Annotated in this window: 51 protein-coding genes and 1 pseudogene (2 of these 52 only partly in view); 25 read left to right on the forward strand and 27 right to left on the reverse strand. The window is 70.9% G+C overall.

The genetic code is table 11. The annotated features are described in order from the left end of the window. The 4 genes and pseudogenes from EAH86_RS00525 to EAH86_RS20990 all read left to right on the forward strand — a co-directional run. Positions 1–1,084, forward strand: the 3' portion of a protein-coding gene (locus tag EAH86_RS00525) for a Mur ligase family protein (protein ID WP_140736684.1). It extends 257 nt beyond the left edge of the window; 1,084 of the gene's 1,341 nt are visible here — the last part of the coding sequence; its start codon lies beyond the left edge, outside the window; the stop codon is at positions 1,082–1,084. Between the two features lie 5 nt (positions 1,085–1,089). Continuing rightward, the gene (locus tag EAH86_RS00530; RefSeq protein WP_425325208.1) at positions 1,090–1,899 is read left to right on the forward strand and encodes a type 1 glutamine amidotransferase; all 810 of its coding nucleotides are present in this window, start codon (positions 1,090–1,092) and stop codon (positions 1,897–1,899) included. 6 nt (positions 1,900–1,905) lie between these two features. Then, a complete protein-coding gene (locus tag EAH86_RS00535) occupies positions 1,906–2,781 on the forward strand; it encodes an aminoglycoside phosphotransferase (RefSeq protein ID WP_194150722.1) in 876 nt (291 codons plus the stop codon). Then, positions 2,778–3,131, forward strand: a pseudogene (locus tag EAH86_RS20990) (VOC family protein); the annotation flags it as partial. The gene EAH86_RS00535 and the pseudogene EAH86_RS20990, both read left to right, overlap by 4 nt. 72 nt (positions 3,132–3,203) lie before the next feature. Here the strand turns inward: EAH86_RS20990 and EAH86_RS20380 are convergent. From EAH86_RS20380 to EAH86_RS00550, 3 genes are read right to left on the reverse strand one after another with little or no spacing between them, the layout of a single operon-like run. Beyond that, positions 3,204–3,623: a hypothetical protein gene (locus EAH86_RS20380; RefSeq protein ID WP_170212751.1), complete on the reverse strand. Its 420-nt coding sequence runs from the start codon at positions 3,621–3,623 to the stop codon at positions 3,204–3,206. Next, the gene (locus tag EAH86_RS00545; protein ID WP_241668106.1) at positions 3,620–4,750 is read right to left on the reverse strand and encodes a lysylphosphatidylglycerol synthase transmembrane domain-containing protein; all 1,131 of its coding nucleotides are present in this window, start codon (positions 4,748–4,750) and stop codon (positions 3,620–3,622) included. The genes EAH86_RS20380 and EAH86_RS00545 overlap by 4 nt, the downstream gene beginning before the upstream one ends. Further along, positions 4,747–5,580, reverse strand: coding sequence for a PIG-L deacetylase family protein (locus EAH86_RS00550; protein ID WP_140736686.1), 834 nt, complete (start codon positions 5,578–5,580; stop codon positions 4,747–4,749). Before EAH86_RS00550 ends, EAH86_RS00545 begins: the two co-directional genes overlap by 4 nt. Before the next feature lie 35 nt (positions 5,581–5,615). Here EAH86_RS00550 and EAH86_RS00555 point away from each other — a divergent pair, with 35 nt between their 5' ends. Continuing rightward, positions 5,616–6,767: a glycosyltransferase family 4 protein gene (locus EAH86_RS00555; protein ID WP_140736687.1), complete on the forward strand. Its 1,152-nt coding sequence runs from the start codon at positions 5,616–5,618 to the stop codon at positions 6,765–6,767. After that, positions 6,764–7,489 carry an NUDIX hydrolase gene (locus EAH86_RS00560; protein WP_241668107.1) on the forward strand — a complete coding sequence of 242 codons (726 nt, stop codon included), beginning with the start codon at positions 6,764–6,766 and terminating at the stop codon, positions 7,487–7,489. The genes EAH86_RS00555 and EAH86_RS00560 overlap by 4 nt, the downstream gene beginning before the upstream one ends. Positions 7,490–7,496: 7 nt before the next feature. Here the strand turns inward: EAH86_RS00560 and EAH86_RS00565 are convergent, their stop codons facing one another. Together EAH86_RS00565 and EAH86_RS00570 are read right to left on the reverse strand one after the other, a co-directional pair. Continuing rightward, entirely contained in the window at positions 7,497–7,949 is a 453-nt protein-coding gene (locus tag EAH86_RS00565; RefSeq protein WP_140736688.1) for a hypothetical protein, read from the reverse strand. A gap of 5 nt (positions 7,950–7,954) precedes the next feature. Continuing rightward, the gene (locus EAH86_RS00570) at positions 7,955–9,442 is read right to left on the reverse strand and encodes a PspC domain-containing protein (protein ID WP_161988533.1); all 1,488 of its coding nucleotides are present in this window, start codon (positions 9,440–9,442) and stop codon (positions 7,955–7,957) included. A gap of 125 nt (positions 9,443–9,567) precedes the next feature. On the opposite strand from EAH86_RS00570, the gene EAH86_RS00575 reads away from it, so the two are divergent. From EAH86_RS00575 to EAH86_RS00585, 3 genes are all read left to right on the forward strand, one after another. Then, a complete protein-coding gene (locus EAH86_RS00575; protein WP_140736690.1) occupies positions 9,568–10,941 on the forward strand; it encodes an ATP-binding protein in 1,374 nt (457 codons plus the stop codon). Beyond that, on the forward strand, positions 10,928–11,608 hold the full coding sequence (locus EAH86_RS00580; protein ID WP_277752311.1) for a LuxR C-terminal-related transcriptional regulator: 681 nt from the start codon (positions 10,928–10,930) through the stop codon (positions 11,606–11,608). Before EAH86_RS00575 ends, EAH86_RS00580 begins: the two co-directional genes overlap by 14 nt. A 96-nt stretch (positions 11,609–11,704) precedes the next feature. Continuing rightward, a complete protein-coding gene (locus EAH86_RS00585; RefSeq protein WP_140736691.1) occupies positions 11,705–12,067 on the forward strand; it encodes a hypothetical protein in 363 nt (120 codons plus the stop codon). Positions 12,068–12,077: 10 nt separating this feature from the next. Here the strand turns inward: EAH86_RS00585 and EAH86_RS00590 are convergent, their stop codons facing one another. The 3 genes from EAH86_RS00590 to EAH86_RS00600 are packed head-to-tail and all read right to left on the reverse strand — an operon-like array spanning position 12,078 to position 15,451. Further along, entirely contained in the window at positions 12,078–13,223 is a 1,146-nt protein-coding gene (locus EAH86_RS00590) for a DNA polymerase IV (RefSeq protein WP_140736692.1), read from the reverse strand. A 31-nt stretch (positions 13,224–13,254) separates the two neighbouring features. Continuing rightward, positions 13,255–14,235, reverse strand: a complete 981-nt coding sequence (locus EAH86_RS00595; protein WP_140736693.1) for a quinone oxidoreductase family protein — start codon at positions 14,233–14,235, stop codon at positions 13,255–13,257. A gap of 34 nt (positions 14,236–14,269) precedes the next feature. Then, complete coding sequence (locus EAH86_RS00600; protein ID WP_140736694.1) at positions 14,270–15,451, reverse strand: hypothetical protein; 1,182 nt, start codon at positions 15,449–15,451, stop codon at positions 14,270–14,272. Between the two features lie 144 nt (positions 15,452–15,595). On the opposite strand from EAH86_RS00600, the gene EAH86_RS00605 reads away from it, so the two are divergent. After that, on the forward strand, positions 15,596–16,348 hold the full coding sequence (locus EAH86_RS00605; protein ID WP_277752312.1) for a response regulator transcription factor: 753 nt from the start codon (positions 15,596–15,598) through the stop codon (positions 16,346–16,348). Beyond that, positions 16,345–17,715, forward strand: coding sequence for a HAMP domain-containing sensor histidine kinase (locus EAH86_RS00610; protein WP_140736695.1), 1,371 nt, complete (start codon positions 16,345–16,347; stop codon positions 17,713–17,715). The genes EAH86_RS00605 and EAH86_RS00610 overlap by 4 nt, the downstream gene beginning before the upstream one ends. A gap of 19 nt (positions 17,716–17,734) precedes the next feature. Here EAH86_RS00610 and EAH86_RS00615 read toward each other — a convergent pair whose 3' ends face one another. The 3 genes from EAH86_RS00615 to EAH86_RS00625 are packed head-to-tail and all read right to left on the reverse strand — an operon-like array spanning position 17,735 to position 19,697. Further along, positions 17,735–18,304 carry a GNAT family N-acetyltransferase gene (locus EAH86_RS00615; protein WP_140737447.1) on the reverse strand — a complete coding sequence of 190 codons (570 nt, stop codon included), beginning with the start codon at positions 18,302–18,304 and terminating at the stop codon, positions 17,735–17,737. Beyond that, entirely contained in the window at positions 18,304–19,140 is an 837-nt protein-coding gene (locus EAH86_RS00620; RefSeq protein ID WP_140736696.1) for a uracil-DNA glycosylase, read from the reverse strand. Before EAH86_RS00620 ends, EAH86_RS00615 begins: the two co-directional genes overlap by 1 nt. Then, complete coding sequence (locus EAH86_RS00625) at positions 19,137–19,697, reverse strand: GNAT family N-acetyltransferase (protein ID WP_140736697.1); 561 nt, start codon at positions 19,695–19,697, stop codon at positions 19,137–19,139. The genes EAH86_RS00620 and EAH86_RS00625 overlap by 4 nt, the downstream gene beginning before the upstream one ends. Before the next feature lie 104 nt (positions 19,698–19,801). Here EAH86_RS00625 and pcrA point away from each other — a divergent pair, with 104 nt between their 5' ends. Further along, entirely contained in the window at positions 19,802–22,246 is a 2,445-nt protein-coding gene (pcrA, locus tag EAH86_RS00630) for a DNA helicase PcrA (RefSeq protein WP_140736698.1), read from the forward strand. A gap of 69 nt (positions 22,247–22,315) precedes the next feature. Here the strand turns inward: pcrA and EAH86_RS00635 are convergent, their stop codons facing one another. Continuing rightward, positions 22,316–23,095 (reverse strand): M23 family metallopeptidase, encoded by a 780-nt coding sequence (locus EAH86_RS00635; protein WP_140736699.1) that lies wholly within the window; start codon positions 23,093–23,095, stop codon positions 22,316–22,318. A 109-nt stretch (positions 23,096–23,204) separates the two neighbouring features. Next, positions 23,205–24,188, reverse strand: coding sequence for an alpha/beta fold hydrolase (locus tag EAH86_RS00640; RefSeq protein WP_140736700.1), 984 nt, complete (start codon positions 24,186–24,188; stop codon positions 23,205–23,207). 125 nt (positions 24,189–24,313) lie between these two features. Between EAH86_RS00640 and EAH86_RS00645 the strand changes: the two genes are divergently transcribed. Next, complete coding sequence (locus tag EAH86_RS00645; RefSeq protein ID WP_140736701.1) at positions 24,314–24,715, forward strand: cobalamin B12-binding domain-containing protein; 402 nt, start codon at positions 24,314–24,316, stop codon at positions 24,713–24,715. Positions 24,716–24,802: 87 nt separating this feature from the next. Here EAH86_RS00645 and EAH86_RS00650 read toward each other — a convergent pair whose 3' ends face one another. Then, entirely contained in the window at positions 24,803–25,384 is a 582-nt protein-coding gene (locus tag EAH86_RS00650; RefSeq protein ID WP_140736702.1) for a hypothetical protein, read from the reverse strand. Positions 25,385–25,584: 200 nt separating this feature from the next. Between EAH86_RS00650 and EAH86_RS00655 the strand changes: the two genes are divergently transcribed. Further along, positions 25,585–25,941, forward strand: a complete 357-nt coding sequence (locus tag EAH86_RS00655; protein WP_140736703.1) for a helix-turn-helix domain-containing protein — start codon at positions 25,585–25,587, stop codon at positions 25,939–25,941. 19 nt (positions 25,942–25,960) lie between these two features. Here EAH86_RS00655 and EAH86_RS00660 read toward each other — a convergent pair whose 3' ends face one another. The 3 genes from EAH86_RS00660 to EAH86_RS00670 form a co-directional block, all read right to left on the reverse strand. Next, positions 25,961–26,560 carry a ClpP family protease gene (locus tag EAH86_RS00660; protein ID WP_140736704.1) on the reverse strand — a complete coding sequence of 200 codons (600 nt, stop codon included), beginning with the start codon at positions 26,558–26,560 and terminating at the stop codon, positions 25,961–25,963. Next, a complete protein-coding gene (locus EAH86_RS00665) occupies positions 26,557–27,177 on the reverse strand; it encodes a ClpP family protease (protein ID WP_140736705.1) in 621 nt (206 codons plus the stop codon). Before EAH86_RS00665 ends, EAH86_RS00660 begins: the two co-directional genes overlap by 4 nt. 79 nt (positions 27,178–27,256) lie before the next feature. Beyond that, positions 27,257–29,161, reverse strand: coding sequence for a CocE/NonD family hydrolase (locus tag EAH86_RS00670; RefSeq protein WP_140736706.1), 1,905 nt, complete (start codon positions 29,159–29,161; stop codon positions 27,257–27,259). 441 nt (positions 29,162–29,602) lie between these two features. Between EAH86_RS00670 and EAH86_RS00675 the strand changes: the two genes are divergently transcribed. Further along, positions 29,603–31,666 carry a M4 family metallopeptidase gene (locus EAH86_RS00675; RefSeq protein WP_206665692.1) on the forward strand — a complete coding sequence of 688 codons (2,064 nt, stop codon included), beginning with the start codon at positions 29,603–29,605 and terminating at the stop codon, positions 31,664–31,666. Positions 31,667–31,811: 145 nt separating this feature from the next. Here EAH86_RS00675 and EAH86_RS00680 read toward each other — a convergent pair whose 3' ends face one another. Beyond that, positions 31,812–32,564: a hypothetical protein gene (locus EAH86_RS00680; protein ID WP_140736708.1), complete on the reverse strand. Its 753-nt coding sequence runs from the start codon at positions 32,562–32,564 to the stop codon at positions 31,812–31,814. A 58-nt stretch (positions 32,565–32,622) separates the two neighbouring features. Here EAH86_RS00680 and EAH86_RS00685 point away from each other — a divergent pair, with 58 nt between their 5' ends. The 4 genes from EAH86_RS00685 (at position 32,623) to sucD (ending at position 36,849) form a co-directional block, all read left to right on the forward strand. Beyond that, positions 32,623–33,594, forward strand: coding sequence for a threonine dehydratase (locus EAH86_RS00685; protein WP_140736709.1), 972 nt, complete (start codon positions 32,623–32,625; stop codon positions 33,592–33,594). Positions 33,595–33,610: 16 nt separating this feature from the next. Further along, positions 33,611–34,624, forward strand: coding sequence for a DUF3048 domain-containing protein (locus EAH86_RS00690; RefSeq protein WP_140736710.1), 1,014 nt, complete (start codon positions 33,611–33,613; stop codon positions 34,622–34,624). Between the two features lie 127 nt (positions 34,625–34,751). Then, positions 34,752–35,939 carry an ADP-forming succinate--CoA ligase subunit beta gene (gene sucC / locus EAH86_RS00695; protein WP_140736711.1) on the forward strand — a complete coding sequence of 396 codons (1,188 nt, stop codon included), beginning with the start codon at positions 34,752–34,754 and terminating at the stop codon, positions 35,937–35,939. A 19-nt stretch (positions 35,940–35,958) separates the two neighbouring features. After that, the gene (gene sucD / locus EAH86_RS00700) at positions 35,959–36,849 is read left to right on the forward strand and encodes a succinate--CoA ligase subunit alpha (RefSeq protein ID WP_140736712.1); all 891 of its coding nucleotides are present in this window, start codon (positions 35,959–35,961) and stop codon (positions 36,847–36,849) included. Positions 36,850–36,985: 136 nt separating this feature from the next. On the opposite strand, the gene EAH86_RS00705 is transcribed toward sucD, so the two are convergent. Together EAH86_RS00705 and EAH86_RS00710 are read right to left on the reverse strand one after the other, a co-directional pair. Further along, a complete protein-coding gene (locus tag EAH86_RS00705; protein ID WP_140736713.1) occupies positions 36,986–38,476 on the reverse strand; it encodes a hypothetical protein in 1,491 nt (496 codons plus the stop codon). Continuing rightward, a complete protein-coding gene (locus EAH86_RS00710; protein WP_241668108.1) occupies positions 38,469–39,023 on the reverse strand; it encodes an RNA polymerase sigma factor in 555 nt (184 codons plus the stop codon). The genes EAH86_RS00705 and EAH86_RS00710 overlap by 8 nt, the downstream gene beginning before the upstream one ends. A gap of 135 nt (positions 39,024–39,158) precedes the next feature. Between EAH86_RS00710 and EAH86_RS00715 the strand changes: the two genes are divergently transcribed. From EAH86_RS00715 to purH, 3 genes are all read left to right on the forward strand, one after another. Next, entirely contained in the window at positions 39,159–40,394 is a 1,236-nt protein-coding gene (locus EAH86_RS00715) for a DUF6350 family protein (protein WP_140736714.1), read from the forward strand. A gap of 151 nt (positions 40,395–40,545) precedes the next feature. Further along, positions 40,546–41,169, forward strand: a complete 624-nt coding sequence (purN, locus tag EAH86_RS00720; protein ID WP_194150723.1) for a phosphoribosylglycinamide formyltransferase — start codon at positions 40,546–40,548, stop codon at positions 41,167–41,169. Then, a complete protein-coding gene (gene purH, locus EAH86_RS00725) occupies positions 41,166–42,824 on the forward strand; it encodes a bifunctional phosphoribosylaminoimidazolecarboxamide formyltransferase/IMP cyclohydrolase (RefSeq protein ID WP_140736716.1) in 1,659 nt (552 codons plus the stop codon). The genes purN and purH overlap by 4 nt, the downstream gene beginning before the upstream one ends. A 9-nt stretch (positions 42,825–42,833) precedes the next feature. Here the strand turns inward: purH and EAH86_RS00730 are convergent, their stop codons facing one another. Next, on the reverse strand, positions 42,834–43,175 hold the full coding sequence (locus tag EAH86_RS00730; protein WP_140736717.1) for a hypothetical protein: 342 nt from the start codon (positions 43,173–43,175) through the stop codon (positions 42,834–42,836). 501 nt (positions 43,176–43,676) lie between these two features. On the opposite strand from EAH86_RS00730, the gene EAH86_RS00735 reads away from it, so the two are divergent. Continuing rightward, entirely contained in the window at positions 43,677–48,572 is a 4,896-nt protein-coding gene (locus tag EAH86_RS00735) for a nidogen-like domain-containing protein (RefSeq protein ID WP_140736718.1), read from the forward strand. Positions 48,573–48,614: 42 nt separating this feature from the next. Here the strand turns inward: EAH86_RS00735 and EAH86_RS00740 are convergent, their stop codons facing one another. The 4 genes from EAH86_RS00740 to EAH86_RS00755 all read right to left on the reverse strand — a co-directional run bounded on the left by EAH86_RS00740 (position 48,615) and on the right by EAH86_RS00755 (position 53,148). Then, positions 48,615–49,652, reverse strand: coding sequence for an acyltransferase family protein (locus tag EAH86_RS00740; protein ID WP_140736719.1), 1,038 nt, complete (start codon positions 49,650–49,652; stop codon positions 48,615–48,617). Between the two features lie 17 nt (positions 49,653–49,669). Next, a complete protein-coding gene (locus tag EAH86_RS00745) occupies positions 49,670–50,809 on the reverse strand; it encodes a ring-opening amidohydrolase (protein ID WP_140736720.1) in 1,140 nt (379 codons plus the stop codon). Between the two features lie 5 nt (positions 50,810–50,814). Beyond that, on the reverse strand, positions 50,815–51,765 hold the full coding sequence (locus EAH86_RS00750; protein WP_140736721.1) for a carbamate kinase: 951 nt from the start codon (positions 51,763–51,765) through the stop codon (positions 50,815–50,817). A gap of 153 nt (positions 51,766–51,918) precedes the next feature. Continuing rightward, the gene (locus tag EAH86_RS00755; protein ID WP_140736722.1) at positions 51,919–53,148 is read right to left on the reverse strand and encodes a PucR family transcriptional regulator; all 1,230 of its coding nucleotides are present in this window, start codon (positions 53,146–53,148) and stop codon (positions 51,919–51,921) included. Between the two features lie 89 nt (positions 53,149–53,237). On the opposite strand from EAH86_RS00755, the gene EAH86_RS00760 reads away from it, so the two are divergent. Together EAH86_RS00760 and EAH86_RS00765 are read left to right on the forward strand one after the other, a co-directional pair. Next, positions 53,238–54,347 (forward strand): ferredoxin reductase, encoded by a 1,110-nt coding sequence (locus tag EAH86_RS00760; protein ID WP_140736723.1) that lies wholly within the window; start codon positions 53,238–53,240, stop codon positions 54,345–54,347. A 9-nt stretch (positions 54,348–54,356) separates the two neighbouring features. Beyond that, entirely contained in the window at positions 54,357–55,673 is a 1,317-nt protein-coding gene (locus tag EAH86_RS00765; protein WP_140736724.1) for a fatty acid desaturase family protein, read from the forward strand. Between the two features lie 114 nt (positions 55,674–55,787). Here the strand turns inward: EAH86_RS00765 and EAH86_RS00770 are convergent, their stop codons facing one another. Together EAH86_RS00770 and EAH86_RS00775 are read right to left on the reverse strand one after the other, a co-directional pair. After that, a complete protein-coding gene (locus tag EAH86_RS00770) occupies positions 55,788–56,639 on the reverse strand; it encodes a class I SAM-dependent methyltransferase (protein ID WP_140736725.1) in 852 nt (283 codons plus the stop codon). A 133-nt stretch (positions 56,640–56,772) separates the two neighbouring features. After that, on the reverse strand, positions 56,773–57,087 hold the 3' portion of the coding sequence (locus EAH86_RS00775; RefSeq protein ID WP_241668109.1) for an alpha/beta fold hydrolase. It continues 777 nt past the right edge of the window; the window shows 315 of its 1,092 coding nt (coding positions 778–1,092); its start codon lies beyond the right edge, outside the window; it ends in the stop codon at positions 56,773–56,775.

Genomic DNA, 57,087 nt, shown 5'->3' on the forward strand with positions numbered 1-57,087 from the left:
CTTCACCCGTGGGGTGATCTCGTCGATGCTGGGCGAGCTGCCGGTGCGCGGGCGGCTCCGGGCCGACATGGCGGTGCTCGAGCTCGACGAGGCCCACGCCCTGAAGTTCGCCGCAGCGGTCCAGCCCACGCATGCGTTGCTGCTCAACGTCGCCCGTGACCAGCTCGACCGGTTCGCCGAGATCGACCACACGGCCAAGCTGCTGGCCTCGCTCGCCGAGCAGACCACGGTGGGGGTGGTGCTCAACCTGGACGACTCGTTCGTCTCACGGATCCGCGACCGGGTCGCTGACGGTGTGGCGGTGCACTACTTCGGGGTGGACGCGTCGATCGCGGACCGGCTGCCCGAGCTCCAGGAGCAGGACGTCCGGTTCGACGACGACTTCGTGGCGCCGGTGGCGGGGCCGGACGACGGGCTCCTCAGGCCCGTGGACGAACGCACCTTCGAGGTCGTCTTCGGTCTTGGTGCCGCTGACGGCGTCTCGGAGAGCGCTCCCGATCGCCGGAACGTCGGGCCGCTGGAGCTGCAGCAGCGCGGACTCGCCGCCATGATCAACGCCACTGCGGCCGCGGCAACGGCCCGGATGCTGTTGGGCGACGCGTTCGACCCCGAGGCCGCCGCTGAGGCGCTGCGCGCCGTGACTCCGCCGTTCGGTCGTGGCGAGGTAGTGGTGGTCGATGGCCAGCCGCTCGAGCTGGTCCTGGTGAAGAACCCGGCCGGCTTCACCGTGGCGCTCGGTACCTACGGCTCGACGCCCGTCGCGACGATGATCGCGATCAACGACAACTACGCAGACGGACGCGACGTGTCGTGGCTCTACGACGTGAGCTTCGAGAGCCTGCGGACCCGCGGCGTGACGATCACCAGCGGGGTCCGCGGCTACGACATGGCGCTGCGGCTCCAGTACGACGACGTCCCCGTTGCCGAGGTGCAGACCGAGCTCGACCCGGCCCTCGACGCCTTCCTCGCCCAGCACCCGGACGAGCCCAAGCGGATCTTCTGCACCTACACCGCGATGATGGCGCTGCGGCGGACGCTCGCGGCCCGCTACGACCTGCCCGACATCGGCGAGGAGGCCTCGTGAGCCAGCTGAGCCAGCCCCACGGCATACCTGACGTCTCCATCCCGGGCGAGCCCGACGGCTCTGCGCGGGTCCCCGCCGCAGCCGATGCGGGCAAGGGCGTCATCCACGTGGTGCATCTCTACCCGCGCGAGATGAGCATCTACGGCGACCTCGGCAACACCCGCACCCTGGCTGCGCGGATCCGGCGACACGGATACAGCCCGGTCGTGCACCAGCACCACCCGGGTGGGGAGTTCCCCGAGACCGCGCACCTCGTGGTCGGCGGTGGCGGCCAGGACTCCGGCCAGGTGCGGGTCGAGGCCGACCTCGAGCAGATCGCGGACCGGCTGCGCGCCCTGGCCGACGCCGGGACGCCGATGCTGATGATCTGCGGGATGTACCAGCTGCTCGGGAACGCGTTCATCACGGTGGACGGCAAGCGACTGCCCGGGCTCGGCATCCTCGACGTGACCACGCAGGGGAATGCCAAGCGGATGATCGGGCCGGTCGTGCTGTCGACCGACTTCGGCGACGTGGTGGGGTACGAGAACCACTCCGGCTCGACGACGCTCGGTGCTGGGCAGGCTCCGTTCGGCACGGTGCGGTCCGGGCTGGGCAACAACGGCACGGACGGCACAGAGGGCGCGCGCACCGGCAACGTGTTCGGCTCCTACCTGCACGGGCCGATCCTGCCCGCGAACCCCGTCTTCGCCGACGCGCTGATCGGGCTCGCTGCTGAGCTCGCCACCGGTCGGCCGTTCGAGCCCGCAGCCCAGGATGACGCCATCGCCGACGAGGCGCGCTCCCGCCAGGTCCGCCGGCTCGTCAAGCGCTGAGCGGTCGTGACGACGGAGCGGGTCCCTTCCGAGGCGTTGCCGCCGACCGACGTCCTCGACCTGTTCGCGGTGCCCGAGGACCCCAGGCCGCTCCAGGGAGGCCAGGGGCACAGCTTCGTCGCAGGCGACCTGGTCCTGTCACCCGGTCGCGACGCTGCCACCGGCGCCTGGCTCAACCCGGTGCTCGCCCGACTGGCTGTCGAGCTCGACACGACGAAACCCCGCGCCCTGCGCATCGCCATGCCGATCCCCTCACGGGACGGTCGCTGGGTGGTCGACGGGTGGGGCGCCAGCCGCTACGAGCCGGACACTCACCCCTGTCTGGACCTCGGTGTCCTCGTCGCCACCGGGCGGCTGCTGCACGCCCGCCTCGCCTCCGCGCAGCCGTCTTCGCCCCACGGCATACGCGACCGCACTGATCGCTGGGCCCGCGCGGAGCGCGCCGCCTTCGCCGCGACCGGCGGCCGTGGCATCCCGCTGACGTATGCGGGCCCGCTGGTCGCCGAACTCGTCCGCCGGCTCGACGACACCGAGCTCGGCCCGGACCAGCTCGTGCACGCCGACCTGGCCGGCAATGTGCTGCTCGACGCCCGCGGCACCCCGGTGGTGATCGACGTGGCGCCGTACTGGCGGCCGGCACTGTGGGCCGAGGCCGTCTGCGTCCTCGACGCGGTCCTGTGGCACGGAGCGGACGCAGGTGTGATGGCTCAGTGGACCGATGGCACGCGTCGTCAGGCCATGCTGCGAGCGGCACTGTTCCGGCTAGTCAGCGATGGGCCCGCGAGCGTGGAGGGGTCTGCAGCCGCGTACGCCCGCGTCCTCGCGCCGCTGCTGGCTGACGGCAGGCGGGACTGCGCGTCCCCCGGTAGCGTTCCGGAATGACCCAGATCACCCCATATCTGACGGTGCACGACGGCGAGGCCGCGCTGGAGTTCTACGCCCAGGCCTTCGGCGCGCAGGTGCGTGAGCGGTATGACGACGGTGGCCGAGTCGCCCACGCGACCCTCGCCGTCGACGGTGCCGACTTGTTTGTCTCGGACGAGTACACCGAGATGGGCGCCTACGCGCCCGAGACCGTGGGGCACGCCACCTGCGCGGTCGTCCTCACCGTCGACGACCCGGACGCTGCGTACCGGACGGCCGTGGCCGCCGGGGCGACAGGTGACCGTGAGGTGGCGGACGATCCCGGCGGGCGCCGGGTTGGTCGTCGATCCCTTCGGGCACCGCTGGAACATCCGCACCGGCTGACCGGCCGACCCCTGTCGGGACCTGCGACCACAGGCCCGACGTCAGACGTGCGTGGCTCAGGTCACGAAGTCGTCGCCGGCCTCCAGGCGCAGCCGGAGCAGCTCGGACAGCGCGATCGACTCGCCGTCACGGGCGCCCTCGCCCACCTGCAGGGGCGGGTCGCTCGGCGCGACCTCGACCCCGCGGAACCGGGCCAGCGGCCGCGGCGGCACCAACAGCGTGTAGTAGCGGCCGTCGGGGTCGACCCCCACCGACCGGTCGAGCCGCAGGTACCAGCCCCGAACCCCGGTGTTGTAGCGACCCGACCCCTTCCAGGTGCGCGCGGTCAGCTCGGTGGTGGCCAGCCCTTGCTCGCGGGCGTTGCGCGCGAACTCGTCGACCAGGACCTGCGCCCTCGCCGACTCACGCGCTCGCCGCTTCTCCTGCATGCGGACGTGGTAGTCGGCACGTTCCCCGGCGTCGTTCGGCTCGTTCACGTCGCTTGCTCCGTCCTCGGTCCCGCGACCACGTCCTCGACGGGCGTCTTCTTGGGGCTGACCGACCATGCCGCCCAGCCGATGGCGCCCAGCGGGATCTCCATCAGGTGGGTGAAGAAGGAGAACAACACCACAGCCGCCAGCGCGTCGGCAGGGTTGGCGCCCCACGCCACGAGGGCTGCCACGGTGCCGCTCTCGGTGATCCCCAGCCCGCCGGGGGTCAGGCCCACCGCGGTGAGCAGCCGACCGATCGCGTAGGCCGCGAACAGCTGCCCATAGAACAGGTCGACGCCCGTGGTGTGCATGCAGATCAGGAACAGGACGTAGTAGACGCTGAAGAACCCGAGGAGCCCCAGCGTCATGCTGAGCCAACCGGTGCGGACCACGTCGTTGATCCGCAGGCGGAGGTCGACCACGAGCGACTTGACGCTCATCGAGCGGCGTCGCCAGAGGCGACCGATCACCTTGTCGAGTCCCTGGCCGATCGCGACCGCGGCTCGCTCTGAGGCGAGGATCGAGATGAAGACGGCGAGGATGACCCCACCGGTGAGGGCGCCGGCGAAAGCGGCGTCCTCCAGGGCGCGCGGCACGTCGGAGTCCCGCCCGGCGAAGAGCGCGACGATCGCGACGAGGGGCAGGGCCACACGGGACAGGACGTTCCACACCCCGGTGACGATGGCGGAGGTCGAGATGTCGCGTCGCGAGAAGCCCCACGACCGGCAGATCGTGTAGGTCGCGGCCAGCCCGGCCGCCCCGCCCCCGGGCAGCAGGTTGCCGACCGAGGACCCTGCGACGTTGACGATGAGCGCCTGCCAGTGCTTCAGGCCGGGCAGCGAAGCGGTGAGCGTGAAGGTGTAGCAGTAGAGCCCGACGATCACCCCGACGAGCAGCAGCACGAACGTCGTGAACGGCACGTGGGACAGCACCGCCCAGACGTCGGACCAGTTGGTCTTGGCCAGCCGCGGCAGGACGTAGACGATCAGCACGGCGGCCAGGCCGAGGCCGATCCCGGCCTGGATCGCGGTACGCACGCGAGAGCGGGGCTTGCGCGTCTCAGGAGCGTCGGCGGCAGCCACCTCGGGGGCCTCGGTCGCCTCACCGCCCGGCTCCACCGTCTCCCTCGTCACGACAGTCCCTCGAAGATGTCGTGCGACACGGGAAGCCCGGCAGGTCGGGCCGGGTCCACGAACCACTCGCGCCCGAACACCAGGTCGTACAACGGACGCGGGATCCGCAGGAACGCCGCCAGGGTCCGGTCCGCGCCGCCCTCCGCGCTCGACTGCGAGGCGTGCGCGCGCATCGAAGCCCGCTTCGCGGCGGCGTACCGGTGCACGTCGATGCGGTGCGTGATCGCGGACCGGGCGCTGAACGCACGGCCGAAGGCGGCCTTGTCGAAGTCCGCCGGGAACGGATAGAACCTGGCCGCGAGGTCCACGGCGCGCGCGATCGTGTCGCGCGGGACCGTGGCCTGGAGCACGCGTGGCGTGCCCGCGAGGTATGCCGCCCGCTCACCGACCTCGTGCACGCGGACGTGGTCGCGGTGCCCGTAGCCGCCGTTGCGGTCGTAGGTCGTGAGCACCGAGGCGTCCTCCTCGCGGAGGATCTCGGCCAACCGGTCAGCGGCTTCCTCCACCGGCGCCCGCAGGAACCGGACCCGCTGCGGGGGGTCGGGGTAGAGCTCCGGACCCATCCCGCTGTCGGCATATCCGAGGTAGACGACTCGTGCGACTCCCAGCGCCGACGCGGACCGGCGGAGCTCCTCCAGGCGTCGCGCACCGAGCCCACCGTCCGCTGCGAAGCTGTCCGCGGCCAGCCCGAGCGCGCCGTCGGTGGCCACGACGACGACGACCCGGTGCCCCTCGGCCGCCGCACGCGCCAACGTCCCCGAGGTGAGCAGCGCCTCGTCATCGGGGTGGGCGTGGAAGGCCACGAGGGTGTGGCTCCGGGTGTGGGTCATCACCAGCCATCCTGTCGCATGGCAGGCTCATCCCTGTGAAGGTGGCCCTGCTGACGGACTGTTACCTGCCCAGGCTGGGTGGGATCGAGGTCCAGACGCACGACCTCGCAGCCCAGCTGCGGTCCCGCGGCCACGAGGTGGAGGTGTTCACCGCGACGCTGGGGGAGCTCGGGGAGCGGCACGGCTTCGTCGAGGACGTCGACGGGGTGGCGGTCCACCGGATGGCGATCCGGCTGCCGTGGGAGCTGCCCGTCAACCCGTTCGCGCCACCCGAGGTCCGGCGGCGGCTGCGGGCGGGCGGCTTCGACGTGGCCCACGTGCACATGGGGGTGGTGAGCCCGTTCGCCACCGACATGGCCCGCGTGGCCCTGGGGCTCGGACTGCCGACGGCGATCACCTGGCACTGCCTGATGGAGCGCTCGCAACCGGTCTTCCGCGCTCTCGGCCATGCCCGCCGGTGGGGCGCCCAGGGAGCCGCCCTCTCCGCTGTGTCCGGTGTGGCTGCCGCCTCCGTGCAAAACGTGGTCGGCCGGGGGAGCGACGTGCGGGTGTTCCCCAACGGCATCGACACCACGGCGTGGCGGCCGCCGCCGCGGACCCCGCGCGACGCCGACGCCCCGATCGAGGTCGTCGCCGCCATGCGGTTCGCGGCGCGCAAGCGTCCCCTGGCGGTGCTCGAGGTCGCCGCGCGGGCGAGGGAGCTCGCCGCCGCGGGATCGCGGTCGGGCTCGGGGACCAGCCCGGGCATGAGGCTCACGCTGTTCGGCGAGGGGCCGGAACGGGGACGACTCGAACGGTTCGCCGCCCAGCACGCCATGGCCGACTGGGTCACCATGCCGGGCCGGGTGGGGCGCGACCAGCTGCGCGAGCGCTACTGGGACAGCGACATCTACCTGACGCCTGCCCGGCTCGAAGCCTTCGGCATCGCCGCACTCGAAGCGCGTACTGCCGGGCTGCCGGTGGTGGCCCGGAAGGACACCGGGGTCGGCGACTTCGTCGTCGACGGCGTCAACGGGCTGCTCGGAGCCGATGACGACGCCCTCGCGCACGGACTGGCCAGGCTGCTCACCGATCCCGAGCTGCTCCACCGCATCGCCGACACCAACCGCACGCTGGCGCCCGAGCAGGACTGGCCATCGGTCGCCGCGCTGGCGGAGGACGAGTACCGGCGGGCAGGTGCAGCGTGACCGAGTCCGCCGCCCCCGCCCCCGCCACTCCGCCAGGCGACCCGATCATCGTGCACGCCGACGCGGACGGCGGACGCCCGGTCGCCGAGTTCGTCCTGGGGCACGGTGCCGACCCGGTGCGCGAGCTGGCTCGCCTCGGGTGGTCCCGACCACGCCTGCGGGGCGCCGAGCGCGTGGCCGACGGCTCCCTCGTCCTCACCTATGCCGTGGCGCCGGCCTCCGCGGTGACGAGCGTCGCGAACCCGGTGCCCACCGACCCGGGCCTGGTGCTCGAACCGGGGGAGGAGGCCCGCCCCTACCAGCGCACCGCGGCATACGGCGTCGTCACGAGCGACCGCGGCGTCCTGCTCACCGAGCTCTCCGCGCTCACCTCAGCGCCGGGGCGCTGGACCCTGCCCGGCGGCGGGCTCGACCCCGGCGAGGCGCCGGTCGCCGCCCTCCACCGCGAGGTGTGGGAGGAGAGCGGCCAGGAGGTTGAGGCCGTGCGGCTGCTCGAGGCCCACACCTCGCACTGGATCGGACGGGCGCCCAGCGGGCGCCTCGAGGACTTCCACGCCGTGCGGATCGTGTATGCCGCGTCGTGCCCCCAGCCGACCGACCCCGTCGTCCACGACGTGGGTGGGTCGACCGAGGCGGTGCGCTGGGTGCGCCGTGACGAGCTGGACCACTACCACCTGAGCAGGTCGTTCGCGCCGCACATGCGGCGCTGGCTCGCTTCCTGACGCCGTCCTAGTCGCTGGTCTTGCGGCGTGAGGTGAGCAGGCCCACCAGGCCGAACAGCACTAGCACGGCGCCGGTCGCGACGATCCCGACCGGGCCGACGTCGCCCCAGTCCACGCTCAGGCTGCCCAGCTCCTGGGCGAAGACGATCACGGCGATCGCGAGGCAGACCAGGCCCAGCACGATGGCCGGTGCGTGCGGGCCGCTCGGGCGCTCCGGGACCGCCGGAGGCCACGCTGCGGTGCCCGCGGCGGTCCCGACGGGCGCGGGCTGGTCGGCAGGCGTCTGGTCGGCTGCGGCCTGGTCGGCTGTTGCATCCTCCAGGACGGCCTCCGCGGGCTGGGCCTCGTCGACGCCGATCGCGCGGGTCGGGTCGCTCGTGTCCAGCTGTTCGGTCGGTTCGGTCTGCACTGTCTGCTCCAACCGCACGGTGTCGTCCCTGGGGGTTTCGGGGTTGCTCATGGGGGTCACTCCTTGCCGATCAGGATCTGGCCGAGGCCGACGTGTGCATTCACGATGACGTCGGGGTTTCCCGCCCCGAAGGTCTCGACGGTGCTGACGTTGCGGCCGTCGTGGCCGTCCAGCGTGACGGGGTCGCCGTCACCGTCGACACCGGTGCCCGCGACCGGTCCGAGGTCGGGAACGCCGATCCGGGAGATGTCACCCGCGGCCACCGAGCTGCGGACCTCGACGGTCAGGTTGGAGGGGATGTAGATCTTGAGCTCGCCGATTCCGACACGGGCGTCGATCTGCCGCGCGGTGCCCGGGTTGTCCTGGGCCTCGGCGAGGTCGAGCTCCGCCGAACCGATGCTCAGGCGGTACTTGGCGGTCGTGTCGGCGGCCGAGGGCCGCCAGGTGCGCTCGCCGATCCCTCCGCCGAAGGTGACGTCGGGAACCACGGACGCCGTCCAGGTCACGAGGGCGAGCACGATCGCCAGGAAGCCGGTGAAGCCGGCCCGGCGGCCGAGCAGACCGAGCGCCAGGGTGCCGGTGCCGAGGACCGCGAGGGCTGCGGCCAGCGCCACCGTCTGGTCGCTGCCGGCCCAGTTGGCTGCGTCGTGGATCGAGAGCGTTGCTCCGTATGCCGCGATGGCCAGACCACCGATGAGCAGGGTCGCGATGAAGCCACCACTCTTGCGGCGGGGCACCTTGGGCGGACGCGGCGGCCGCGGGGCGGCCGGGGTGGGCGGCGGGAAGTAGCTGCCGCCGGGAGGCGAGTCCGCAGGTGCGGGGGCGTACGTGGTCGATGACACGGCGGCATACTTCTGGGTCTCTGGTGCGTAGGTCTCTGGTGCGTAGGTCTCTGGTGCGTAGGTCTCTGGTGCGTAGGTCTCTGGTGCGTACGGCTCGGTGGCCGGCGCGGGCGCCGAGGCCGTGGGCCACGGTGCGGTGGGCTGGGCGGCCCACGTGGCGGCGGGCGCGGAGGTCGGCTGCGGGCCGGCGGGCGGCGGGTAGCCCTGGGCGTAGGGGGGCTGTGGGTACGCAGGCTGCGCCTTGGGCTTGCCGTCGCGGTTGCGGGTCACCAGCCACACGACGAGGCCGATCGGGACCACGACCCACCAGATCCAGCCGATGCCGGGCGTGTCACCGGCGAGGCCGGTGCCGCCGATCAGGGACAGGCCGATGATGACGAGCAGGATGATCCCGAGCACGTCACCGTCGCGCAGCGCCTTCTCGGCCACGATCTCGTCGCGGTTGTTGGGGAGGAACGCCCAGGCGATGAGGTAGATCGTGATGCCGACGCCCCCGAGGATGACCAGCAGCACCAGGGCTGCGCGGATCACGATGGGGTCCACACCGAGCCGGGTGGCGATGCCGGAGCACACGCCGGCCAGCCACTTGTCGTCGCCGTCCCGGCGCAGGTCCACGGAGCGGATCCAGCCGAAGAACCGGTCGAGGCCGGTGGTGTGGGTGCTGTCTGTCGGGCCGGCGGTCGGCCCAGGGGTCTGCGTCATGTCCTCCATGGTGTCGGCGCAAACGGGTCGCTGCCATGAGGGTCGACCCTGAACCGACCCTGATGAGGGCTGACTGCACCCTGAATACGGTCGGCATCGGGTGTTTCGTGCGTCAGGATGAGGACATGCCGACTCCCTACGAGCGGCCCGTCCCCCCAACGGAGGCGAGGGCCGCAGAGCGCCGCGCCGCGCGCCCGACCCTCACGCGACCCGCGGAGGGCAAGGTCATCGCCGGGGTGGCCATCGGACTGGCCCACCACCTGGGCTGGCAGGTGCGGTGGATCCGCCTGGGGTTGGTGCTCATCTCGATCCCCACGGGTGCTGGTCTGGTGGCCTACATCTTCCTGTGGGCCCTGACGCCGCAGTCCCGCGGTGGCGTGGTCGGCAGAGGACGTCGCGCGGTCGACCCAGCCGACGCAGCTGCCGTCGCGGCGGCGGGGACGCCGGTGACGGAGCAGGTGACCGGCACCAGTGAGCGCGACGCGACCCGGGTGCTGCTCGTCGGCGGGCTGCTCCTCGGCATCGGACTCGTCGTGGTGGCCCAGAAAGCCGGTCTCAACGCCCGCCTCGGGATCCTCATCCCGCTCCTGGTGGTCGCCGCCGGCGCTGTCCTCGCGTGGTCGCAGCTCGACGACTCGCAGCGCGGCCGCTGGCTCGGATCCGAAGCGGGGACAAAGCGTTTCAGCGTCGCTCGTCTCGCATTCGGTGGTGTCCTGGCGCTCGCGGGGCTGGTCATCATGGCCACCCGCGGCCGCTCCTTCGCCGCGATCTGGGACATCGGCGCCGCCGTGCTCGCCGTCCTTGCCGGTATCGCCCTCATCTCCGCCCCGTGGGTGCTGCGGTTCTGGTCCGACCTTCGGCACGAGCAGGCCGAGCTGGCCCGCGCCACCGAACGCGCCGACATCGCCGCCCACCTGCACGACTCGGTGCTGCAGACCCTCGCGCTCATCCAGCGCAAGGCCGGCGACGCCGGTGCAGTGACCCAGCTGGCCCGCGCCCAGGAGCGCGAGCTCCGCTCCTGGCTGTATGCCGGTCCGTCCGACTCCGATGCCTCCCTCGCCACGGCGGTGGTCGAGGCCGCGCACGAGGTCGAGGACCTGCACGGCACGCCGATCGAGGTCGTGTCGACGGGGGACCGGCCGCTGGACGACGGCGGTCAGGCCCTGGTCCGGGCCGTCCGCGAGTCGCTGCTCAACGCGGTCCGCCACGGCGCCCCGCCGGTGTCCCTCTACCTAGAAGTCGGACCAGCAGGGGTCGAGGCCTTCGTCCGCGACCACGGCCCCGGGTTCGAGGTCGGCGAGATCCCCGAGGACCGGCTCGGCGTCCGGCAGTCCATCCTCGGAAGGATGGAGCGGCACGGTGGCACCGCGAAGGTGCGCCGGCTCGAGCAGGGCACCGAGGTCAGCCTCGGCCTGCCGCCAGTGCTCCGTCCCCCACAGCCCGATCCCCACCCAGAGAATCCGCAGCCCGTCTCGAAGGAGACCCGTGAACACGCCTGAGAAGAAGCCGGTCGAGGTCGTCCTCGTCGACGACCACCGCATGTTCCGCTCGGGGGTCCGGGCCGAGCTCGGCACCACGGTGTCGATCGTGGGTGAGGCGCCAGACGTGGACACAGCCATCGCGGTGATCCGCCAGACCAAGCCCCCGGTCGTGCTGCTCGACGTGCACCTCCCGGGCGGCAACGGCAACGGCGGCATCGACGTGTTGCACGGCTGCAAGGGTCTCGAGACAGCGGACGGCCAGCCGGTGCGTTTCCTCGCGCTGTCGGTGTCCGACGCGGCCGAGGACGTGATCGCGGTGATCCGCGCCGGAGCACGCGGCTACGTGACCAAGACGATCAGTGCCAACGACCTGACCCGCGCGATCCAGCGGGTGGCCGACGGCGACGCGGTGTTCTCACCGCGGCTGGCCGGCTTCGTCCTGGACGCGTTCGGCGCCGCGGCAGGTGAGGTCGCCCAGGTCGACGAGGAGCTCGACCGGCTGTCGGCCCGCGAGCGCGAGGTGATGCGGCTGATCGCCCGCGGCTACCAGTACAAAGAGGTCGCCAAGGAGCTGTTCATCTCGGTGAAGACCGTTGAGACGCATGTGTCCTCGGTGCTCCGCAAGCTCCAGCTGTCGTCCCGCCACGAGCTCACCGCTTGGGCGATGGGTCGCCGCCTCCTCTGATCCCCTGCTCGGTGGCCGAGTTTGAAGGATCGTCCGGGTCAGGATCCGCACGATCCTTCAAACTCGCGCACATCTGCTCGGCACTAGGGTGGCCTCATGGCGTTCGTCTACGACCTCGTGGTCGTCCTTCACCTGCTCGGCATGGCCGCCCTCGTGGGCGGGTGGGCGGCGTTTGCCCGCAAGGGCCTGGACACCACCGAGCTGATGTCTCTCGGCGCTCGCGCCCAGGTGGTCACCGGGCTGGTCCTCGTGGCTCTGGCCGAAGGTGTCTCGTCCTTGGACAAGGACCTCAACCACCCGAAGATCGGGGTCAAGCTGGTCGTCGCCATTGCGGCTGCTGCATGCATCGAGATCGCTCGAGCGCGCGCCAAGCGTGGCGCGCCGCTCAACCGGGGCCTCGTGATGGCGTCTGGTGGCCTGGGCGTGCTCAACGTCGCGGTCGCGGCCCTCTGGAACTGACTGCCACGCGTCACCCGTCCGGGGTTGCCTGCTCGCTCGCGCCGCCGGTGCCGGCCGCCCGGGCGCTCGGACCACCGCGTCCGGTGGTCCGCGGGTCGATGTACCCGCCCTCGGGCGGCACCATCTCCGCGCGTACGCCGAGCAGCCGGATGGGCCGGTCGTCGTCCAGCGCGGCGAGCAGGTCGAGCGCGGTCTGCGCGATGACCTCGGGGTCGAGCGTCGGCTCGCCCAGCTTGCGCACCCGGGTGGTCGTGAAGAACGGCGCGAACCGGACCTTGAGGAAGACCCGCTGGCAGGCGCGGTCCTCACGCCGGATGTCCTCGACGACCTGCTCGGCCAGGGTGTGGATGGCTGTGGCGATCTCGGACGGCTCCACGAGGTTGGTCTGGTAGGTCACCTCGCGGCCGTGGGCTCGGGCGACCCACGGGGTGTCGTCGACCGTCGCCGAGCTCACGCCCCTGCCGAGGCGGCCGTAGTGCGGTCCCATGGTCGGGCCGAACTCGGCCACCAGGGTCGCCTCGTCGGCATCGGCCAGGTCGCGCACCGTCTGGTAGCCGTGGGAGGCCAGCCGCTGCGAGATCTTCGAGCCCACCCCCCACAACGCGATGGTCGGCCGGTCGCCCATCACCTCGAACCAGTTGTCGCGGGTCAGCTCGAATACACCTCGGGGCTTGCCGAAATCGGTGGCGATCTTGGCCCGCACCTTGGTGTCGCCCACCCCGACCGAGCAGTGCAGGTCGGTGGCCTCGAGGACGGCGGCGCGGATCGACTGCGCGTAGCCCAGCGGGTCTTCGGTCGTCACACCCACGAAGGCCTCGTCCCAGCCCAGCACCTCGACGACCGCACCCGGCATACCTCGAAGCACCTCCATGACCCGCGCCGAGGCCTCCTCGTAGACGGGGAAGTCGACCGGCAGCAGCACCGCCTCCGGGCACTTGCGCACGGCCACCTTGAGCGGCATCCCGGAACGGACGCCGAACTCCCGCGCCTCGTAGGAGGCCGTCGAAACCACAGCCCGCTCGGTGGGGTCGCCGCGGCCTCCGACGATCAGTGGCACGCCCGCGAGCTCGGGGTGCCGCAGGATCTCGACTGCAGCGAGGAACTGGTCGAGGTCGACGTGCAGCACCCATGGCACGGCTGCGGCGGCTGGAGCCATGGGGTTCATCCTGCCGGGTGCCGGTGTCAGCTCAGGGGATCAGCAGCAGCTTGCCGGTCGTCCGGCGCGCCTCGAGGTCGTCGTAGGCCGTCGCCGCCTCGGTGAGCGGGTAGCGCCCGCCGATCTCGACCGCCAGCCGTCCGGCCGCGATGTCGCCCAGCACCGAGCCACCCCGCTCCAGCAGCTCCTCGCGGGTCGCGGTGTAGCTGCCGAGCGTCGGGCGCGTGAGGAAGAGCGAGCCGCTCGCGTTGAGCCGCTGGATGTCGAACGGTGGCACCTGGCCGCTCGCGCCACCGAAGAGCACCATCAGACCGCGAGGCCGCAGGGACGCCAGTGAGGCGTCGAAGGTTGCCTTGCCGACACCGTCGTAGGCGACGTCAACTCCGTTGCCACCATTGGCCGCCCGTACCTCTGCTGCGAGGTCGGCGGAGTCCCGGTAGTTGATCACGGCATCCGCCCTGAGACCGCGCGCGATCTCCAGCTTGTCCGCCGAACCGGCAGTCGCGACGACCGTGCCGCCCTTGGCCTTCACCATCTGCACGAGCAGCTGGCCCACCCCGCCGGCAGCCGCGTGCACGAGGGCGACCGTCCCAGGCCGCACGGCATACGTGGAGTTGACGAGGTAGTGCGCTGTCATGCCCTGGAGCATCGCGGCCGCCGCCACGTCGAGCTCGACCCCGTCGGGGACGGGCACGAGGGTGTCGGCTGCCCGGTTGACGACGGTGCCGCCCGCGCCGAGTCCGGCACCCCAGGCGACCCGGTCGCCGACCGCGACGTCCTCGACCCCTGCACCGACGGCGGTGACGGTTCCGGAACCCTCGGAGCAGGAGACGAACGGCGTCGAGAGGGAATACACGCCCTGCCGCTGGTAGACGTCGATGAAGTTGACGCCGACGGCCGCGACCTCGACCTGGACCTCGCCGTCACCCGGTGGCGCCAGATCGACGTCCTGGACCTCGAGGACCGAGGAGTCACCGTTGCGGGGGACGACGAGGGCGCGGGCGGTGGTCATGTCAGAGGCCATCCTCCGACCCTAGGCGAGGACCCTAGGAGAGGGCCTTCTGGTAGGCGGCCAAGGCCTTGAGCGGCGGCTTCACCGCGTAGGCCTGGGCCAGCTGAGCCGAGTCCACGAACCACAGGTGGGTCATCGCCCCGGACGTGCGCAGGGTCGTGCCCGCGGCGCACTTGCCGTCGACCGGCTTGAGCTTCTTCACGCCGCCGCCGGTGCAGGCCTCGTGGGTGTGCCAGCGGATGTAGGGCTGGTAGCTCGTCGGCGGGGCCTTCTTCTCGGCGGTGAACATCACCCCGACGAGGGTGAACTTCCCGTCTGCCGAGCGGCGGTAGATCAGCGTCTCCGGCGCGTTCGGGTCGAGGATCTTGCCGTCCGTGCGGTTGGCCTTGTTGGGCACGTGCACGGCACCCTTGTCACCGGTCTTCTTGCCCGCCGCTGCGAGCAGCTTCTGCCTGCGGTCCCAGGCGGCCTGCACGTCGAACCCCGCCTTGGTCGCGGCGGCCGGGTCCCGATAGGCCGTGGTCGCCGCGATGGTCCTCGCGAGGAGGTCCTTCGCGGCGGCCGTCTGTTCCGGCGTGGCCGAGGCCGTGTCGGGGAGGTTCGGCACGTCGGAGTGGTCGTGCGCCGCGGCGTCGTGCGCCGTGCCCTCGTCGCCGTCGCCGTCGCCGGCGGCGTCCGCGTCATCGGAGTGGGCGTGCGCCGACGTCCCCGCCACGTCGGTTGCGCCGTGGTCGTGACCGGGTGCCGCGATCGCTGCGCCACTGGCGATCAACGTCAGGGCGGCGACGGCACCGGTGAGCGCAGCCGCGCGACGCGGCGTCGACGACACCTTGAGGCGGGCCGGAGCCCAGGCGGTGGCGGCGACGGCTGCGAGCCCCGCGCTGAGCACTTCCAGCGCCATGCAGACGGTGTCGGCGACGCCCACCGGCTCGGCGACGCCGGCTTCCGGTCCGAACGGCAGGCCGCTGGTGCGCGACACCGCCCAGACCAGCGCCAGCGCCACCGAGCCCCCGGCCCCCGCCAGGAGGGCGCGTCGCGACGACGGTCGCGACCAGCACCAGAGGGCCCACCCGAGCTGGGCGGCCGCGGAGACGAGGAAGAACAGGCCCGCGGCCCACCACTCCCGGAAGTGGTCGGCGCTGACCCCGACGTGGATGAGAGCGGCACCGACGGTGAGCAGCGCCGCACAACGGATGAGGAGGGTTCGTGTGTCCATCTGCCGACCATGGCCCAGCGATGTGTGGGCGACGTGATCGCAGTGTTCGGGGAATGTTCGGGTTCGGCCACGTCCGAGCACCGATTCCCCCGTATGCCGCGGGGCCGCTTGCCGTCGCACCCTCGGTTCCGCGACGGTTGCGCCATGACCACCACCTCGGGGCCGGACCCGAGCCAGCCGTCCGGCGCTGCGGGCGCGTCCCCGAACCCGATGTCGCGCGTGCTGCTCGTCGAGGACGAGCCCGCGCTGGCCGAGCTGGCCCGGCTCTACCTGGAGCGCGACGGCCACCGGGTCGATGTGGTCGGTGACTCCGATGCGGCGCTCGCCGCGCTCGCCCCCCGCAACCACGACCTGGTGCTGCTCGACATCGGTCTGCCCGGCAGCGTCGACGGGATCGAGGTCTGCCGCCGGATGCGGGCGGGTGACGACTGGACGCCGGTTATCTTCGTGACCGCCCGCGACGACGAGGTCGACCGCATCATCGGGCTCGAGCTCGGCGCGGACGACTACGTGACCAAGCCCTACTCGCCCCGCGAGCTCGCCTCCAGGGTGCGGGCCCTGCTCCGCCGTCAGCTCCGCGCAGCCCAGTCTGCGGGGGAGCAGCCGCGGTCCCTGTCGGTCGGCGCACTGGTCCTCGAGATGGACACCCGGCGCGGCCGTCTCCACGATCGGCCGTTGCCTTTGACGACAACGGAGTTCGACCTGCTTGCCCACCTCATGGCCCGGCCCGGTCGCGTCTACACACGCGGTGAGTTGTTGACGGCGGTGTGGGACTACCCGGCCGACGACCCGACGCGCACCGTCGACGTGCACATCGCCCAGCTGCGGGCCAAGCTCGGTGACGACAGCCCGATCCGCACCGTCCGTGGGGTCGGCTACAGCGTCGAGCGATCATGAGCGTCGGAGGCCCAGTCGGCCGCGGTTCGCTGGAGCGACGGACTGCGGCCCTGATGGCAGCGGTCGTGACCATCGCGGTGGTCGTCGCCGGCCTGGTCTCCGTCGGACTGGTGCGCGGCGCGGCCCAGGACGAGGCGCGAAAAGCGTTGCGCAGCAAGGCGGATCTCGTGAGCGCGGTGCTCGAAGCCAGCCGACCCGTCGACATCACACCCGCGCTGCGGGTGGTCCGCCAGCAGGACACCCCGGTTGCCTGGGAGGGACCCGGCGGCCGGTTGGCCGGGGACGCGCTGGCCCGCACGGCATACACGCAGCTGCCCCAGGTGCAGCGGACCGTGAGCGGCTCCCACACCCTGCGCATCGACGGCCGGTCGGTGCTCGTCGAGGTGCGCCCGCTCTCCAACGGCGCGACCGTCGTGTTCGCGGAGCGGACGAGCCTGGCCGCCGGGCAGAGCCTGAGGTTCCTCAACCGGGTGCTGCTCGCCCTGGTGATCGGGCTGGTCCTCGCGGTGCTGGCGTCGGTGCTCTTCGCGCGTCGGTTGGCCGCACCGCTGCGCAGCACCGCGGCTGCCGCACACCGCATGGCATCGGGTGAGCGATCGGTCCGGGTGGTGCCTGCGGGCCCGGCCGAGGTGGCCGAGACGGGGGAGTCGCTCAACGCGCTCGCCGAGGCCCTCGAACACAGTGAACGACGGCAGCGCGAGTTCCTGCTGTCGGTGTCGCACGAGCTGCGGACGCCGCTCGGAGCCGTCAAGGGGTTCGCCGAGGGGCTGCAGGACGGCGTCATCACCGGCGACGCGGTGCCGGGCGCGGGACGCACCATCGTGGCCGAGTCGGCTCGGCTGGAGCGCCTGGTCGCCGACCTGCTCGACCTCGCCAGGCTGGGCGCTGACGACTTCCGGTTCGACACCGTGGCGCTCGACCTGCGTGACGTCGTCGACCAGGCCGCCGAGGTGTGGGGTGAGCGATGTCGCCGTGAGGGCGTGCGGTTCGCGGTCGAACGCCCCCCGGCGGCCGTTCTCGTCCGCACCGACCCGGTGCGGGTGCGCCAGGTGATCGACGGCCTCGCCGAGAACGCGCTTCGAGTGACCGAGGCCGGTGCGCCGCTGGTCCTGGCCCTTCGAGCGGACAGCAGCCACGCCGTGCTTGAGGTGCGCGACGGAGGTCCGGGCCTGACCACCGACGACATGGCCGTGGCGTTCGAGCGGTCCGAGCTCTACCAGCGCTACCGCGGGATACGGCGGGTCGGCACCGGCCTCGGGCTGGCCCTCGTCAAGGCGCTCGTCGACGGGCTCGGTGGCAGCGTCTCTGTGCAGCCGGCGCCGGCCGAGGGCGGCACCTGCTTCCGGGTCGAGCTGCCGCTCACGTGAGTCGGCGCCCGCTGGCTGTTCAGGCTCCGGTGGTGATCCAGTAGCGCCGCTTGCCGCCCAGCTCGCCCTCGAGCTCACCGCCGTTCGCCTCGATGGTCCGCGCGGACGCGACGTTGTCGAGGTCGCAGGTCACCAGCAGCCTGGGTATGCCGCGTGCAGCCGCCAGGGGCACCACCTGCCGCAGCGCGTCGCTGGCGAACCCGCGGCGCCGGGCGCGGGGCCGCACCGAGTAGCCCACGTGCCCACCGACCGTGGCGAGCATCGGGTGGTCGATGTGGTGCCGAAGCGAGATCGAGCCGACGAACTCGTCAACCCGGTCGGGGTCCTCCAGCCACCAGTAGGTGGCCGTGGTCCACCCTGGAGGCCTGGGGTTTCCCACCTCCGCGTCGCCGACGCGGTTGGCGACGAACCGGTCGAACTCGGCGCTGTCCTCCAGGCCTTCGCGGGTGAAGACCAGGCCGGGGAAGTCACCCTCAGCCGGCCAGTTGAGCACCCCGTCGTGGGCCGGCTCCCCGTTGGCCCGGAACTCGTCCACTGCGGCGAGGAAGGTCCAGTGGAACCGGGCGTGTGGCGTGGCGAGCAGCACCATCACGGCGCCAGTCGTAGTCGGGCGATCGCGGCGTCGAGCATCGCCTCGGTGAGCTTGCCGGTGAAGGTGTTCTGCTGGCTCACGTGGTAGCTCCCGACCAGCCGGACGGCGCGTCCGCCCGCCGTGGTTAGGATCGCCTCCGCCGCGTGCCCGAACCGGGGTTTGGGCCGGGGCACCTCCCAGCCCAGCCGCCGCGCGCTGCCGAGCGTCGCGTCCCAGGCGATCGACCCCAGGGCGAGCATCGACCGCAACCCTGGCGCGGCGAGCTCGAGGTCGCGGTCCAACCAGTGCGCGCACGCCACCTTCTCCACAGTGGTCGGCTTGTTGGCCGGCGGCGCGCACCGCACCGCCGCGATGATCCGTATGCCGTGCAGCAGCAGCCCGTCGCCGCTCGCCCAGGACTGTGGCTGGCTGGCGTACCCGGCGCGGTGCAACGCGGCATACAGCCAGTCGCCGGACCGGTCGCCGGTGAACATGCGCCCCGTGCGGTTGGTGCCGTTTGCGGCGGGCGCGAGACCCACGACGAGCACCTCTGCCTGGGGTTCGCCAAAGCCGGGTCCGGGTCTGCCCCAGTAGGGCTGGTCGGCGAAGGACGCCCGACGGCCCTGTGTCGCAACGGTTTCGCGCCACTCGACCAGTCGCGGACAGGCGCGGCAGACCGAGATCCGGGCGTCGAGCTCGGCGACGTCGGGGGAGGTGCAGGCGAGGGCGTCGGTCTGCGAGGCGTTGCGGGCCACGGGCGTCGCGGCCGTCGCCGGGTCGCCCGGCCAACCGCTGCCCGGCGGCACCGGGGACTCGAACAGCTCGCCCGTGACAGGGTGCGGGTCGACGTTCACGTCGCGATCCAGTAGCGGCGGGTGCCGTTGCGCGAGTCCTCGTAGACCCCGCCGTTCGCCTCGATGGCGCGCCGGGACGCCTCGTTGGACTCCAGGCAGGTGACCAACACCTGGTCCAGGCCGACCTCGTCGCGGGCGACCGGCAGGGCCAGGCGCAGCGCCTCCCGCGCATGACCTCGCCGACGGGCCGACGGCCGGACGCTGTAGCCGATGTGGCCACCCTCGCGCAGCAGGAAGTCGGTCAGCTCGTGACGCAGGGCCAGCGACCCGACGTACTCGTCCTCGTCGTCGACGATCCAGAAGAAGTGGCAGGCGGTCCAGGCCGCTCGCCGGGGCGCGTCCTCGTCGCGAGCCTGGACCCGCTGGGCCACGAACCGGGCGAACTCCGCGGGGTCCTGCAGACCCGCACGGGTGAACGTGTACCCGACGTATCCGGGCTCGGGCGGCTGGCTCAGGTCCCCGTCGCCGTCCCGCTGCTCCCCGGAGGCCGCGAACTCGTCGCTCGCGGCCAGGTAGGAGGCCTGGTAGCGGACGTTCGGGATGACGAGGCGGGTCACGCGACGACCGTAGCCGGACCGTCCGGCACGGGTCACGCGATATCCCCATGACCCGCCACGGGATGACAGGTCTGTCGCTCTCGGCACGTAGGCTGGGACCCAACATGAGCACGCTCTTCGACGACCTGTTTCCAGCTGATCCGCCCCCTCCCGGCACCCGCCCGAGCGCTGCGGCTGCTCGGGCGACGGCCGTGGACGACCGAGGCGTTCCGACCTGGGCCCAGGCAGCCGCCGAGGGGCGCGGCCCCGACGAGGCGAGCAGCCGGCATACCGACCCGGAGACGCTGCTCGAGGGGCTGAACCCCCAGCAGCGTCAGGCGGTGCTGCACGAGGGCGGTCCGCTGCTGATCGTCGCGGGCGCGGGGTCGGGCAAGACCCGGGTGCTCACCAACCGGATCGCCTACCTGCTGGCCGCCCGTGGGGTGCAGCCCGGCCAGGTGCTGGCCATCACGTTCACCAACAAGGCCGCCGCCGAGATGCGCGAGCGGGTCGCCGCGCTGGTCGGCCCGCGGGCCAAGGCGATGTGGGTGATGACCTTCCACTCGGCGTGCGTGCGGATCCTGCGCCGCGAGGCCGCTAAGGTCGGGCTCAAGACGACCTTCTCGATCTATGACGCCGCCGACAGCCAGCGCCTCATGGCGATGGTGATGCGCGACCTCGACCTCGACCCCAAGCGCTACCCGCCCCGGTCGTTCAGCCATCAGGTCTCCAACCTCAAGAACGAGCTCGTCGACGAGGAGACCTTCGCCTCCCAGGTCGGTGAGGGGACCCACCAGGAGCGGATGCTGGCCGAGGCCTACACCGGCTACCAGCGCCGGCTGCGGCAGGCCAACGCCCTCGACTTCGACGACCTGATCATGACGACAGTCAACATCCTGCAGGCCTTCCCCGACGTCGCCGAGCACTACCGGCGGCGGTTCCGCCACGTGCTCGTCGACGAGTACCAGGACACCAACCACGCCCAGTACCAGCTCGTCCGCGAGCTCGTGGGCGGGGCCGCCGGCAGCGCGGGTATGCCGGTCGGTGACGGTCCGTCCGTCGAGGCGGCCGAGCTCGTGGTGGTCGGCGACGCCGACCAGTCGATCTATGCCTTCCGTGGCGCGACGATCCGCAACATCGTGGAGTTCGAGGAGGACTACCCGAACGCGCGGACCATCCTGCTCGAGCAGAACTACCGGTCGACGCAGACCATCCTGCAGGCGGCCAACTCGGTCATCGCCAAGAACCCCGAGCGACGCAAGAAGAACCTCTGGACCGACAGCGGCAGCGGTGCCGCGATCATCGGCTACGTCGGCGACAACGAGCACGACGAGGCGGCCTTCGTCGCCAAGACGATCGACGAGCTCGGCGACTCGGTGGGGGTCAAGCCCAAGGACGTCGCGGTGTTCTACCGCACCAACGCCCAGTCGCGTGCGCTCGAAGAGGTCTTCGTGCGAGTTGGCCTGCCCTACAAGGTGGTTGGCGGCACGCGGTTCTACGAGCGGCGCGAGGTCAAGGATGCGCTGGCCTACCTCCGGGTCATCTCCAACCCCACCGACACGGTCAACCTGCGCCGCATCCTCAACACGCCCAAGCGGGGGATCGGCGACCGGGCGGAGGCCTGCGTCGCTGCCCTCGCCGAGCGCGAGCGGATCCCGTTCATCGCCGCCCTCGGCCGTCCCGAGGACGCCCCAGGCATCGCGACGCGCTCCGTCGCCGCGATCAAGGGCTTCACCGGGCTGCTCGAGCAGCTCGGCGCCATCCACGCCGACGACGAGCAGGGCGTGGGGGCGCTGCTCGAGGCCGTGATCGAGAAGTCCGGCTACCTCGCCGAGCTGCGGGCCAGCCGTGACCCGCAGGACGAGACCCGGGTCGAGAACCTCGCCGAGCTCGTCGCCGTGGCCCAGGAGTTCGACGAGACGCGGGCCCAGACCGGTGAGGTGGCCAGCCTGGAGGACTTCCTCGAGCAGGTCTCGCTGGTGGCCGACGCCGACGAGATCCCGGACGGCGAGGAGGCCGAGGACCTCGGTGTGGTCACCCTGATGACACTGCACACCGCCAAGGGGCTGGAGTTCCCGGTCGTGTTCCTCACCGGCATGGAGGACGGCACCTTCCCGCACCTGCGCGCCCTCGGCGACCCCAAGGAGCTCGAGGAGGAGCGCCGGCTCGCCTACGTCGGCATCACCCGGGCCCGCGAGCGGCTGCACCTGTCCCGCGCCGCCGTGCGGTCTGCCTGGGGTGCCCCGCAGTACAACCCGGCCAGCCGGTTCCTCGACGAGATCCCACCCGCGCTCGTCGAGTGGCAGCGGGCCGAGGCGGCGACGACCACGCGGCGCCCGGGCATGCCTGCCGTCGCGACGCTGGCCCAGCGGCCGGGCGTCCGCTCGCCCGGCAACCGACCCCTCATCTCGCTGCACGCCGGAGACAAGGTGACCCACGACAGCTATGGCATGGGCACCGTCGTCAAGACCGAGGGAGACGGGGAGAAGACGCAGGCGCACGTCGACTTCGGCGGCGAGACCGGGGTCAAGCGCTTCCTGCTGCGCTACGCGCCCCTCGAGAAGCTCTAGGCACTTCCGCGCCACGCGGCATACCCGAAAGGCGCCCCGCAGGGCGCCTCGTGTGGGGGAGCCAACCTGCTACTGCAGGCCGTGGTCGTGCAGCCAGGGAGCGGGGTCGACAGCTGAGCCGCCGTCCGGGTGGATCTCCAGGTGCAGGTGCGGACCGGTCGAGTGACCCGTGTTGCCCGACAGCCCCACGAGGTCACCGGGGGCAACCTTGTCGCCCACCGTGGTCTCGATCTGGCTGAGGTGGCCGAACACCGAGACGGTGCCGTCCCAGTACTCGATCTCGATCTTGTTGCCGTAGCCGCCCTGCCAGCCGGCGAAGGTGACGGTGCCGGTCGACATGGCCTCGAGCGGCGTCCCCACCGGAGTGCCGAAGTCGTCACCGGCGTGCAGGCGGCCCCAGCGCCAGCCGTAGCCGGACGTGAAGACCGCGCCGTTGATCGGCATGACCCACTTCTCGCGGGCCTTGCGGTCGGCCTCTGCCTTCTTGAGGGCGGCTGCGGCCGCACGCTTCTTGACCACTGCCGAGCGCTCGGCGCTGCGGGCGATGCGGGCTGCCTCGAGCACGCGGGCGCGGGCTGCGGTGACCTGCACCTCGCGCTGCTGGTCGGTCTCGACCCGGTTGAACTTGGCGGAGGCCGCGTCGTGGGCCCTGGCCTTGGCGGCCGTGCCGGTCAGGTCGAAGTAGGCCGGGGCGGACTCGGCCACGGTGGCGCCGGTCGCGGTGACGACCAGGGCTGCGGCGGCTGCGCCCGGGAGCAGGTAACCGCTCTTGGCGATCCGGGGTCCCCTGCGAGGCGCGCGATGGCGCCCTGGGGCGCGATGACGGCCCGAGTAGGAATCTGAGCTCACGAAGTGATGACCTTGCGTGCGGGGGGACACGGAGCCACCGAGGGTAGCGTGATCAGTTCGTTATCCAAAATCGCCTTCGCCAATCTGTGTCCAATGTCCGAAACATCCCTCAGGACGGGCGCCGTCGCAGCTCGGTGACGCCGGGGGTGAGGGTGTGACCCTCGCTGTCGAGGTGGGCCAGCGTGCTGGAGATGCCGTGCACCACGCTGCCGATGATGGGCAGCGACATGTGGCCCACACCGTGCAGGTCGATGTTGCGGGCGCTCAGGTCGGGGTGGGTGAGCGCGGCGTTGCGCTGCGGGAAGACCATCTGGTCCAGGTCCGACCAGTAGACGACGAACCTGGTCCGGCAGTCCGGGACCGGCTGGTCCAGCTCGCGCATCAGCCCGCTGCCCGGGCGCAGCTGCCGGGTCAGCTGGTTGTGCCACCCGTATGCCGTGTAGGTGCCCTGGTGCGGCGTGCCCAGCGTCACGAGGGTGTGGACGCGCTCGTCACCGCCGAGGCGGGTGACGTAGTAGCGGGCGATCAAGCCCCCCATGGAGTGGCCGACGACGTGGATCCGCTCATAGCCGGTCTCGGCCACCAGCGCCTCCACCTCTTCGGCCAGCTGGGCCGCGGCGACGCGGATGTCGGCCGTGAAGGGGGAGTAGTTCATGCTCGTGACGCGACCGAAGCCGCGTCGGCGCAGACCGAGGCGCAGCAGGGTGAAGATCGACCGGTTGTCCACCATGCCGTGCACGAGCAGGATCGGTGTGCCGGCAGCCTCGACGTCGGAGATGAGCAGGCCACGCTGGATAGGCGGCAGGTGCTCGACCCTGAACCCGAGCTGGCTCTCCCGTCCGTGCCGACCGAACAGCCCCCAGGGGTAGAGCGCCAGGTGGGTGGTCACCCAGGCGGCCTCGACCGCTGCGCCCAGGGCTCCCGTGGGCGTGGCGAGGGCCTTGGCGGCCCCTCCGACGATGTCTCCGGCCGTCGTCGAGGCGCCTTTGACGCCGCGGGCGGCCCGGGTGAGGAGGCCGGGGCGCGCGTCGTCACCCGACGGGTGCCGCTGCAGTGCGGCAGGTCGGCGAGGGCGCGGGACGCTCTGCGACATGACTTAGCGAACGTAGTCGTTGAAAGGGTGACAATCGAGCGTTCACGCGAAGTTTCCCGCGTGTCTGCCCGTGGTGTGCGCCACCCGAGGCCCGCCCCAGCGCAGGAAGTGGCTAGTCTGCGGCCATGACTGACTCCCCACTGCGCGTCGTCGTGGCCAAGCCCGGACTCGACGGACATGACCGCGGCGCCAAGGTCGTGGCGCGCGCCCTGCGTGATGCAGGCATGGAGGTCGTCTACACCGGCCTGCACCAGACTCCCGAACAGATCGTCGAGGCAGCCATCCAGGAGGACGCCGACCTCGTCGGGCTGTCCGTGCTCTCCGGCGCGCACATGACCCTCTTCGCGAAGGTGATGGAGCTGCTCAAGGCGCGCGACGCCTCCGACATCGTCGTCTTCGGCGGTGGCATCATCCCCGAGGCCGACATCCCCGAGCTCGAGAAGATCGGGGTGGCCAAGGTGTTCACCCCGGGCGCCACCACCACCGAGATCGTGGCCTGGGTGCGTGGAGCGGTCACACCGCACTAGACGACCAGCGGCTGGGGTCGACCCGCCGGAGGCGGGCAGGCGGCAAAGAGGGCCAGGCGGCTCCCGCCTGGCCCTCACCTGTCCGGACTACCGCAGAGTCCTGTGGCGCCGGACGATCCCGGTCCGTGCCCACTTCTGGCCGAAGCCCCACGTGTCGCCGGCGAGGAGGGTCGCGAGGACGACGACGCTGATGGCGCCGATCATGTGGTCATCGATGACCGGGTTGTTCTCCAGCGGCAGCGAGGCTGTCCACATCAGCGCGTAGAGCAGGGCGCCGGCGGCTGCGGCCATCCGCATGCCGATGCCGAGCGTGAGCGCGAGACCGATGCCGAGCAGTCCGGCCATGAACAGCCAGTCGGCCCAGGCCTGTCCGGCCATGCCGTTGAAGAATCCTTGGAAGGGATTGTTCTTCGGGACCCCGAACTTCAGGAATCCCGTGGTGGGGCTGCCACCGTTGATCCACGCGGCCGGCCCGAAGCGGTCGGTCACGCCGTCGGCGTTGACGCCGGTGTGGAATCCGAGGGCGAACAGCTTGTCGAAGAAGGCCCACAGGAACGTGAGGCCGAAGGCGACCCGTAGCACCGCAAGCGCCTTGCGGGCAGTGGAGTGGGTCACCACGTCGTGTTCGACGAGAACGTCGAGCTGGGGGTGGCGCTGGATCGTTGTCATGACTACTTCCTCCTTGGTGGGCCGAGTGGTCCGCTTGTCTGTACCTCCATCCTTGAACCGGGCCGGCCGGCCCGCTCGGGTCTTTGGTCCCGCCGCAGCGTGGTGGCGGTGTCTGTCACGTCACACCTCGTCCGGGCCCTCGTTTATGCCGTGCGCGAACCTGACTTCCTGCGGGTCTGGCGGGCGCCTAGCGTGGCGCCATGAGCACCGCGCCGAGCCTGAGTCTGGTCAGTCCCAGCCGACCCGAGCAGCCCCGACCCGAGCAGCCCCGGCCCGAGCCCCTCTGGCGTGAGGTCGTCGGGGCGCGGCTGCGTCACCTGCGTCGTCGGGGTGGGCTGACCCTGGCCGAGACCGCACGGCGTGCGGGGATCTCGCCCCAGTACCTCTCGGAGGTCGAACGCGGGCGCAAGGACCCCTCCTCGGAGGTGCTGGCGGCGATCTCGGGAGCTCTGGGCGCCGACCTCGTCGACGTCACCCACCTCGCCTCCCTCGACCTGCGCCGCCAGCACAGCTCCTTGGCGGTCGCCCCGCCCGGAGAGATCCGGCTGTCCGCCTGACGCGGCGCCGACGGTCCGCTCAGTCCGGCGGGGTCCGGGACGCAACCAGCCGGTCGACGATGCCGTACTCCACCGCAGCCTCCGGGGTGAAGATCCGGTCGCGGTCGGTGTCCCGTCGCAGCGTGTCCAGGGGCTGGCCGGTGTGCTGCGACAGCACCCGCTCCGCCTCTGCCCGGAGGCGGATGACCTCGTCCGCCTCGAGGATGAGGTCCGGGATGGCGCCCTGGCTGCGTGCTGACGGCTGGTGCAGCAGCACCCGGGCGTGCGGCAGGATGCTCCGGTGCCCGTGGGCTCCCGCGGCCAGCAGGATCGCCGCGGTCGAGCAGGCCTGGCCGATGCAGGTGGTCGCGATCGGGGCGCGAACGAACTCCATCGCGTCGTAGACCGCGAAGGTGGCGGTCAGCGACCCACCCGGTGAGTTGATGTAGAGGTCGATCGGCCGGTCGGCGTCCTCGGACTCCAGGTGCAGGATCTGCGCGATCAGGGCGTTGGAGACCCCGTCGTCGATCTCGGTCCCGAGGTAGACGATCCGCTCGCTCAGCAGGTGGCTGTAGACATCCATCACGCGGTCACCGCGCGGGTGGGTGCGGACCACGTTCGGGATGGTATAGGCACTCACTGCACACCCGCCAGCCCCGTGCGGGAGACCCGGCGCGGCCGGACGCTCTCGAGCGAGTCGAGGACGCTGTCGATGAACCCGTACTCGAGGGCCTGCTCGGCCGAGTACCAGCGGTCGCGGGCCGAGTCCTCACGGATCCGCTCGAGCGGCTGGCCGGTGTGCTCGGCGATCAGCCCGAGCACGGTCTCCACGGTGAAGCGCAGGTCCTCGGCCTGGAGCTGGATGTCGACGGCCGTGCCACCGATGCCCGCCGAGCCCTGGTGCATGAGGATCCGCGAGTGGCGAAGGGCGTACCGCTTGCCGTGCGTACCGGCCGTCAGGAGGAACTGGCCGGCGCTGCACGCCAGCCCGAGGGCCAGGGTGGAGACGTCGTTCGGGACCAGCCGCATGGCGTCGTGGATCGCGAGCATCGCCGGGACCGAACCACCCGGGGAGTTGATCCACAGGCTGATGTCGGCCCGTTGGTCCTCGGCGGACAGCAGGAACAGCTGGGAGCAGAGGCGGGTGCCGCCGCGGTCGTCGAGCTCACCGTCGAGGACGATGATCCGCTGCTCGAGGAGCCGGCTGGCGAGGTGGTCGCCCAGGGCGGACTGGGGAGGGCTGGTGGCGTCGCGCATGACCCCACAGTGGGACTGCCGGGAATGGCCCGCCCAGCGCTCGCTGCTGTGAGCAGCAAGGCGGGCCCTCCGCGACTGCCTAGGGGACGACGGGCAGGCTCAAGGTGGCCGGCGACAGCGGTGACGCTCGCACCGTCACCGGCTGCACGGCATACGCGTTCTTGTAGGCCGCATCGGTGCTGGCGAGCACCAGCTGGAGCCGGTGACCCGCATCGACCCGGTGCACGATCGCGGGCAGCTCGATGTGCACCGACTGGGTGACGTCGGCGACACGAACCGGGCTGATCAGCTTGTGCACCAACGTCTTCGAGCCGTCAGGCGCGATGTCGTAGAGCTTGGCGAAGACCTGCAGCTGCCCGCTCGGGCCGGCCGACTGGGTGGCTGCCGAGACCGGGGACTCGAACCTCACGTCCAGGGTGGGGGCGCCGACGATGGTCAGCGGCTTCGACTGAGCGGGGGTCGTCCAGGCGCCGAACGTGCCGGGGGTGTCGAACGGCGTGGTCACTCCGTCAGGGAGGTCGACCTGCCCCTCGAGCCCGGAGATCTCGGAGTACGACGCAGCCGCGCCCAGCCCCGGGTTCGACCAGGTGGTCGAGCCCGGCAGGATCGCCGACTTCGCGGACACGAGCTCGTCCGCGGACGAGAGGTAGAGGGCCTTGCGCGACCCGACCGGGAAGCTGCCGGCGCTGGCGTAGGCCGGTGCGGCGCTACCCGTGTAGCCCACCCAGTCACGGAAGTAGGAGAACTCGGGGCCGGTCGAGATCGCTGACCGCTTGAGGTAGTGGTCGAACCAGTTCTTGATGCGCAGGCCGAGGTAGGTGTCCTCGATGTGCTGCCCGGTCAGGTCCAGCTCGCCGGGAGCCGCGCCGGTGTTCGTGCCGGTGCCGCCGGAGTGACCCCACGACTGCCACGCCATCGTCACCGGCACGCCGCGGGCCTTCATCGAGCGGTAGGTGGCGGTGGCTTCCTGGAGGTTGAACAGGGTGTCGTTCTCGCCCTGGATCAGGAAGGTCGGGATCTTGACCTTGTCGATGTAGTGGGCGACCGACACCCGGTCGGTGAGCTGGTAGGTCGAGCTGGTCGGGTAGCCCAGGGTGTCGAGGGTGGCCTTGGCCTGGCAGGCCTCGAGGACGAAGTTGGGGCAGCCGACGTTGCGCGTCGGGTCGATCGCGGCGCCTTGCAGCCCGTCGGCGATGCCGACACCGAAGAACAGCCCGCTCCAGCCGATCTTCTCGGTGCCCGGGGTGGAGTTGGCGTAGGTGACGCCGCTGGTGAAGCTGGTGTTGTTGGGCGCGAGCGAGTAGCGCAGGTCGTTCCACGTGATGAGCGGGACGAGCGTGTCGACTCTGGAATCCACTGCGGCAGTGGCGAACTGGATCTGGCCGCCGTATGATCCGCCGATCATGCCCAGTCGCGGGTCATGGGTGGCCGGGTTGTCGAGCACCGTGAAGTTCACACCGAGCGTGCCCGGTCCGCCGGCGGCGCCACCCACCTGCGATGAGGTGTATGCCGTGGAGCCGCCGCCTCCGAGGAAGGTCACCAGCGACGTGGCCGCCTTGCCGTCCACGCCGGGGTCGTCGAGCGAGATCTTGCAGCCGCTGTCGGGAAAGCCGAGGCCGGTGTAGGACAGCACCGCGTAGCCACGCTTGGCGAACGCCTCACCGAGCCCTGCCTGGTCTGCCTTGCTGCCACCGAAGCCGTTGGTGGTCAGGATGGCCGGCACCCGCGCAGCCGAGCTGGCGCTGTGTGGCTTGTAGAGGTCGGCGTCGATCGTGCAGGTCTGGGGCTGGCCGAGGTCGTTCTTGCCTGCTGGGACGGTGAACTTCAGGCCCGTGTAGGTGTCGACCGAGTCAAGTGGCGCGGCCGATGGAGCGGCGGCGGTGACGGGCGCCGCGGAGGCGTGGGAACCGAGCGCGATGCCCGTGAGGGCGGCAGTCGCCAGGACGGCGACGGACCGGGTGCGGAACGAGGTGCGGCGCGACATCGAGCCTCCACGGTGGGTGGGCGGGCCGGGCTGGCACCGCTGTAGTGGTCTGACAACGAGGCCGTGACCGGACTGGTTACGTTCGGTCCCCTCTTTGCCCGCACCGGGCACCCCTGACGAGGGCGTGTGTCAGAATCGCCGCAGCTGTCCGCATGGTGAGCGAGGCGATCCACGACGTGGACCCGCAAGGGGGCTCGACGGCATACGGCTGACGTCATCTTGGGCAACTGCAGAAGAAAAGGCCTCGTTATCCGTACCAATCCGCAGGTTCCCACGCATTTGGCAAAGTCTTCGCAAGATTCATTGACCGGCTGATCCGGCGACGGGTTAGGTCAGGGCGGCGCGAAGCCCACGGCAACCCTGAGCCGTCCCTGGAGGGGGAATCGACGCCACACCAAGCGCGGGCAACAACACCTGCGCATGTCCGAGAAGAGGATTTTCGTGATCCGACTGTCTACCGGCGCCGCACTTGGCGTCGCAGTCATCGCGGCCGTGGCCACCCCACTGTCCGCAGCGTCAGCCGCTCCCCAGTCCGCATCGACCCACGCCCCGGCCAGCGTCTCCGCAGCACAGTCGGGCGCCGACAAGGACCACGCGGCGCTCGGCCTGTCCAACGACGAGAAGCTCATCGTGCGCAACGTCCTCACCGACGCGAACGGCACCCAGCACGTCCGCTACGACCGCACCTTCAAGGGCCTGCGCGTCGTCGGTGGCGACCTCATCGTCGAGAAGACCGCAGCCGGCCAGGAGAAGAGCGTGCACTACAACGCCTCCGGCAAGGTGGCTGTCGCCTCGACGACACCGACGGTGACGCGCACCAAGGCCATCTCCGAGGGCCGGTCCGCGGGCAAGCAGACCGAGTCCCCGTCCGGCGAGCTGGTCGTGTGGGCTGGCGGAGCCAAGCCCGTCCTGGCCTATGACGTGCTGGTCAAGAGCGTTCGCGCCGACCAGGTGCCCTCGCGACTGCACACCCTCGTGGACGCCAAGTCCGGCGCCACCCTCATCAGCTACGACGAGGTCCAGACCGGCACCGGCGACGGCATCTTCTACAACGCCACCCTCGAGACCAAGGCGCACACCGGGGGTGGCTACGAGCTGACCGACACCCACGGCAACAACACGCGCGACGCCCTCAACCAGGGAGACCCGAACACCGGCGTCGGCCCCGCGGGCAACCTGTTCCTCGACTCCGACGACGCCTGGGGCAACGGGGCGGTCTCGGACCGCGCCTCGGCCGCCGTGGACGCCCACTACGGCGCCACGACGACGTTCAACTACTACAAGAACATCCTGGGTCGCAACGGCATCTGGAACGACGGCCGCGGCGCTCCGTCCCGTGTGCACTTCGCCAACGCGATGGAGAACGCCTTCTGGGACGGCAGCCAGATGTCCTACGGCGACGGTGCGGGCAACGCGGCCCCGTTGACCGAGATCGACGTGGCCGGACACGAGATGTCCCACGGTGTCACCGAGAACACCGCGGCCCTGGTCTACAGCGGTGACGCGGGCGGCCTGAACGAGGCGACGTCCGACATCTTCGGCACCGCTGTCGAGTTCTATGCCAACAACCCGAGCGACCCCGGCGACTACCTCATCGGTGAGGAGATCGACCTCAACGGCAACGGGACGCCGCTGCGCTACATGGACAAGCCGAGCAAGGACGGCGCGTCCAAGGACTGCTGGTCCTCGACCCTCGGCCAGCTCAACCCGCACTACTCCTCGGGCCCGCTCAACCACTGGTTCTACCTGGCCTCCGAGGGCAGTGGCGCCAAGACGATCAACGGCGTCGCCTACAACAGCCCGGTCTGTGGCACCGCCCCCGCCGTGACGGGTGCTGGCCGCGCCAACATCGAGAAGGTCTGGTACCGCACGCTCTCGACCAAGCTGACCAGCAACAGCAACTACGCCGCGGCCCGCAACGGCGCCATCGCCTCGGCCAAGGAGCTCTACGGTGCGACCAGCGCCACCTGCACGGCTGTCGCTGCAGCCTTCACCGCGATCGCGGTTCCGGCTGGGTCCGAGACGTGTGGGACCACCCCGCCGCCGGCCGGCAACCTGCTGCTCAACCCGGGCTTCGAGTCCGGCGCCGTGAACTGGACCGGTACCGCCGGCCCGATCACCAACAACACCGGCCGTCCGGCTCGTACCGGTAGCTGGAAGGCATGGCTGGGCGGCAACGGCACGACGACGACCGAGACGGTCCAGCAGAGCGTCGCGATCCCGTCGACCGTGACCGCTGCGACCCTGTCGTTCTGGCTTCGGACCGACACCGCTGAGTCCGGCAGCACGGCCTACGACACGATGAAGGTGCAGGTGGTCGACGGAGCGACGACGACCACCCTGGCCACGTACTCCAACGTGGGCCCGAACGCGACCTACACGCAGAAGTCGTTCAACGTCCTGGCCTACAAGGGCAAGACGATCACGGTGAAGTTCCTGATGAACGAGGACTCGTCGCTGCAGACGTCCTTCGTGGTCGACGACACCGCGCTGGCCACCAGCTAGCAGACCGGAGCCGGGCCGGCGCTCCCCCTGAGCGCTGGCCCGGCTTCGCCCTGTGACGGAGGACATCGCCGAAGGCGAGCAGGACCCGCTGACCAGCGGCAGGCCGCGGACCACCTCCAGTCCGCGACCTGCCGCTACCTGTTGGCTAGGTACAGATCTTGCGACCGGCAGCAGGGCCGGTGATGTCGGCCAGCAGCTGGTTGACGACTGGTTCGGCCTTGACGACCCGCGGGTCGTGGACCGAGAGCAGGCCGGTGCCGGCGCCGAACATCACGATCATGTAGTCGGCTGGACGCGAGGCCGGTGCGGTCGGCTGGTCGGTGTCGTGGACCTGGAGTGCGGCGTCGTTGAGGACGGCCAGGCTGGCCTTGTCGATCGTGCAGGTCACCTGGCCCTTCTTGGTGGTGGCCAGCACCCCGCCGTCGTCCTGGATCGACAGGTTGTCGGTGAACCCGGCAACCCCACCCAGCCTGCTCACGGTGAGGGGGAAGCTCGCCTGCTTGGTCGTGGTCGTCGACGGCGCGGTCGGGAGCTGTGGGTCGTTCGACCCGCAGGCCGTCAACACCCCCACGGCGAGGGCGACCCAGGGAAGGACGGCGCGGGGTGCCGTGAGCAGGGGCGGCAAGGAGGTTCGCGACATACTGCCCATCCTGCCGTGCCCCGTGGTCAGGTGACCGCCCTTCGTCTTGCCGAGCACCGCGCCTCCTTGCTCCACGAAGGCCAGGCCGACGAAGCCGTCGTCGGCCAGGTACTGGATCGTGAGCCGACTCGCCGCAGGCGAGATGGTGCTCGACAATGCGGTCGGGATGGGCGTGGGGTCGTCTGCAGTGCATCCGGCGAGGAGCACCGTGAGTCCCCCCGCCGCGACGGCCACCGACTGTGGTGCGATTCGCGGCATACCGGTCATGCTGCCCTCCAGGGTCACCCACGTCACGCACCTCGGGCAGACTGCGGGCATGTCGTTCACCCGCGCAGAGCTCGACGCGGCGACCACCGTGGTGCGTCGCCATTTCCCCGCGACTGCCCAGCTCGAGTGGCCGTTGCTCAGCCAACACGTCGGCGCGGAGGTGTGGGTCAAGCACGAGAACCACACTCCCACAGGCGCTTTCAAGGTTCGTGGGGGTCTGGTCTATGCGGACCGGGCGGCTCGTGAGCGGCCCGAGGTGAAGGGCTTCGTCTCCGCGACCAGGGGCAATCACGGCCAGTCGCTGGCCTATGCCGGTCGCGCCGCCGGCCTGCGTGTCGTCATCGTCGTGCCCGAGGGCAACAGCCCCGACAAGAACGCGGCGATGCGGGGCTTCGGGGCGGAGCTGATCGTGCACGGCCGGGACTACCAGGAGGCGCGTGAGCACGCCATGAGCCTGGAGACGGACCTGGGTCTGGAGGCCGTGCCCCCGTTTCACCCGGACCTCGTGGTGGGCGTGGGGACCTATGCGCTCGAGCTGTTTGAGGCGGCCGGCCCGCTCGACGTGGTGTACGTGCCCGTCGGCATGGGTTCGGGCATCTGCGGGCTGGTCGGTGTTCGTGACCTGATGGGGTTGCCGACCGAGATCGTCGGCGTGGTGTCCGACCAGGCGCCGGCGACCGCGCTGTCCTTCGAGGCTGGTGGGGTCGTCACCACGCCCGACGCGGCGACGTTCGTCGACGGTGTCGCCTGCCGCGCGCCGGTGCCCGACGCCGTAGCGGAGATGGTCCGCGGCGTCTCCCGCATCCTGCGGGTGGGCGAGGACGGCACCGCGGAGGCGATGCGGGTCCTGCTGCGCACCACCCACCAGCTCCCCGAGCCGTCCGGCGCCATCGCCCTCGCGGGGCTGCTCTCCGAGCACGAGCAGCAGGCGGGTCGTCGCGTCGGCGTCATCCTCAGCGGCGGCAACTGCGACGCCGACATCCTGCGGACCGTGTTGTCCGGGGAGACGCCGACCCCGTAGCCGTATCCTCGCCTGCATGCCTTCCCGTGCCCCGCGCCGGTGGGCGGCGCCCGTTGCCGGTGCCACCCTCCTGCTGGTCGGTCTCACCACGGCCTGCTCGGCGGACCAGCCCAGCGCGTCCCCGACGACCACCACGACGACGTCGAACACGGCCACACCCACCCCCACGCCGACCGGTCCGCTTCCCCTGGTTGGTGGGCCGGTCCTGGCCGTCAAGATCGACAACACGTCGGCGGCCCGGCCGCGCATCGGCCTGGACGCCGCCGACGTCGTCTACGTCGAACCCGTCGAGGGTGGGCTGACCAGGCTGCTGGCTGTCTTCAGCCGCAAGCAGCCCGCTGAGGTGGGACCGGTCCGCAGTGGCCGCGAGTCCGACGTCGACCTGGTGGCCAACTACGGCAGGGTGGCGCTGGCGTTCTCGGGCTCCTCGGCCTACTCCAAGCGGATCCTGGACAGGGGCAAGCAGGTGAACCTCAGCTTCGACCAGAGTTCCCGTGGCTACCACCGGGACCGCTCCAGGCCCGCGCCCTACAACGTCATCGGCACGCCCAAGGCCCTCCTGGCGCGCGCCCGTGGGAGCGTCAAGCCGGCCGACATCGGCTTCCGCTACGGAGCGGCGACCAGCGGTGGCACGGCGGCCACGGCGGTGTCGGCGAAGTGGCCGTCCTCGCGGGTCGCACTGACGTGGAACGCCAAGCGCAAGCAGTACCTCGTCGCCACCGACGGACGCCCCGACGTCAGTCCGAGCGGTCGCCAGTACTCCGCCGGCACCGTGGTCGTGCAGTACGTCGCGACGCACAAGTCAGGCAACCGGGACGTGAACGGCCAGCCCACCCCCGTCGTGGACCTGGTCGGCAGGGGCAAGGTGACCGTGTTGCGTGACGGTGAGGTGTGGCAGGGCGACTGGTCGCGCAAGGGCGTCACGGCTCCGACGGTGTTCACCGCAGGCGGGGAGCCACTGACGTTCTCGCCGACGGGCACGGTGTGGGTCCTCCTCGTGGCACCGGGTCAGCGCGTCACGGTCAGCTGACGGGGATGCACTCCTGGTGACATTGGTCCCATTGGGCCCATCGGCCCGCACCCCAGGGGGCCAGCCAGGCGTGACAGGACTAGTCTCGGCGTCGAACCAAACCCATCCGTAGACGAGGACGTCAGACGTGGATCTGTTCGAATACCAGGCTCGAGACATGTTCGAGGCGCACGGCGTTCCGGTGCTCGCCGGTGCCGTCGCCACCACCTCGGAGCAGGCCCGTGCGGCCGCCGAGGAGATCGGCCCCAAGAGCGGTGGCGTGACCGTCGTCAAGGCGCAGGTCAAGACCGGGGGCCGCGGCAAGGCCGGCGGCGTCAAGGTCGCCAAGTCCGCCGAGGAGGCCGAGCAGTTCGCCGGCCAGATCCTCGGGATGGACATCAAGGGCCACACCGTGGGCACCGTGATGATCGCCCAGGGCGCCCAGATCGCCGAGGAGTACTACTTCTCGATCCTGCTCGACCGCGCCAACCGCACCTACCTGGCGATGTGCAGCAAGGAAGGCGGCATGGAGATCGAGCAGCTCGCCGTCGAGCGCCCCGAGGCCCTCGCCCGCATCGAGGTCGACCCCAACACCGGCATCGACGAGGCCAAGGCGCAGGAGATCGTGTCCGCAGCCGGCTTCGACGACGAGACCGGCGCCAAGATCGTGCCCGTCCTGCAGTCCCTGTGGACCGTCTACCGCGACGAGGACGCGACGCTCGTCGAGGTCAACCCGCTGGTCAAGACCCAGGCCGGCGACATCGTGGCCCTGGACGGCAAGGTGACGCTGGACGAGAACGCCGGCTTCCGCCACCCCGACCACGAGGCCCTCGAGGACAAGGCCGCGGCCGACCCGCTCGAGGCTGCCGCCAAGGAGAAGAACCTCAACTACGTCAAGCTCGACGGCTCGGTCGGCATCATCGGCAACGGCGCGGGGCTGGTCATGTCCACCCTCGACGTCGTGGCCTACGCCGGCGAGGAGTTCCCGGGCCAGCCCAAGCCGGCCAACTTCCTCGACATCGGTGGCGGCGCCTCGGCAGAGGTGATGGCCAACGGGCTGCACATCATCCTCGGCGACGAGCAGGTGAAGTCGGTGTTCGTCAACGTGTTCGGCGGCATCACCTCCTGCGACGCGGTGGCCAACGGCATCGTGGGCGCGCTGAACAACCTCGGCGACGAGGCGACCAAGCCGCTCGTCGTAAGGCTGGACGGCAACAACGTGGAGGAGGGCCGGCGCATCCTCGCCGAGGCCAACCACCCGCTGGTGACCATCGAAGAGACCATGGACGGCGCGGCCCGCAAGGCCGCCGAGCTGGCTTCGGCCGCGACGAACTGACCGAAGGAACGGCATACCAATGGCTATTTTTCTTGACGAGAACTCCAAGGTCATCGTCCAGGGCATGACCGGCTCCGAGGGCATGAAGCACACCCAGCGCATGCTCGCGTCGGGCACCCAGATCGTCGGCGGCGTGAACCCGCGCAAGGCCGGCACGTCCGTCGACTTCGACGGCGGTGTCTCGGTCCCGGTGTACGGCACGGTGGCCGAGGCCATCGAGGCGACCGGTGCCAACGCGTCGGTCATCTTCGTGCCCCCGGCCTTCGCGAAGTCCGCCGTGGTCGAGGCGATCGACGCGCAGATCCCGCTGGCCGTCGTCATCACCGAGGGCATCGCGGTCAAGGACTCGGCGGAGTTCTACAACTACTCGCTGGGCAAGACGACCCGCATCGTCGGGCCGAACTGCCCCGGCCTGATCAGCCCCGGGAAGTCCAACGCCGGCATCATCCCCGCCAACATCGCTGGGGCCGGACGGATCGGCCTGGTCTCCAAGTCGGGCACGCTGACCTACCAGATGATGTTCGAGCTGCGGGAGTTCGGCTTCTCGACGGCGGTCGGCATCGGCGGTGACCCGATCATCGGCACCACCCACATCGACTGCCTCGAGGCCTTCGAGAAGGACCCCGACACCGACGCGATCGTCATGATCGGCGAGATCGGTGGGGACGCCGAGGAGCGGGCCGCGGCCTACATCAAGGACCACGTGACCAAGCCGGTTGTCGGCTACGTCGCCGGCTTCACCGCTCCCGAGGGCAAGACCATGGGCCACGCCGGCGCCATCGTGTCGGGCTCGGCCGGCACGGCCGCGGCAAAGCAGGAGGCCCTCGAGGCCGCCGGTGTCAAGGTCGGCAAGACGCCGTCCGCGACCGCCGACCTGATGCGCGAGATCATGAAGGAACTGCAGAAGTAGCTTCTGCCGCAACGAGTTCCGCGACGGCCGTCACCCTTCCGGGTGGCGGCCTTCGCGCATCCCGCGGTATGCCGTGGGGCTGCGAGTGTTTGAAGGATCCGCCACGCCCTGACGTGGCAGATCCTTCAAACACTCGTTACTTCTGGCGGGCGAGGGCGAGCAGCCGGTCCAGCTCGGCGAACGCTTGCTTCGGCGTTCCCTGGAAGCCCTGGCCGTCACTCGTCTGGTGGAACACGATCGTCGTCCAGGCGCCCGGTGTTGCCAAGGGGGTCACGCCGACCCAGCGGTAGTCGGTGCCGGACGCGTCACCGGTGACCTTCTTGGTCAGCAGGAAGGTGCCGTCGGTCGGGCCGGTGGTCGTGGTGACCTTCCCATCGGGCTCGGTGCATCCCCTAACCAGGGTCGACTCCTCCTGGGCCAGCTGGCTGGTGACGGACTGCTTGGCCAGGGCGGCGCCCTCGGGCGTGCTGGTGTCGGCGTCGTCGATGCGGACCCGCTGGTGGCCGATGACGTTGCCGTCGCCGGGCCCGCTCTGGATCTCGACCTCACCGAGGCGGCCGCCGAAGCCCGACAGGAAGTCCTTGGTCTCGCAGAAGACCCCGATGTCCCCGAGGGTGTCGCCGGGGTTGCCCTGACCCGCGTAGGTCTTTCCCCCCGGTCCGAGCAGCGGGTCGCTCCACTGGGAGGCGGCGATGAAGTACTTCGACGCGGGGACGGGCGCGGGTCCGGTGATCTGCATGACCTGGTCGATCGCCTTCGGCCCGGAGCTCGTGCTGGTCGTAGTGGCTGGAGTCGTGGGTGCGGCTCCCGAGCCGTACCACTTGAGGCGGTCCTTCGCGATCTGCGCGAGGTCGACGACCTGCTCCACGGTGAAGACCGACTTCGGGTGCGCGGCGTCAATGATCTGGATCAAGGTGACGTCCGAGGGGCCGGGGACGACGACGAACCAGCCGGACCCTGCGTCGCCCGCCGTGTAGGAGAAGATCTGGGTCGTCCGGTAGGGGCCGTGCAGGTCTCCGCTTAGAGACGCACCGGTCACCGCGAAGTCCGGCCCCTGCTGGCACTGGCGGATGTCGGAGGCGATTCCCTCGGCCACGGTGTCCGGATGGAGCTTGGACGAAACCGCGAACTGCGTCTGACCGCCCTGGAAGCCGCCGGCGTCGAGGGTGACCTCCTGTCGCAGCTTCTGCCCCTGGGGGATGCTCGTGAGGCACTCGAAGGATGCCCAGTCGGCGGACTTGGGGTCCTGGGTCGTCATCCGCGCCGTCCCCTTGAGATCCAGCGCGCGCGTCCACTCCTGGAGCAGGGGGAGCGCGCCCGGCTGGCCGATCGAGTCGGTGGTCGTGGGGGAGGGGGCTGCGCTGGTCGTGCTGCTCCGCGTCGCGGGTGGGGTCTCCAGGGAGGCGTCGCGACCGAACTGGGAGTAGCCCACGGTCCCGACCACGACCGCTGCGGCGGCAGCAGCCGCCGTCCAGCTGAACAGCCGCTGGCGACGACGCGCCATACCCCTGGCCTTGACGAAGCGGACGTCGGGCAGCGGTGCACCCTCGACGTCGGCACGCAGGGAGCCCAGGGCAGCGCGCAGCTGGGCGTCGTCATCCGCCGTCCAGTCGTCGTGGTCAGCCATCGGGATGCTCCTCGTGCCGCAGGGCCAGCGCGAGCTGCGCGCGGCCCCGGTGCAGGCGCGCCTTGACGGTGCCGGCGGGGGTGTTGGTCTCGTGGGCGATCTGGTCGATGCTCAGGTCGCCGATGTAGTGCATGGTCACGGCTTCGCGGACCGGCTCGGGGAGGGTCCGCAGGGCGGCGACCACGGCGACCCGGTCCTCGGTGGGTGGCCCGGTCGTGTCGTGGGCGCCGTGCCGTTCGTAGGCGCGGTCCTGGCTGGTCTTCTTGCGCCAGCCCGAGATGGCGATCCGCCGGGCGACGGTGCGGACCCAGGCGAGGGGGTCGTCGTGGGTGCGGACCGTCGACCACTGCTGCCAGGCGCGGGAGTAGGCCTCCTGGGTGGAGTCCTGGGCCACGGTGAGGTCACCGGTGAAGGCATAGACGAGGTGCACCACCCGACGGGCGGTGTCGCGGTAGAACGCGTCGAACTCCGCCTCGGCGGACTGCGCGCCCATCGCCACCCCCTGTCTGGTCGGCACCGCGGTGTCCATCCGGACCACGGCGCCCATCGGAACCACCACTGCCATCACACCGCAGCAGACGCGGTCGCGCGAGGTTGGGTTGCGGCGCGTTCGGACATTTCTCGCGGGCGCCCGGCGTTGCACGCGGGCTGCGTCCGGCTCGTCGGCGACGATGGAACGGCGATGACTGTGATGGAAATGCTGCGTGGGGGAACCGTGTCGACCGACGGGGGCCCCGGCTCTGCTGTGCCCCGGCGGGCTTTCGTGGCCGGCGTGTTGGCGGCCGCCGGCTCGGCGACCGTGTTCGTCCTGCCCGCGCTGCTCGTCTGGGTGGCTGCGTCGGAGAGCACCGTGTCGTGGACCAGCTCGCTGGGCGTCGGGGCCAGCCTGTGGCTGCTCGCCGGTGGCGCCCACCTGACCCTGGGTGCCGCCCACGTCACGGTCGTGCCGCTGCTCGCCCTGGCGCTCAGTGTCGCGATCGGTTCCTGGGCGGCGACCCGGGCGGCCCGCGAGGCTGCCGACGCCCGCACCATCGTGCTCGTTCGCGACGCGTTGCACCGACCTCTCGCGCTCGCGCTGGGTGCCTGGGCTGCCGGGTATGCCGTGTGCGCGCTCCTCTGGGTGCTCGTCGCCTTCCTGGCGGGTCCGAGCCCGGTCGTCTGGACGCTCGTGCTTCCCGTGGTGGTGGTCCCGGTGGTGGCCGTGGCGATTGCCTTGGGCCGGCTCGTCAAGGGGCGGCCGCAGCTGGCCGGACCCGGCCTGCGTCGCCCAGCGTGGTTCCCCGATGCTGTCCGCCGGGCGCTGCGGCCGGGGCTGGAAGGCGCTGCTGCCCTGCTCGGGATCGGCATGCTGATCTGCGGTCTTTTCGTGGTGCTCCACTTCGACCGGGTCAGCCACCTCCAGGGTGAGCTCCGCCCGGGCCTGGTCGGTGGCGTGGTGCTGGCCCTCGCCCAGCTGTCCGTGCTGCCCAACCTGGCTCTGTGGGCCGTGTCCTTCCTGGCCGGCACCGGGTTCTCCGCCGTGGAGGGCGCCTCCGCCACCTGGACCGGCAGCCGCACCTCGTTGCTGCCGATGGTCCCGGCGTTCGGCGCGCTGCCGCAGCCGGGGGCCTTTCCCGGCATCCTGCCCGTGGTCGTCCTGCTTCCCGTCGCCGCGGGCGCCTACGTCGGCTGGCGGTCACTGCGAGCGGTGGCCCGACTGTCGACCGGACGCACCAAGCTGACCGTGGCAGGCACGGCAGTCGTGGTGGCTGCGGGGGCGCTCGGCCTGCTCGACGTCCTGGGCGGCGGCTCGCTCGGGATGGCGAGGTTGTCCGACATCGGGGCCCCGGCGGGGAAGCTGACCGTGGCGTTGCTCGTCGAGCTCGGCATCGGCGCGGCGCTGGTCCTGGCGTGGGACCGCTGGAAGCTGCGCCGCTGAGCCTGTCCCTCGCCGAGATCCCAGCTCTCGGGCTTCCGGGGCACTCTGGAGCCTGAGAGATGGGATCTCGGCGCCGCACGATGCCTGCTCGACGGACGTCGTCGTGGACGCCGCTGCGGTTGGTCGACCGCGGCTCGGTATCGTCTCCCGCGTGACTGCGCCTGCCGGACCCCACGAGCCGACCGGGATCGTCGTCCTCGTCTCCGGGTCGGGCACCAACCTCCAGGCCCTCATCGACGCCGCCGCCGACCCGGCCTACGGGGTCCGGATCCTGGCCGTCGGCGGCGACCGTGCCGGCATCACCGGGCTGCACCGCGCCGGTGCCGCCGGGATCCCTGCGTTCGTCTGCCGGGTCGAGGACCACGACTCCCGGGCCGAGTGGGATGCCGCGCTCACCGGACGGATCGGTGACCACGCCCCCGCGTTTGTCGTGTCGGCGGGCTTCATGAAGCTGCTGGGACCCGAGGTGCTCGGCCGCTGGACCGTCCTCAACACCCACCCGGCCCTGCTGCCGAACTTCCCCGGTGCCCACGCGGTGCGCGACGCCCTCGCGGCGGGAGCCACCGAGACCGGCTGCACCGTCCACGTCGTCGATGCCGGCGTCGACACCGGGCCGGTGCTCGCCCAGGCGCGCGTCGCCGTCGCCCCGGACGACACCGAAGCGTCGCTGCACGAGCGCATCAAAGCTGTCGAGCACCCGCTGCTCGTCGAGATCGTGGGCCGTGCGGCCCGCGAAGGAATCACCGTTTCCGATGGGAAGGCCACCATTCCGTGACCGAGCAGTCCGCCTCCGCCACCACCGCAGACCCAGCAGCGTCGGACGCCTCGACCGATCCCGGTCGGCGGCCGATCCGCAGGGCCCTGGTCTCCGTCTACGACAAGACCGGTCTGGAGGAGCTGGCGCGTGGGTTGCACGAGGCCGGTGTGGCGCTCGTGTCGACCGGCGGCTCAGCCGCCCTCATCGAAGGGCTGGGCCTGCCGGTGACCAAGGTCGAGGAGCTGACCGGCTTCCCCGAGTGCCTCGAGGGACGGGTCAAGACCCTGCACCCGCGCGTGCACGCCGGCATCCTGGCCGACACCCGCAAGGCGGACCACCTCGCCCAGCTCGCCGAGCTGGAGGTGGAGCCGTTCGAGCTGGTCGTGGTCAACCTCTACCCGTTCCGCGAGACCGTCGCCTCCGGCGCAGGTCCTGACGAGGTCATCGAGCAGATCGACATCGGTGGTCCCTCGATGGTGCGGGCCGCTGCCAAGAACCACCCGAGCGTCGCAGTCATCACCGACCCCGCGGCATACCCCTCTGTGCTGGAGGCCGCCGCCGGCGGTGGCTTCACCCTCGCTGAGCGCAAGCGGCTGGCTGCCCAGGCCTTCGTGCACACCGCTGACTACGACAACGCCGTCGCGAACTGGATGGGCAACGCCTACGTCGACACCAGTGACGGCACCGGCTTCCCGGCCTGGACCGGGGCGACCTTCCAGCGCGCGAATGTGCTGCGCTACGGCGAGAACCCGCACCAGCCGGCCGCGCTCTACACGCACTGGCGGCCCGGCGTCGCGTCGGCGGAGCAGCTGCACGGCAAGGAGATGTCCTACAACAACTACATCGACACCGATGCGGCGGTGCGCGCCGCGCACGACCACGGCGACCAGCCGACCGTGGCGATCATCAAGCACGCCAATCCCTGCGGCATCGCCGTCGGCGCCACCGTGGAGCAGGCGTATGCCGCGGCCCACGCCTGCGACCCCGTGTCCGCCTACGGCGGCATCATCGCGACCAACCGTCCGGTGACCAAGGCCATGGCGCTCGCCGCCAACGACACCTTCAGCGAGGTCATCGCGGCCCCGTCGTTCGACGAGGACGCGCTGGAGGTGTTGCGGGAGAAGAAGAACCGGCGCCTGCTCCTGCTCCCCGCCGACATGGCGGCGCACCGCGACCCCATCGAGACACGGCCGATCAGTGGCGGCCTGCTGGTGCAGGTGCCCGACCGGATCGACGCCGTCGTCGAGGGGGAGACTCCGGGTGGCGACGACGCGTCACGCTGGCGACTGGTCGCTGGTGCGGCTGCAGACGAGACCACCCTGGCCGACCTCCAGTTCGCGTGGCGGGCCGTGCGTGCCGTGAAGTCCAACGCCATCCTGCTCGCCAAGGACGGTGGCTCGGTCGGCATCGGCATGGGTCAGGTCAACCGGGTCGACTCCTGCCACCTCGCGGTGTCACGGGCCAACGCCGACGGCGCCGACCGGGCCCGGGGTGCGGTGGCCGCGTCTGACGCGTTCTTCCCGTTCGCCGACGGCTTGCAGGTGCTGCTCGACGCCGGGGCCCGCGCCGTCGTCGCGCCCGGTGGGTCGGTGCGCGACGAGGAGGTCGTCGCCGCGGCAGCGGCTGCTGGGGTCACGATGTACTTCACCGGGACCCGCCACTTCGCCCACTGACCGACCCTCTCAGGGTTGCTTGACCAACCGCCACGTGGTGCCCTCCACGACGACCGACGGGCCGGCTGACCGAGCAGCGACGTGGCCACTGGGATCCTCGAGCCGCACCGCGAGGGCACCACCTGGTCCGGATCTCGCCGTGACGGTCAGCATCAGCACGTCCTTGCCCGTGCCACCGGTCGTGAGCGTGGCCGGGGAAATCTCGACGCCCGGCGGTGCGGTGACGGCGACCGACTTGTTCGGGAAGCCTTGGAGGCACAGCCGAACGCCGGCCCCCTCGCCGGTCGCCACCGCCTTCGCGTCGTAGCCGAACGCGATCGAGGTGGCCACCGCTCCCGGCGCCAGGCGCACGTCCGGACATCCGTCGGGCGGTGCCACGCTCGCTCCGCCGCCATCCGTGGCCGACGGACTGCAGGCGGTCAGGACCAGGGCGCACACCCCCGTCCTCACTCCTGTCCAGCCGCCCTGACGCATGCATCGATGCTATTTGCTCCATTCACACCACGTGGCCCAAACGACGTGGCTACGCTTCCGGCCATTCGTCGTGAACTGACTGGGGGGTCGCGCATGTTCGTGTCAGGTGTTCGCCGAGGGGCACGTGCCTCGTCCGCAATCTGCGCGGTCGCCGTCGTCGTGGCCGGACTTGGGATGCAGGCTTCGATGGCGTCCGCCGCCACGCCGTCGCCACAACAGCGGCCCGCCGCGGCTGCCGGGAAGGCCGCCGCTGAGGCGAAGGGCGGCAAGGGCACTGGCAGCAAGCCGGCGCCGCGCCCGCGAGGTCGGCAGGCCGACCCAGCAACGACTCTCAAGGGGTCATGGTCGCGGGGTACCGCCACTTTCACGATCAAGGCAGTGCCCCACCGCACGTATGCCGTCACCGTCACCGCGACCGGTGATGTCACCGTTGGGACGACCCAACGCACCGTCACGATGCGCGGCAACGGCACGGCGTCGGTCGTCGTCCCGGCCAAGCTCGGCGAGTTGCGAACCGGCAGCGTCACGGTCGAGGTGACCAGCAACGACGACGAACCGCTCGTGTCGTCCTCGTCGGTGTGGCTGGCCCCGACGCGTGCTGGTGGCGTGGCGCAGGCGTCCACACAGCAGGGTTCACTGGTCGAGGCCATCAAGGTCGACGAGCCGACCCAGGAAGGTCGCCGCGCCGCATACCTCGAGCTGTCCCGGATGGGCGCGGATCAGACCAAGCTGAAGCTGACGCGGGCCAGCACGGCCGCCGCGGCGGCTGACTCGCCGCTCACGATTTCGGCACACGTCTCCTACCGGGACTGGAACGGGGACTCCCACCCCGCCAGGCACGTGCAGGTCGAGGTGGACGAGAAGGGCTTCCTGGGCTCGCACCTCGGCACCACCAGCACCGACGACTTCGGCCAGTTCAGCCTCAGCGCCGACATCGGCGACAACACCGACGTCCGGGTGACCATCAAGGCAGAGAGCTCGGCCGGCCGGGTCGGCACGTCCAGCTTCCTGTCCTTCGACACGTACGGCCAGTTCGTCGACATCGATGGCGCCGACCCGGGTGACAACGCGGCCTTCATCGTCGACGTGGGGCGTCAGGACGCCAGTGGCAACGCGTTCGCCATCCACGATGCGCTGTGGAGTGCCCACCTCTTCGCGGTTCGCAGCGGCCACGGCGACGAGGCCAAGGTCGACGTGCACTACCCCGCCGGGGACAAGAACGAGAACGCCTACACCAACAGCGGCGGGATCACGCTGGGCGCCTACGAGTGGAGCGCCTGGGACGTCGTGAACCACGAGTACGGCCACTGGTACGACATGCACCACGACCTGACGCCGCTGATCGGCGGCACGCACTGCGTGTCGGCCAACCTCGCCAGCGACAACTGTGACCTCAAGGACGACGTCGGAAACCTCATCGCCCCCCGAGGCAAGTCGGACGGCGGCAAGCTGGCCTGGTCCGAGGGATACGCCGACTACTACGCCCTGGCCGCCGGCCAGCTCGAGGCGCACCCGACGATCGCTGGAGTCGGTGACGGCTACTACGACGACGTCCGGAACGGCGAGGACGGCACCGACCACGATGGCTTCAACGCCCGGGCCGATGGCGGCGAGTCGGTCACGTTCCACGGCGAGGACAACGAGATGTCCATCTCCGGCGTGTTGTGGGGCATGGCGGCCGAGGGTACGTACCCGCTCGGGGCGGCATACCTCGACAGCCTCATCGCGGCGTCGCCCGGCAACCGGCTCTCCGACCTGCTGAACTACGCCTGGGAGTCCGACACGTCCAGCCGACTCACCGGGAGTCAGGAGAGCGCGCTCGGCTGCGAGCTGAGCAGTGCACGCATCGCGCCGTACGGCCTCACGCCGACCACCGGCGAGCTCTCGAAGCCACCGACGTTCTCGTGGCAGGAGGGCAACACCCCGAATGCCGGGACGTCCTATGCCAACGACAGGTTCGTCGTGCAGGCCGTCGACTCGGCCACGTCGTCGAACCCCTACTTCACGTCCAGCACGCTCACCTCGACGTCGTGGACGCCGACCGGCCGCGAGTGGAGCAGCATCAGCGACGGCCGTTCCACCGTCTACCTGCGCGTGGTGGGCACGTCGACCTCGGACCCGCAGACCGGACCGTTCCGGGGCTGTGCACAGGCGACCTCGGTCAGCGCGGGTGCCGTCATCAACGACCAGGCCTGCACCGCAACCTCGTTGTCGCCCAACGACGACGGCTCGACGGGCGCGGTCGACCTCCCGTTCGCGATCAACTACTTCGGGACGACCTACACGTACCTGTTCGTCAACAACAACGGGAACGTCACCTTCAACCAGCCGATGTCCACCTTCACGCCATTCACCCTCACCGCGAACGTGCCACCGATCATCGCGCCGTTCTTCGCCGACATCGACACGCGCGGCACCGGCTCCGCCCCCGTCCGCTACGGGTACGGGACGACGACGTACAACGGTCGCGCTGCGTTCTGCGTCGACTGGGTCAACGTCGGCTACTACTCGGGCCACGACGACAAGCTGGTCTCCGCCCAGCTCCTGCTCGTGGACCGCTCCGACCTCGCCCCGGGCGACTTCGACATGGTCTTCAACTACGGGCACATCCAGTGGGAGACCGGGGATGCCTCGGGCGGCTTCGGCGGCTTCGGCGGCACGCCCGCGGGAGTCGGGTACTCGGCCGGGAACGGTCAGGCTGACGGCTTCTTCCAGCTCGAGGGCTCGATGCAGAGCGGCCAGCTGGTCGACGGCGGACCACACGCCCTGGTGTCCCACAGCAACCTCGGGCTCAACAGCGACGGCCACTACCTGTTCAAGGTCCGCGGCGGCAACGCGGGCAACTCCTCCACCGGTGTCCAGGGGACGGTGACCAGCGGAGGTGTGCCCGTGGAGGGGGCCCCGTTGCAGGTGTGCCCACACGGGGGCGGGCAGTGCGTCTACCAGACGCGGACCGGCGCGAACGGCACGTTCTCCGCGGTGGGCCTCGCCCCCGGGGTGTATGACGTGTCGGCCTACCCGCCGAGCGGCACCAACGCGCGGCCCCGGACCGCAGCCTCGGTCGTGGTCGAGGAGGGCGAGCTGACCCGTGTCGACATCGATCTCGCGTCGATCGCGGGAGTTCCACCGGGCACCACCCTGGGGCCGCTCGTCGGCTCGGGTGACATCCCCATGGTCAACTGGCAGGACACGCTCACGCTGCGGACCACCGGTTGCGTGGGTGGAACTGCGACCTATGAGGTGATCAGCACCGAGGGCTCGACGATCGGCAGCTCATTCGCGTCGGGACCGCTGTCCGCGGGCGGCGAGGGCCACTACTCGGCCAGCATCCCGCCGCTCTACCCGCACCATGGAGCCGCCGAGGTCCTCGTTGTCATCGTCTGCCCGGACGGCAGCACCCAGACGGTGGTCTTCGACATCTACATCGACCCGTCCGGTCTCGTCGTCGACCAGCGGGGAACCCCCGTGTCGGGCGCCACCGTGACCCTGTCGCGAAGCGACGCCCCGGAAGGTCCGTTCGCGACCGTGCCCACGGGCAGCGACATCATGTCCCCGGCGAACCGGGCCAACCCGATGACCACCCTGGCCTCCGGCCACTTCGGCTGGGATGTCGTCGCCGGCTTCTACCGTGTCGTCGCGAGCAAGGCGGGGTGCACCGACGCCAGCACCGATGTCCTGGCCATCCCGCCGCCGGTCACCGACCTGCGACTGGTGATGACGTGCGGGCCGACTGACACCGAACCGCCGGTCCTGACCGTGGTCGACCGAACGTTCGAGGGCAATGCCACTGGCGGCTGGCGGGGCACCTTGACGGGTGTCACCGTTGACGACCCGGACAGTGCCGCCGACGAGGTGCACCTGACCAACGACGCGCCGGCCCTCCTTCCGCTGGGTACGACGACGGTGACCTGGACTGCGACCGACCCCGCCGGGCACTCGGCGACGGCGACCCAGCAGGTGAGGGTGGTCGACACGACGCGACCCACGATCCAGTGCCCCGTCGACGTCGCGGCGTTCTACACGGGTGCTCCGAGCCTCGGAACGCCTGCCACGTCGGACGTGGTGGATCCGAACCCGTCGGTGACCCACACCGCCCCTGCTCAGTGGCCGCTCGGCACGACCGAGGTGACCTGGACCGCGACGGACGGCTCGCACAACGCGGCCTCGTGCGTCCAGCGAGTCACACTCCGCCTTCCCCTGACGGCGACGACGGCGGCCGGCGACGAGCACACGCTGGCCGTCCTCGCGGACGGGACCGTCAAGGCCTGGGGAGCAGGTGGAAACGGTCAGCTGGGCCGCGGCAGCACAGTGGGGTCGACGACTCCGGTGACCGTCCCGGGCCTGACCGGCGTGCGCGCCGTCGCTGCCGGCGGACTGTTCTCGGTCGCTCTGGACTCCACCGGAGCCGTCTACACCTGGGGCGACAACTCGACGGGGCAGCTCGGGGACGGGACCACGACGTCCCGAACCACTCCACGCGCGGTCACCGGCTTGCCACCCATTGCCGCGATCGCGGCCGGCCGCAACCACGTGCTGGCCGTCGCCCTCGATGGCGCCGTCTATGCCTGGGGCGCCAACACGTTCGGGCAGACCGGGAAGCCCCCGTCGTCCACGGTGCTTCGCCCGGCTCGAGTTGCCGGCCTCCCCGCGGTGAAGGGCGTCGCGGCTGGTCAGTTCCACTCGGTGGCGGCGACGACGGACGGCCGGGTCTACACCTTCGGCGCCGGCTACTCGGGGCAGCTGGGTGACGGCACCGCCACCTCGCGCGCCACCCCGGCTGCCGTTGCCGGCCTGTCGGGGGTGGCTGCGGTGGGTGCTGGCTACCAGCACACGTTGGCGGTCACGGCAGACGGCAAGGTCTACGCGTGGGGAGCCAACGCCAAGGGCCAGCTGGGCACCGGTTCCACCACCCCGTCCCGGTCACCCGTGCAGGTGACGGCTGGGGGAGCGGTCCGATGGGCGTCTGGTGGCAGCGCCCACACCGTCCTGCTGATGGCCGACGGGTCGGTCCGCGCCTTCGGGGACAACGGCGAAGGCCAGCTGGGCGACGGCAGCCGCGTGGACCGGCTGAGTCCGGTCCGGGTGACGGGGCTGACCGGCGCCACCTCACTGGCCGTCGGGGCGGACTTCTCCGTGAGCGGACGCTCCACGGGCTCGGCGTCGGCCTGGGGCGGGAACCGCGCAGGCCAGCTCGGTGATGGCACGACGACGCGGCGCACCTCGCCGGTCACGGTGGCCGGTGTCACGACCGTCGCACAGCCGAGCGGCAGCTAGCCCGGGTGAGGTGCCCTCGACCTGGAGGGGTCGGGGGCACCGTCAGTCGTTCGTACTCCTCACGCGCTCGGTGCCGGCCACAGGGTGGGTGGTCGGGCGGGTCCTGCGCACGAACCACTCGAGGGGCCCGACGCCGAGCCGGCGCTCGAACAGCCAGCAGCCACCGACGACGACGACCGTGGTCGAGCCGAGCACGAACCACGAGTCGTCGCGCACGGGTCCGCGGACCACGGCCACCGCCGCGAGGAAGAGGATCTGCAGGGTGTAGGCGGTGAGAGAAAGGCGACCCGTCGACAGGACCGGGTCGAGTACCCGACCGACGCCGAGCCGTCTGGCCAGCGCGAGGACCAGGAAGGATCCGATCACGGCGCCAGCCGCGAGCAGGGTGGCACCGACGACCTCGGCGGTCGTCCCCGAGTAGGGCGCCGAACCGTCGGGGGTCGTCCGTCCGACGAGGTAGGCCGCGACGCTCGCCACGAGGAGGGCTGCGACGACGGCATACCCCGTCCGTGGTCGGGTCGCCCGCCGCAGCACGGTCGCCAGCGCGAGCCCGCCGAGCGCCATCGGCAGTAACGAGACGAGCCGGTAGGAGTCGCCGGCGGCGACCCACCGGACGATGTCCTCCCCCCACTGTGGCCAGGTGGCGTAGTGCTGGTCCAGGGCGAGGCGCGCCCGCACCAGGGCGACGTGACCGGCGACGGCAGCTGCGGCCGCCACCCCGAGGGTGAGGGCGGGCCGCCGGTGCAGCGGTAGGGCAAGCGGTGCCATCACGACGACGAGCAGCCCGAGGTAGGGCAGCACGACGTCGATCTGGCTGTAGACCTGCTGGAGCAGGACCCCGAGGACGACGAGGACCAGGCCTCGTTGGAGGTTGTCGTGCAGGAAGGTGGCTGTCGTCGGGTGCCGCTCGGTGAGGACGAGCCCCATCGAGACGCCGATGATGACGGCGAACAGTGGCGCCGTGAGGTACTCGCTGACGACGAACGGCCCGCCGACGGGACACAGGTGCGCCACGAGCATCGAGACACAGGCCAGCCCACGGGCGGCATCGAGCCCGTCGAGGCGGCGGGTCGTGGGCATGGGCCCAGTCTGTCGCCTCAGGGTGCTGGTGGGCGGTATCGCGTCGGTTCTCCCGATCCGAGGTCGACGATCGCAGCCACCGGGCCGCCGCCGTCCGGGCCCTGGTGGGCCGCCGACACCGAGACGAAGACCGCGGGATCGCCGGTCACGGCGGCGGTGACGCCGCCGACGGCCGACTTGATCTGGCGGTGCCAGTGCACGTCCGAGTCGTCGAGCATCGCGTTGCGGCGCCCGCGGACAGCGCCGTCCTGGCTGACCTCGCACTTGAGGAACACGTTGACCAGGCGGCCCTGGATGTCACTGGTGTGCGGCCGGTCGGGCAGCTCGAGTCCCGCGTCCTTGATCGCCGACCAGATGCCGTCGGCGTCGAGGGCGTCGCGCATGACCGAGTGGCCGATGCGGTAGCGGCCACCGATGCCCTTGGTGTTGCCGACGACCACGACCTGGGCCTGGTCGAGCTCGACGCCGGACGAGCACGACGCCACGGCGGAGAACAGCGAGCGGTTGTTCATCACGTCCTCGTTGGTGGGCATCTCGATCTCGCCGAGCGCCACGGCGACGCCGAGCCCGGTGGTGCCGTTGGAGAGGTCCATCGACTCGTGGGTGTGGTGCGTCCAGACGGACTGGCCACGCGACTCCGCGTCGCGGATGGTGTGGATCGTGAGCAGGGGAGTCTTGGTCTGCACGTAGTGGACGTCGGCAGGGTCGGTGATGCCGGCCTTCTCCATCGCGACCTTCACGGCGTCGGCGACCTTCGTGATCATGCCGGTGTAGCCGATCTCCTCGGGCAGGATCGCCTCGCTCATCGCGAACCCCACGGTCAGCCTCGGCTCGTCGGACTGCTCCGCCCGGTCGGCCGGCACGGTCGCGAAGATCGTCGCGTGCGGGCTGATGATCCCGTCGGTGCCGCCGGACCAGACGATCGGGACCTGCTTGACCTGGTCGGCCGGGGCACCCTTGGCGACCAGCACCTCACGGAACGCCCGGTCGGCGATGATGCGCGTGTAGTCGTTGACGCCGCCGTTGCCCTCGGTCTTGCCGATGATGGCGATGACGCGGCTGGCGTCCATCACGCCGTCGTCGATGAGCTTGGCGAGCTCGCTGGCGTCCGCGACGCTGTGGATCGGGACCTTGCGGACCTCAATGGGCTCGGGCATGGGTGTCACCTTCCGTTGTCTGTCGTTGGTTCGATGATGGTTCCGACCTCGCCGGAGAGGGCGTCGGCGATACGGTCGAGCGCCGTGATGACGCTGCGCCCACCGCCTTGCCGGACGAACCGCATGGCGGCCTCGACCTTGGGCCCCATCGAGCCGGACGCGAACTGGCCGTCCGCGGCATACCCCTCCATCTCGGCGAGCGGCACCCGGCCGACCGGATGCGCCCGCGGTGTCCCGAAGTCGAGGACGGCGTTCGCCACGTCGGTCGCGATGACCAGCGCGTCGGCGCCGATGGCGCGGGCGAGCACCGCGGCGGTCAGGTCCTTGTCGATCACGGCTTCGACGCCGTGGACGGTGCCGTCGGCGTGACGGACGACCGGGATGCCGCCACCGCCGGCCGCGACCACGACGTAACCCGCGCCGAGCAGGGTGAGGAGGGTGTGCGTCTCGAGGACCTCGACCGGTTCGGGCGAGGCGACGACGCGACGCCAGCCCTTCTCGCCACGGTCCTCCCACGTCTCGCCGTGCTCGATCAGCGGCCGGGCCTGGTCGTGTGGCAGGAACCGGCCGATCGGCTTGGTCGGTGTGGCGAAGCCGGGGTCGTCCGGGTCCACCAGGGTGCGCGTGACGAGGGCAGCGACCGGGTGGGTCAGACCGCGGGCAGCGAGGGCCGGCTCGAGGGTGTCGAGGATGGTGAACCCGATGGTGCCCTGCGTCTGGGCGCCGCACCAGTCGAGGGGGACGGGCGGGACGACGTTGGCTGCGAGCTCGTTCTTCACGAGCAGGTTGCCGACCTGGGGGCCGTTGCCGTGCGTGAGCACCACCTCGTGCCCGGCCGCGACGACGGTGGCGACGTGGTCCATCGCGACCGCGATGGCCTCCCGCTGGGCCTGCGGGGTGGCGCTGCCGTCGGGACCGGTCATGGCGTTGCCGCCGAGCGCGATCAGGACCCGCATGCCACCTCCGTTCGTCGTCCGTGCGGCGAGCCTAGGGATGCGCGACGGCACGTGACGTTGGCAGGACCTGCCCAACGGGCGAGCCTGCCTTGGCAGATGTATGCCGTGGGCCGGGTGACGTCTGCGCCGCCCCCTTCGCGGCTGGCGGATCGTCTAGGGCGCCGGGATCTCGCCCGTGGGCACTCCCAGCGCAAGGACGAGGTCGAGCACCTTGAGGGGGTCGTCGAGGTCGTCGCCGAAGAGCTCGCGCAGCTGCCCCATGCGGTAGCGGACGGTCTGCGGGTGCACGAACAGGCCGGCCGCCACCGCCTCGCGCCGGCCACCGAACAGCAGCCACAGGCGCAGGGTCTCGACGAGCTTCTCGCGTGCCGCGGGAGTCAGGTCGTCCAGTGGCTTGAGGGCGCGCGTCCGCAGGTCGGCCAGGGCCTCGGCGTCTGCGCTCAGCACCAGCTCCGCCAGGTGTGCGTCCGTGTCGTATGCCGCCCCGCTGGTGGAGTTCTCGGCCGCGAGCAGGCGCGCGGCCCGCAGCGCACGTCGGTAGGAGGAAGCCGTCTGCAGCCACGGTCTGCTCGGTCCGAGCACCCCGCCGTAGTCGCGCAGGGACCGCAGCAGCCGGCGCCGGGCGGGCATGCGCAGGTCGGGCACGAGGAGGGCCACGAAGTCCTCGCGAGACGCCAGATCCGGCAGGTCCTCGCCGAGGACGAGGGTGCGGGGGTCCACCAGGGCGCGGGCCTGGTGCAGCCGGTCGTCCGGGACCAGCAGCACCGTGATCGTTTTGGGCAGCGCCCAGTTGGCGCGCTCTGCCCGCCGGGCGCTCACCTCCTCGGACGCGCCACGCACCAGGTCCAGGGCGAGCCGCTCGAGCAGTCGCTCCTGGCTGCGCTCTGCTGTGGCGAGCTCGTCGGCGTGCCCGGCGACGCTGGCCGCGGACAGCTCGTCGATGTAGGCGAAGACCAGCTCGGCGAACTGCGCCAGGAGCGGCGCGGACATCCCGGCCCGCACGGCGACCGCCGAGAGCTCGCGCCAGGAGACCCGGGCGCCGATGCGGTAGGCCGAGAGGAGGGCGTCCATGCTGCGGCCGCTGCGAGCCTCGCCCTTGCCCAGGGCGTAGGAGGCCTGGCGGGCCGGGCCGAGGGGTGAGCTGGGGTCGTCGGACCGGGCCGCCATGGTGAGGAAGCTGCCGAGGGCGACCTGCACCGCGGACTCGATGTTGCCCACGAGGTAGTCCCTGGCCTCCGCGTAGCTGGGGACCTCGACGATGATCGCCTGGACCGCGTCGGCCGCCACCCGGGGGAGGGCGTGCTTGAGCTCGCTCTGGACCTCCGGTGGGATGCTGAGCTCCGCCGCGTGCTCAGCAGCCGTTCCACTGACCGAGGTCACCATGGATGTTTGTCCTTTGCGAACAATTTGGAGCGAGATTCTCACGCGCTCTGGTCAGGAAATTAGCCTACCTGATCGCCCATAGTGGAACCATGACCGCAGTTCTCCCGCTCCGCACGACGCCTGGGTCCACGAGATCCCGGCCGTCCCTGCGTACGGTCCTTCGGCGCGTCGCCGAGGCAGTAGTCACCCCCGTGCTGCCCGACGACTACCTCGACCTCATCGCTCCCATGCGCGCCGGCGCCGACCTCCGTGGTCGCGTCGTGTCGGTGACCCCCGAGACCCGGGATGCCGTGACGGTGCGCATCAAGCCCGGTCGATCGTGGGCCGGCCACGTGCCCGGTCAGTACATCCGCATCGGCGTCGACGTCGACGGGGTGCGCAACTGGCGCGCCTACTCGCTCACCTCGCCGGTGGACGCCTCGGACGGGATCATCTCGATCTGCGTCAAGGCGATCCCGGACGGCAAGGTCAGCAACCACGTGGTGCGCGCCCTCCAGCCGGGCACCCTGATCCACCTCGACCAGGCGACCGGCGACTTCACCCTCCCGTCGCCGCGCCCGGCCCGCGCGCTGTTCGTCACGGCGGGCTCCGGGGTGACGCCCGTGATGGGGATGCTGCGCAACCACCTCGACGAGCTGCACGACGTCGTCGTCATCCACTCGGCCCCGACCGAGCCGGACGTCATCTTCGCCGCCGAGCTGCGCGAGTGGGCCGAGGCAGGCCGCATCCGCCTCGTCGAGCGGCACACCGACACGCAGGGCATGGTCGGCACCGACGCGCTCGACGAGCTCGTGCCCGACTGGCGCTTCCGCGAGACCTGGGCCTGTGGCCCGACCGGCATGCTCGACGCCTTCGAGGCGGCCTGGGCCGACGCCGAGATCACCGACCGACTCCACACCGAGCGCTTCCGCCCGGTCATCATCGCCGAGGGCGAGGGTGGCACCGTCACCTTCGGTACCCAGCGCATCACCGTCGATGCCGACGGCGCGACCCCGATCCTCGACGCCGGCGAAGCCGCTGGCGTCCTGATGCCGTCCGGTTGCCGGATGGGCATCTGCTTCGGCTGTGTCGTGCCCCTGAAGGAGGGTGCCGTGCGCGACCTGCGCAACGGCGACCTCACGATTGCCGCCAAGGGCGACGGCATCCGCATCCAGACCTGTGTGTCGGCGGCTGCCGGCCACTGCGAGATCGACCTCTAAGGAGACGTCATGACTGCCACCGCAGAGAAGTTTGACCTCACGATCGACGGTACCGCTGCCTCCACCCCGAAGGCACCCGGCGTGCCCTCCGCGCGGAGCGCGACCCGACCCACGAACACCCGGCTGTCGACCGCCATCGCCGAGCGACGCCACGTGCCGAAGCGCTCCGGCAAGGCCGACCCGACCGCGCACCTGACCGCCGAGGACGTCGAAGCCCTCGCCATGGAGCTCGACGAGCTGCGCCAGGGAGTTCTGGAGTCCCGCGGTGTCGAGGACGCGGCATACATCCGCAAGGTCATCGACGTGCAGCGCAAGATCGAGCTCGCCTCGCGCGCCGTGCTGCTGTTCGCCATCTTCCCGCCGGCCTGGATCGTCGGCACCGCCGGCCTGTCCGTCGCCAAGATCCTGGACAACATGGAGGTCGGCCACAACATCCTCCACGGCCAGTGGGACTGGATGCGCGACCCCAAGATCCACTCGACGACGTGGGAGTGGGACAGCGCCACCCCGGCCGCCCTGTGGAAGCACAGCCACAACGAGCTGCACCACACGTGGACGAACGTGATCGGCAAGGACAACGACCTCGGCTACGGCATCATGCGGGTCGACGAGGACCAGCGCTGGACCCCCGCCTACCTCGGCCAGCCGATCTACAACTTCCTCAACATGTGCTTCTTCCAGTACGGCATCGCCGCCTACGACCTCGAGATCGGCAAGCAGCTCGCTGGTCGAGGCGACAAGGAGGATTTCAAGCGCAACGGCAAGATGGTGCTGCGCAAGGTCGGCCGCCAGGCACGCAAGGACTACCTGCTCCACCCGCTGCTGTCCGGCCCGTCGTTCCTGCACACCATGGCGGCCAACGCCACGGCCAACTTCGTCCGCAACGTCTGGACCCACTCGATCATCATGTGCGGTCACTTTCCGGCCGGCGTCGAGACCTTCGCCCGTGCCTCGATCGATGGCGAGAGCCGCGGCGAGTGGTACCTGCGCCAGATGCTCGGCTCGGCCAACATCTCGGGCAGCAAGGCCCTGCACATCATGTCCGGCAACCTGAGCCACCAGATCGAGCACCACCTGTTCCCCGACCTGCCGAGCAACCGCTACGGCGAGATCGCCCCGCGGGTGCAGGAGATCTGTGAGCGATACGGCCTGACGTACACCACCGGGCCGCTCTACAAGCAGGTCGCGTCCGCGTGGGGACAGGTCATCTCGCTGTCGCTCCCGAACCCGGAGCCCGGCCGCAGACGCGTCGGCATCGCCGCCCAGCAGATCGGCAAGCAGGTGCGTCGCAAGCTGCGCAACCGTCGTCCGGTGCGCACCGCCTGACCAGCTGAACGCGGGTCGCGCGACGACCCATCACGTACGACGTCAGGCCGCCCGGACTCCCGGGCGGCCTGACGCATGTGTGCTGTGACCTCGTCAGGTGCCGAGGCCGAGGTCTCAGACCCGCCGAGCGGTCACCAGCAGGTACTCCCAGTCGAGCACCGTGTGACCGTCCCCACGGTCGAACCGCTCGGCCAGTGCGACGAGGTCGCGATCAAGCGCGGCGACCTTGTCGGGGTCGTCGGCGATCGCCTTGTAGACGGCGATGGTCGGGCCGTAGTTGGTCTTGAAGAAGTCGCGGAAGTCCTCCGGGGTGGCGAACTCGTCCACGACGAGGTCCTGCTGACGGGCGGTGAGGTCCTCGACCCGGTCGCCCAACAGCTCGCGCACGTGGTCGACGTGGCCCCACAGCGGCGGAGGCTGCGCGCCGGGAGGCGGCGGCGGGGCATAGGGCTTCATCGTCGCGAACATCTGCCCGATGAAGCCTTCCGGCGTCCAGCTGAGCAGGGCGATGGTCCCGCCGGGGCGGACCGTCCGCAACAGCTCGTCAGCAACCACCTGGTGGTGCGGCGCGAACATGACGCCGACGCACGAGAGAGCCGCGTCGAACTCGGCGTCGTCGAAGGGCAGCGCTTCTGCGTCGGCGACCTGCCAGGTGAGCGTGAGTCCCTCCGCCTCGGCGTCGCGCCGCCCCTTCTCGAGCAGCTCGGGCGTGAGGTCGGTGGCCACCACGTCGGCGCCGGTGCGGGCGGCCGGAATGGCGACGTTGCCAGAGCCGGCAGCCACGTCGTGAACCCGCTGGCCGGCCGTGATCCCGGCCGCCTCGACGAGGATCGGGCCCAGCGAGTCGATGATGTCGCTCGCCACGACCGGGTAGTTGCCCAGCGCCCACATCGTGGCGTGCTTGGACTTGAGGGCGCGGTCCTCGTCGGTGTCGGTGATCGCGGTCCCGGATGTCTGGGTGGTCATGCTGTGCTTCCCCTTTGGTGGTGTGGTTTCACCCCTGCGACCACGAAGGTAGGTCTGGGCAGGATGGCGCGGCATCCGTGGGTGCACCCAACCTCGGGGTCGTGGCGACGCACGCGCTGCGGCGTGTATGCCGTCAGGCGCGGGTGAGCAGGCGTGCGACGGCTGCTGTGCGGGCAGACTTCCCGTGCAGGTCGAGCTTGGCGTAGACGTTGCTCAGGTGGCGCTCGACGGTGCGGACGCTGAGGGTGAGGGTCTGGGCGATGTCGTCGTTGTCCATCCCCACTGCCGCGAGGCGCAGGATCTCCACCTCGCGGGGCGACAGCTGTTCGAGGGTCTGCGGGCGCTCCGGGGCCGGCTCTCGGGGAGCGGGGACGTCCGCCTCGAGGAAGTCGCGCAGCTCCGCGCGGTAGACCTGCCAGGCCGGCTCGTCCTCCAGCACGATGTGGTT

Origin of the sequence: Pedococcus bigeumensis (assembly GCF_006438965.1) — a bacterium.
In the GTDB taxonomy this organism is placed as follows: domain Bacteria; phylum Actinomycetota; class Actinomycetes; order Actinomycetales; family Dermatophilaceae; genus Pedococcus; species Pedococcus bigeumensis_A.

Coding starts and splice junctions, on each gene's coding strand:
- EAH86_RS00550 (WP_140736686.1), bottom strand. CDS start 5,580: ATGACCCACACCCGGAGCCACACCCTCGTGGCCTTCCACGCCCACCCC.
- EAH86_RS00565 (WP_140736688.1), bottom strand. CDS start 7,949: ATGAGCAACCCCGAAACCCCCAGGGACGACACCGTGCGGTTGGAGCAG.
- EAH86_RS00570 (WP_161988533.1), bottom strand. CDS start 9,442: ATGACGCAGACCCCTGGGCCGACCGCCGGCCCGACAGACAGCACCCAC.
- EAH86_RS00575 (WP_140736690.1), top strand. CDS start 9,568: ATGCCGACTCCCTACGAGCGGCCCGTCCCCCCAACGGAGGCGAGGGCC.
- EAH86_RS00585 (WP_140736691.1), top strand. CDS start 11,705: ATGGCGTTCGTCTACGACCTCGTGGTCGTCCTTCACCTGCTCGGCATG.
- EAH86_RS00590 (WP_140736692.1), bottom strand. CDS start 13,223: ATGGCTCCAGCCGCCGCAGCCGTGCCATGGGTGCTGCACGTCGACCTC.
- EAH86_RS00595 (WP_140736693.1), bottom strand. CDS start 14,235: ATGACCACCGCCCGCGCCCTCGTCGTCCCCCGCAACGGTGACTCCTCG.
- EAH86_RS00600 (WP_140736694.1), bottom strand. CDS start 15,451: ATGGACACACGAACCCTCCTCATCCGTTGTGCGGCGCTGCTCACCGTC.
- EAH86_RS00605 (WP_277752312.1), top strand. CDS start 15,596: ATGACCACCACCTCGGGGCCGGACCCGAGCCAGCCGTCCGGCGCTGCG.
- EAH86_RS00610 (WP_140736695.1), top strand. CDS start 16,345: ATGAGCGTCGGAGGCCCAGTCGGCCGCGGTTCGCTGGAGCGACGGACT.
- EAH86_RS00615 (WP_140737447.1), bottom strand. CDS start 18,304: ATGGTGCTGCTCGCCACGCCACACGCCCGGTTCCACTGGACCTTCCTC.
- pcrA (WP_140736698.1), top strand. CDS start 19,802: ATGAGCACGCTCTTCGACGACCTGTTTCCAGCTGATCCGCCCCCTCCC.
- EAH86_RS00640 (WP_140736700.1), bottom strand. CDS start 24,188: ATGTCGCAGAGCGTCCCGCGCCCTCGCCGACCTGCCGCACTGCAGCGG.
- EAH86_RS00645 (WP_140736701.1), top strand. CDS start 24,314: ATGACTGACTCCCCACTGCGCGTCGTCGTGGCCAAGCCCGGACTCGAC.
- EAH86_RS00650 (WP_140736702.1), bottom strand. CDS start 25,384: ATGACAACGATCCAGCGCCACCCCCAGCTCGACGTTCTCGTCGAACAC.
- EAH86_RS00655 (WP_140736703.1), top strand. CDS start 25,585: ATGAGCACCGCGCCGAGCCTGAGTCTGGTCAGTCCCAGCCGACCCGAG.
- EAH86_RS00665 (WP_140736705.1), bottom strand. CDS start 27,177: ATGCGCGACGCCACCAGCCCTCCCCAGTCCGCCCTGGGCGACCACCTC.
- EAH86_RS00670 (WP_140736706.1), bottom strand. CDS start 29,161: ATGTCGCGCCGCACCTCGTTCCGCACCCGGTCCGTCGCCGTCCTGGCG.
- EAH86_RS00680 (WP_140736708.1), bottom strand. CDS start 32,564: ATGCCGCGAATCGCACCACAGTCGGTGGCCGTCGCGGCGGGGGGACTC.
- EAH86_RS00685 (WP_140736709.1), top strand. CDS start 32,623: ATGTCGTTCACCCGCGCAGAGCTCGACGCGGCGACCACCGTGGTGCGT.
- EAH86_RS00690 (WP_140736710.1), top strand. CDS start 33,611: ATGCCTTCCCGTGCCCCGCGCCGGTGGGCGGCGCCCGTTGCCGGTGCC.
- sucD (WP_140736712.1), top strand. CDS start 35,959: ATGGCTATTTTTCTTGACGAGAACTCCAAGGTCATCGTCCAGGGCATG.
- EAH86_RS00705 (WP_140736713.1), bottom strand. CDS start 38,476: ATGGCTGACCACGACGACTGGACGGCGGATGACGACGCCCAGCTGCGC.
- EAH86_RS00710 (WP_241668108.1), bottom strand. CDS start 39,023: ATGGGCGCCGTGGTCCGGATGGACACCGCGGTGCCGACCAGACAGGGG.
- EAH86_RS00715 (WP_140736714.1), top strand. CDS start 39,159: ATGACTGTGATGGAAATGCTGCGTGGGGGAACCGTGTCGACCGACGGG.
- EAH86_RS00740 (WP_140736719.1), bottom strand. CDS start 49,652: ATGCCCACGACCCGCCGCCTCGACGGGCTCGATGCCGCCCGTGGGCTG.
- EAH86_RS00745 (WP_140736720.1), bottom strand. CDS start 50,809: ATGCCCGAGCCCATTGAGGTCCGCAAGGTCCCGATCCACAGCGTCGCG.
- EAH86_RS00750 (WP_140736721.1), bottom strand. CDS start 51,765: ATGCGGGTCCTGATCGCGCTCGGCGGCAACGCCATGACCGGTCCCGAC.
- EAH86_RS00755 (WP_140736722.1), bottom strand. CDS start 53,148: ATGGTGACCTCGGTCAGTGGAACGGCTGCTGAGCACGCGGCGGAGCTC.
- EAH86_RS00760 (WP_140736723.1), top strand. CDS start 53,238: ATGACCGCAGTTCTCCCGCTCCGCACGACGCCTGGGTCCACGAGATCC.
- EAH86_RS00765 (WP_140736724.1), top strand. CDS start 54,357: ATGACTGCCACCGCAGAGAAGTTTGACCTCACGATCGACGGTACCGCT.
- EAH86_RS00770 (WP_140736725.1), bottom strand. CDS start 56,639: ATGACCACCCAGACATCCGGGACCGCGATCACCGACACCGACGAGGAC.